This is a genomic window from Leptodesmis sp., assembly GCF_052746595.1.
Genome location: NZ_JBRAGO010000025.1, coordinates 1 through 46,995 on the forward strand (window position 1 = coordinate 1; position 46,995 = coordinate 46,995).

Below are 46,995 nucleotides of genomic sequence, written 5' to 3' on the forward strand. Positions count from 1 at the left end.
TGCTTATCTCAATAATCAGTTATGAATCTTCTCTCTAGAAGGTGACACGCACCCGGCCATCAACTTATCAACTGTTGCACCCTGGCTACAACAAGCTTTTAGTTGAGGGACTCCTAGTTGAGGAACTTCCCCAACATACAAACAAACCATCTTCGTCGCGTTCAATGATTACGTAAAATTCCCTCTTATTAAGAGCCATACCTTAATCCTCATTTATTTCAACATTACACAGCATTTCTCTATACTTTTGCTCGTAATTGACTTTTCAAACATCCTCTTAAATGTTGCCCGAAATCCCCTGGGAAGGCATTCTGGATTCCACTAGAAATTACTTCTAGATTGTGCTTTTGGATAATATCTTCTAAATCTGATAACCAAGCGTGGTATATCTCATCATCAAGAAGTTTTCCTTCCATTGATGGTAAATACACTCGTGGAAAATCAACTATTGAACCAGCATCTCTCGATAACGCTGTCGAGCAATTTCACCATCTTGCTCTGGCTTCCAACCACAGTTGGACCAGAGTTCTGCAAGATCAGCATTTTGAATTAATAGCGATTTAAATGCTCCTGCCTGTTCTGCTAAAGATCTGGCATTTTCTGATTTCGCGAGTCTAACCTCCTCCCGCAACTGATACCAGATAAAACCCTACCGGATAAAATCCAGAAAAATCGCACCTGGGACAGCTTGTGCAATTTGAGAGATATTAGCAAGGTCTTGTAGTAGAAGCATATTTATCTACTCCCACCTCCTTTAAAGGGTGGGAAAGAAAATTTGGAAATAGAGCTGAACGATCGACTGTCCCCAGATGGCGGCAATGATTCCCCCCAAGGCGAGAAAGGGGCCAAAGGGAAAGGGTTGGCGACGGTTTAAAAGACCGATCGCGATCGCGCCACCTCCGACAAACGCTCCCAACACACAGGCCAGAAATCCCGCCAGGAGCAACTGCTGCCAGCCTAACCAGGCTCCCATCATGGCGGCTAGTTTGGCATCTCCGCCACCCATGGCCGTCTGCCCCAGAGCTATAGAGCCAACAAAGGCAATCATATCCAGGAGCCACAATCCTACTACAGCTCCTACGACTCCTTCCATGCCGGCCGTTAGCCCGCCAGTCCAGGAAGCCGTAGCGATCGCGCCTCCCACACCCCGCATGATCAATCCTGCCACCAATCCGGATTGCGTCAGGGCATTCGGCAGGGTCATGGTATCAATATCAATCAGAGATAAACCCAATAACCAACTGAAAAAGATCCAGTATCCCAACGCTGGCCAGGACACTCCAAACATCCAAAACAACAGCACAAAAACCGCGCCACAGGTGGCCTCTAGCAAGGGATAACGGCCTGGAATGGTTGTATGACAACTGGAGCAGCGACCTTTAAGCCGAATCCATCCCAAAATCGGCACATTTTCCTGCCACTTAAGCTGATGATGGCAGACTGGACAGCGAGAGGGAGGAACCAGAATGGATGCCCCTGCCGGAATCCGATGAATGACCACACTTAAAAAACTGCCGACTGACGCCCCCAGGGCGAACACCAGTAAATAAACAAAAGCTATGAGCAGAACATCCATTGCAAACAGGAGTCATGAGAGGATCATGAGCATCGATGTTCCTGGCCTGGAAGGTGCTTAACCAGAATCTTTCTCCTGAGAAGATTGCTTACGAGTAAAGATCTGACTTAATCTGGCTGAACGGAACAAAGCACTCTTGGGGTAGTAAGACAGGCTTACCGGAGAAGATCAGCTTACCGCGATGGGTAAACCGATCGATCGCAACCCCCAAAGGACGCTGAATCAATTCCGGGTGAACTTCGTAGTAGGTTGTGTAAATGATCCGGGCTGCGCGGATCAATCCTGGATCCAGGAGTACTGAGTAGTCAGCCTCTTCAGGAGTTGGATTGGGCACCGACTTCTGTGAAACGTATGTCACCCGAGTTATCCCCTATCGCTTTGGAAGAGTTTAGTATACCTGCCCCATTTCGACAAGAATCTATTGGTTAAGGATTACGAACACCGTTTTTCCCTTCCTTTAAGGCTGATGGCTCCGCCGCAACTCAGTAATCTGATCGGCTACCTCCAGAATGGATTTAGGCATTTCTGGCCCGGTCAAAATAACATCTACCTGACGAGGCCGCTTGTTCAGAAAGGATAAAACTTCGGTTTCTGAAATTAAGCCAAAGTGAATGGCAAGGCTCAACTCATCTAGAACGACTAAGTCGTACTTTTTCTCCAGAATTACGGCCTGGGTTCGCTGCCAGAGGTCTACTAGCGATCGCACCTCCTCCGGATCCAGATGGGGGGTATCAATGCAACGGGGCAGGTTACAGCGAATCCAATGGAGATTCTGCCCCAACTGCACTGGATTTTCAAACCCCTGGTCGATTCCCCCTTTCAGGAACTGTACGACCAGCACCGGAGTACCCTGACCAGCAATCCGCAGTGCCTGACCCATAACATTCGTAAAAAAGTTGCGATGGGTGCAGGTGAACACTTGCACTAACCCTTCCACCGAAGGAGCAAGACGACGGGCCGAATCAAGGCTTGGGGCTTCTACCTGGGAGACCATAGGTTTTTCTCAACTCAACCACCAACGAGGACTTTGGAATAGGCAAAATATAGCGTACTTTTATAATTATTAATCCTGCTTAACGCTACATTTTGTGATGCCCCTACCCTTAAATTTTATCCTGACTCAGCGATCGCGGACGGTGCAATGGTATTCTTGCTGAGTGAAAAACCTTGAGGCTAGGCAATGGTATGGCAGCGTCTTGATGGTCGGCAGGCCAATCAACTCCGTCCCGTAAGTTTTGAGCGGCAATTTACCCGGTTCGCGGCGGGTTCTGTATTAGCGCGCTGTGGAGAAACCCAGGTTCTATGCACGGCGACGATTCAACCCAAAGTTCCCCGATTTTTAGAGGGAAAAGGCCAGGGATGGTTAACCGCAGAATATCGGATGTTACCAACAGCCACTCCGGAACGTCAGGAACGTGAATTTATGCGGCTCTCTGGACGTACCCAGGAGATTCAGCGGTTGGTAGGTCGCAGCCTGCGATCGACGCTGGATATGACCGCTCTGGGAGAACGCACCATCATTATTGATACAGATGTGTTGCAGGCCGATGCTGGAACCCGGACAACTGCCATCACAGGTGGGTATGTAGCCTTGCAAGATGCAATTCAAAAGTTGTTGAAAACTGGAGAACTGGAGCGATCGCCCCTCATTCACCAGGTTGCTGCCATTTCGATTGGGCTGATTCAGAATGAAGCACTACTAGATTTGAATTATGAGGAGGATGTAAAAGCCGACACGGACTTTAACGTCGTCATGAACGAGAAATTAGAGTTGATTGAATTGCAGGGAACCGCAGAAGCCGGAGCCTTTAGCCGTGCCCAGTTAAATCAAATTCTGGATCTCGCCGAAGTTGGAATTCGGCAGTTACTGGAGTTGCAGCGACAAATTTTTTCCTAAGAGGGCGTTTGAAAGGTATTTATTGGGAATCCTGACGGAGCGGGGTTGATTTGAGTGATTGTCCATTCAGTTTGTTACTTTCAGGGAAGCAGAGGTGTCAATGAATAAACGGTAATTTCGGTTGGAAGTCACACTATGCGCGTTTGACTGAATTAACTTTAAAGATTTGACTTAGAGGGTTTGCTTTGTTTCTAGACTGGAGAGAATGGAAATACTCATCCGGCTAACGGGTACGTGATGGATTCTTCGCTTGCTGACTTAACTAATTTTCGTACCGATAGTGTGCGCCAGACCCCTCTGGGTAAGATTTGTGGGTCCCAGAACCGATTTCGCGATCGCTACGAGATCTTGAAAGTGCTGGGGCGTGGTGGTTTCGGGGTCACATTCCTGGCCAGGGATTTTGCCCTACCAGGACAACCGCTCTGTGTGATTAAGCAACTTTGTCCTAAAGTCAATGATACGCTAGCCCTACGCCGGGCACGACAACGGTTTCAGCAAGAAGCGACAACCCTGGCCAAGTTAGGGAACCATGCTCAAATTCCCCTGCTTTTAGACTACTTTGAGTCAGATGGTGAGTTTTATCTGGTCCAAGAATTTATTCGCGGTTATACCTTAGCCAGAGAAGTTCAGCGTTCCGGGCCATTTTCTGAGTTTCAGGTCAAGCAATTTCTGCGAGAAGTTTTACCATTACTGCAGTATATTCACAGCAATCGGGTGATTCATCGAGATATCAAACCCCCCAATCTGATCCGGTGTGAAGATGACGGACGATTGGTGCTGATTGATTTTGGAGCAGTTAAGGAATATATTGCTCAAGCGAGCGATCTAAGCGCCAAACCCTCTACCACTCAGTTTGTCGGTACGGTAGGATTTGCCCCTCCAGAACAGTTGGCCTCTCGTCCGGTCTACTCTAGTGACATTTACGCGATTGGCATTACCTGTCTCTATTTACTCTCTGGAAAGTCACCACTGGAATTTGATTATGAGTTCACAACGGGTGAGGTACGCTGGCAAGATCACATCACTGTGAATGATCATTTTGCCAAAGTACTGAGTAAGATGCTGAAAATTTCTCCGCAGGAGCGATATAAGTCAGCAGCAGATGTTTTGACAGCTCTGCAGCTGGAGCCTCACTGGAAAGATCTGGAAAACTGTATGAACGATGTGCGATCGCGCCCTATTGCCCAACCCGAATTACCCATCGATCCGCCTTCGAGTGGCTATTACACTCCTAAAACTCTGCGTCAAGCTAATGAGATTCGGGAATGGCACGCCCGATTAAAAGCCAGACGCGCCAGATACCATCGGATGCAGTTACGCATTACTTGTAGCAGTTCAGAAATCTTTAAGTAGTTTTGCAGAATTCAGTCGTGCGAAATGGACGATCGCGAGTAAGATGTATCAATTGCAATGCTCCAAAACGATGAAAGCCCTGGATCTAACCGGGGCTTTCGCATTTCTCAGTGATTGATTTGACAGTTACTTAACAGATACTGCATTCACATCTACTGTGACATCTTTGGCAGTTTCCCAAGTTGTCGTAGTAGATTCAGCAGAATTCTCAGCTTTGCCGCCCTTGAGTCGAGTGAGCAATATCTGTGAGAGTTCGGCAACCAGAAGTGTAGCAACTACGCCATCATCAATCCAACCAATAATGGGCAAAAAGTCAGGGGAAATATCAATGGGGCTAATGAGATACAGCAAAGATGCGCCAATAATCCACCACCGGTATTTAGGATTGCGGATTACATCACGATACCAGTTATAAATTGACTCAACTGAAAAGTTCATTGAAGTGCCCTCCGATTACACTTTTCATCTTGTCAAACCCGCTTAAGAAGATCCGGTGTGGATAACCCATCGTTTTGCCGTAATTTGCCTACACTTGCCTCTGCAAAACTCCCGATCGCTGCAAATCCAGGATGGTGGCGTTGCCAGTACAGAAGAGGGTAATAGCAAGTTCAGCCAGCAGGATTTCTACAAGGTTATGCAGGGCGGCCTCTGACTCTCGAGCCGCTTGCAAAAAGGGCATCGCCATTCCAGCCAGATTTGCTCCCAGGGCGATTGCTTTTGCCGCATCCAAACCATTGCGTAATCCACCGGAGGCAATTAGAGGGATCGTCGGAGCGATCGCCCGGATAGAGGTAATACACTCGGCAGTTGGCAGTCCCCAATCAGCAAAGGTAGCTCCTAAACGGCGTTGGCGTTCATCTCTAGCTCGTTCACTTTCGACCTTCGCCCAGGAGGTGCCGCCCGCGCCAGCCACATCGATCGCGCTGACACCAATCTGGATTAACTTCTCAGCCATGATTCCAGAAATACCATTACCAACTTCTTTGGCAATCACAGGTACAGGTAATTTTTCACACAATCTGCCAATCTTTTCTAGTAATCCTCGGAAATTGGTGTCGCCTTTAGTTTGCACACATTCCTGCATTGGATTGAGATGCAAAACCAGCGCATCGGCTTCCAACAAGTCCACCACTTTACGGCATTGTTCAATCCCATACTGATAGTTCAACTGCACCGCACCCAAATTGGCAAACAACAGAGCATCTGGCGCAACAGAACGAATCGCAAACGTTTTAGCCACCTCTGGTTTTTCGATTGCCACTCGTTGCGAACCCACTCCCATTGCCAAACCATATTCTTGAGCGATGGCAGCCAATCGGAAATTAATCATTTCTGCCTGCTCGGTACCTCCCGTCATGGAGGAAATGAGCAGCGGACTGGAAAGAGTTTTTCCTAAAAAGTGAGTGGTTAAATCCACATCACGCAAATCCAGTTCCGGTAAACAACAGTGAACAAATCGATAACGCTCTAATCCGCTGGTCGTTTGCCGAAATTGCACATCTTCTTCTAGACAGATGCGCAGATGATCCGCTTTGCGAGTCTGAGTTTCTGCTGATAAATCCATACTTCTACCTTTCAAGGCTTGATCAATTCCACTCCATCCCGGCCATCAATATCCTGCACATAGACTTTCACAGTTTCATCACTGGCTGTGGGGAGTTTTTTACCGATGTAGTCAGGATGAATGGGCAGTTCTCGATGGCCCCGATCGACCAGAACTGCCAACCGGATCGTGGCAGGTCTACCGTGATCTTTCACTGCTTCCAGAGCAGCCCGTGCAGTGCGCCCTTTAAAAATCACATCATCCACCAGCACAACCGTTTTACCTGTCAAATCAAAGGGGATATCAGTTTTGGCAGGAGTCCGAATGCCGATCTGATCCAGATCATCCCGGTAGAAGGTGATGTCGATCGCTCCCAAGGGAACCGCCACCTGCTCTAATGCCTCAATTTGCCGCGCCATCATCCGGGCCAGCGGTACACCCCGCGTGTACACTCCCAATAACACCAATTGGGATAAATCTCCTGATCGTTCGATCACTTCAGAAGCCAACCGGGTCATGGTGCGGCGGATCTCTTCTGCAGACAAAATTTCGATGGCTTCACTCGACATATCGTTAATACTCAATTCCTGGTTGAGCTTTAACACCCTGTTCCTTAAATGGATGTTTGATCAGAGTCATTTCTGTTACCAGATCGGCCCGATCGCACAAGGCCGCGGGAGCACCTCGTCCGGTCAAAATCACATGCCCATCCTCCGGTTTCTGCTCCAGGCCAGCCAACACCTGCTCAACTGTGAGGTATCCATGTTTCAGCGCTACATTCACTTCATCCAGCAAGACAAGTTTGAACTCCGGATCCTGAATAAACGTCAGCGCTTTCTTCCAGGCCCGTTGCGCCATCTGAGTATCCCGCTCCTTGTCCTGGGTTTCCCAGGTAAAGCCTTCTCCCATCGCATGAAATTCTAACTGGGGAGACTGCCCATCCGCCGCTATTGACCAGGGAGAAAAAGCTACCTTTTCTGCCGGTTCCCAGGCTCCTTTAATAAACTGGACGATCGCCACCCGGTACCCATGCCCCAGAGATCGCAGCACCATACCCAGAGCTGCTGTCGTCTTGCCCTTGCCATTGCCCGTATGGACAATCACCAGCCCCTTCTCCGCCGTCATTCCCGCCAACCGCTGTTCCTGCACCTCCTTACGCCGCTGCATTTTCCGCCGATACTGCTCCGCATCCAGCGTTCCAGTCGTTTCTCGCTCTAATCCTATCAACTCCAACGATTCGCTCATAACACCCCCTTGATAACACTTCTCCAGACAACGGTACGAGACAAAGAAAAGTTTTAAGTTCTCAGTTCCAAATTCAAATTTTTAACCCAGAGTTGTCTGAACACTCAAAAGCACCAAAGCCATTAATCGCGTGTCTACCCCAATCCCCGATCTCCTATGCCCTACTTCCCACTCCCAGGCCCAACTGTTCAGAATACCAGGGGCCGTCGTCTCGTTCTTCTAACCGGGCCATATCTCCCTGGTAGTTACTGTTAATAGCGATCGCCTTCTGTTTGAGGTGAGGAGGGACATATTCTAAGTCCACTGGCAGCCCGTGTCGCAGTAAAAACTCAGCGAGTTGATGAGGATGCAGGTAAATTCCGTTCTGGTGCAATTGATACAGCATGTCTTCAAAGGTGGGCCAATGGTCTGGGGGGCTGGAAGGATGCGAGGATGCGATCGTAAAAGCAGCACTGGAAGCAGAATAAGTCATTTCAGGAAATACTTTCAAAAAGGATGGCGGAGGGTTTGCACAGCTACTACCAGCTTATGGTAATTTTCTACAGGATGACTGGGAATCTTAAGTGGGATCGACCTACCAGACCAGTGGCCTCTTGTCATAAACAGACAAAATCCTTCAAATTGGTGAAGAGTATCCCAAACCATTGGTGCTAAATTAAAGGAGTCAATAGTTGAAGGATACACGAGAAGCGTTGAAAACCCTTTCCCTGACGGGATACCATCTGCTTTGGTATCTGGAAATGAAGCTCAAGCGGAAACGGCAGTGCGACCCCGCGCTATCCTGGGTTGATCGGTGTGAAGCTCCCAGTATGAACTGATCGGCCTGTAACTTCAGGTTTGCAACCAGGGAGTTGTTTGATTGGGCTCTAGCCCCCTTACCTGGCTCCCTGCCTTGGCAAACTGGGTCGGTCAGATTCTCACAATGAGAATTTTGCAATTAAACCTTGTTTCAGTTCAGAAGTATGGGTTTTTCGATGAAAAAATCCAATTTTCTAACTGAGCCTGGTTGATGAATCAGACGAGTTTCGCTGTTCTAAACCTTGTTCAAGTTTAGAAACACAGTTTTTCAGATGAAAAAACTCCGATTCTCTAACTGAACCTAGTTTATTTAGCACCGCTAGATCAGTGAGGCGTTCTGGATCGCAGTACCAGAGTTTCTGGACAGGATGCAGCGTGACTTGTCTTTATCTATATCTATGGGCTGTGGCTCTTGCTGAGCAAGGTGGATCAGCTATTTGCTCATGCTGCTTGTTCTCTTCACTTACTTTTTATGCCGTTCATCCCATTCGGAGTGCAAAAATGTCAAAACTTCTCAGTCGCAAAATCGCACCCTCCCCCATGCCTGCCGAAATCAGTGTCGTGGATTTAATTGATGGCTATTTCACAGCCTACAACTCTGCCCGGTTGCGCGAAATCTGCCACTTACTTACCCAAGAAGTGCTCAAGGATGGGGTTACCGTTGGTCTCAGTCTTTCGGGAGCCATGACCCCCGCTGGATTTGGAGTCTCAGTGCTAGCTCCGTTAATGCGGAATGGCTTCGTAGACTGGATTATCAGCACAGGCGCAAATCTGTACCATGATCTGCACTACGGCTTGGGCCTGGATTTGTTTGCCAGCAGTCCCTTTCTGGATGATGTGAAGTTGCGTCAGGAAGGTCGGATTCGTATTTATGACATTGTGTTTGGCTACGATGTGCTGCTGGAGACTGATGCTTTTATTCGGGAAATTCTACGGGCTGAACCGTTTCAAAAGCGGATGAGTACGGCAGAGTTTCATTACCTGTTGGGTAAGTATGTGCGCGAAGTTGAAAAGCAGGTGGGTGTTAAGAATTCTTCCTTGCTGGCCACCGCTTATGAATGTGGAGTCCCGATTTATACCTCTTCGCCCGGAGATAGCTCGATCGGCATGAACATTGCGGCTCTGGCGTTGGAAGGCTCCCAGTTGATGCTGGATCCCTCCCTGGATGTTAATGAGACAGCCGCGATTGCTTATGCCGCCCGTGAAACAGGTAATCCCGATGTGGCAGGCAAGAGTGCCGCTTTGATCATCGGGGGTGGCAGTCCCAAAAATTTCCTGTTGCAAACTCAACCCCAATTGCATGAAGTATTAGGTCTGGAAGAACGAGGCCACGACTATTTCATCCAGGTCACGGATGCCCGTCCTGATACTGGCGGGTTGTCTGGTGCTACACCCAATGAAGCCGTAAGTTGGGGCAAGGTTGATCCGGAGGAACTGCCGAACACGATCGTCTGCTATACCGACAGTACGATCGCCCTGCCAATTATCACCGCTTATGTGGTCAACCAGTGTCCTCCCCGTCCGCTGAAACGGTTGTACGATCGGCGTTCTGCCATGGTAGAAAAACTGCGTCAGGATTACATGGCCGCTAAAACTGATCCTGATCGCTTTATCACTTCTCCTATTCCCGTTGCTGGGCTGGAAGAAAAAGTGGTTCGCGAACCAGCGATCGCCACTTATCCTTGCGGTACGCCCATTCGGAACGGACGGAACGGCCATCGGTAGGATAGGATAAACCATAGAAAAGCTAGAGCAACACTTGGAACACTCTAGCTTTTCTATTTCTATGGGTTTGACTGCTTGGAGTATGGCTGGATGTAATCTGCGACCAAGTTCTGCAATTCGTGGATGCTTGCGGTGAGATTAGCGATCGCTTCCTGGTTAACAGCAGTTTGTCTTGCAGTGACAGCTAAGATTTGTCGAATTTCTGCCATTTCTGCATCATGACGAGAGATAAGCAACTTGGTGAGTCGTAACAACGCTGGTAAGTTCTTAGGTGTCATGGGATTTCTTTTGGATAGTTAGAGATGAATACTTTACTATCACTGAATTCCTTTAAACCGTTCTTTGGCAGCAGCGAAGGACTCTCTCATCGCGGCTTGAATTCGTTTGGGGTCCGGTTTTCTGCCACCCATTAAGTCACCGAAGTAGACGCAGGCAGTTTCTCCCAAGGCCCAGGTATAAGCGGCAGCCCAGGACGCGGCAATCACACTGCCAAGGCCAGGAATAAATTTGATCAACTCTCGCCCGATCGCCTGAGCCACAAACCCTCCAGCGATCGCGCTGACGATGCCCCCCGCTTGGGAAGGAGTCAGGGCTTGATTGTAAAGTTGTCCCAGTAAACCCACCATAGAAACCTGCAACGCTGTTAAGACGGGCATGGTGGCAAAGGGCAGGGGAACGGCGGCGATCGTCGCTGCCGTAACCGAGAAGGCCAGAATGTAGCGACGGCCTACATCTCGATAAAGGTTGCCAAGTTGCTTGCCGACTTCGTTATCCAGTAATTGATGGATGGTGCGGGCTTCGGCTTCTGGTAAGAGATCAGTTAAGGCATCACTGAAGGCTTCCAGACCATAGAATACGGGCGTATAGCCATCTTCTTCTAAGGTAAAGTCGATCACAACAGCACGATCGCAAATGCCCTGAAATGTCTCCTGGATGGCGATAAAGGCCCGGTTAATGGCAACAGCATCGGGCGGATAGGATGGATGCTCAGAAACTTCTGGAGGATACAATTCATGCAAACAGGTCACAGCCAGCAAACAGGGAATCTCTGGATGTTCCTTGCGAAGCTGTTGGGCAATCTGGCGTAGGACATCGGTGGCAAAATCTGTAATTTTCACCGTCAGCACGAGAATCCGAGCACGGTTGTTCTGCTCTTGCAGTTCCCCCATTAGCTCCTGAATGATCGCCTGAGTATCCTGGCTCACATCTCCCAGACCCACCGTATCGGTAAAGATTAATAATGGTAAATCACTGCTGGGATAGTTGTAGCGCTGGGTATGTTTGGTATGAGGGCGAAATCCCTGACCGACAATTTCCGCTGAAACCCCCGTTAATCCTCTGACGATCGAACTTTTTCCGGCCTGAGGTTTGCCCAATAGCAATGCTTCCGTCGTCGGTAGCTCTGCCCGAACGGCAGCTAAAATCTCCGCCACTTCCGTATCACTGACACTGAACCAATGCACAAACGTCTGAGCCACCTGATCCAGGGGCAGCAATCCACCTACAAACTCAAACGAATCTTTCCAGGCACCCACAACGAGCCTGAAAAAGGATTTCGATCGCGGTGGTGCAGAAGCCGATGACAAATTTGCCTCTGAAGACTCCCCTGCAGCAACAGAATGGGAGTCTGAATCTGCTTGGTTTGGCTCAGCCATGCCTTGTCAGTTTACCAATCAACAAGGAGTAGTGACTTCTACCGATCTCGCCTGGAAGCATCAAGCCTCATCGCGGGGTTCGCTATTGAGGTTACTGGTTCCCGGAGACGATTCATACAAGGCATCCAGACGTTCCCGCGCATCTTCGACCGTCATCGATCGCATCACCAGCAAGGGTTCGTTAATGACATTTCCTGAATCGTCTAAAAATTCGGGATGGGGAACGGGTTGACGAGAATGGCTGGACGCAGAGCTTCCATTCCCCCGGGATGGTGGGTAGAAACGCTGCGAGTCTATCCCTAAAGTCACTAAATTGCGAATCAAATTAGCCACTGCTATTACAGCCAGTGTGGTAAAGGCGATAATGTAAAGCAAATGTAACAGCATAGGGTGTTCCTCAGTTCCAGGCCGCTTAAGTTAGAAAACGCATAACCCCGGTCAAACGCAGAAAGAAATTAGGGAAGGATCTTCGAGTGTCTCAAAATTTGCCCTACTTCTTAAGTGTCCGCCTGTACAGATTTTTCTAAATAAAAATGACTGGCGACCTTCCAGCACTCGGAAACAATGGCGTGCCAGGGCATCATTACGGATGGTTCGACACCGACCTGTCCACCCGTAGCCTTAAATAACGCTTGAGCCGCATTCACTTCCTGTTCCGCCTGAACTACCCTGGCTAGCAGGTCAGCTTGCTGATCATTGGTCAAAAATGGCACTTCATTGTTTTCAAAAAAAGAACGCGACCTTGCAAACCAGAACTGAAAATCATCAAGCAGCAGCTCCAGAAGGGATTTCAGCAGTTCTGAGTCTGCAGGATTAGAGTAGGACATATTTTAAATCTAGATAAATTTACGGTCTGCTTTCATATTATCTTAGCGCCTTTTCAGCTTCTTAAACATTCTTTACCTGGCTGCAGGGCCGATGTTCGCGGGAGTTCGTCTGTTTTGGAAAAAGTTGTAACTTAAGTAACTCTTAACAAAAAATTATGATTAACCAGTAGCTCCGGAGCTTGGCAAGATTCCGGGTAGCTAAATGCACTGTGCCTTCCCACATACGTTAGACTGGGTAATTATTCAGTTATCACCTGGAACAAATGGTTTTCTGGGAACTCCGGGCTCAATGGGCTAATTCCGTTGCTGGCAGCAGAGGTCAGCGAACTATTTAGGGGCGAGAATTGTTAGCCCCCTGCTTCTGTCTGTGGTTCATTGAAAGCGTTTGAAAATTGGAGTTATCCCATGTCTGCTGCGGAAGAAAATCAACAGCCTGAAAAAATTCATCTGCCTCGTACCAGCGAGTCGGAATCGCTGAAGAAAATTCGTCACACCGCCTCCCATGTGATGGCGATGGCCGTGCAAAAACTATTCCCTAAAGCCCAGGTAACGATCGGCCCCTGGATTGACTACGGGTTCTACTACGACTTTGATAGTCCAGAACCGTTCACGGAGAAGGACTTGAAGGCCATTAAAAAAGAGATGGTTAAAATTATCCGGCAAAAATTGCCCGTGGTGCGGGAGGAAGTTAGTCGGGAGGAAGCAGAACGCCGCATCAAGGCAATTCAGGAGCCTTACAAACTGGAAATTCTAGAAGGACTGGAAGAACCCATCACCATCTATCATCTGGGCGATAAGTGGTGGGATCTGTGTGCTGGCCCCCACGTTGAGAATACGGCAGACCTGAATCCTGATGCCTTTGACCTGGAAAGCGTGGCGGGAGCGTACTGGCGTGGGGATGAAACCAAAGCCCAGCTGCAGCGAATCTACGGTACGGCCTGGGAAACACCAGAACAACTGGCAGAATACAAACGCCGCAAGGAAGAAGCCCTGAAGCGGGATCACCGCAAGCTGGGTAAGGAATTGGGATTGTTTATCTTTGCCGATCCGGTTGGTCCTGGTTTACCCCTGTGGACTCCCAAAGGAACGATCTTGCGATCGCTCCTGGAAGACTTCCTGAAACAGGAACAACTAAAGCGTGGCTATCTTCCCGTGGTTACCCCTCACATTGCCCGGATCGACCTATTTAAGACCTCCGGCCACTGGCAGAAATATAAAGAAGATATGTTCCCCATGATGGCTGAGGATGACGAAGCCAGGGCTCATGAACAGGGCTTTGTCCTCAAACCCATGAACTGCCCATTCCATATTCAGATTTATAAAAGCGAACTGCGATCGTACCGGGAGTTACCCATGCGGTTAGCGGAATTCGGCACAGTCTACCGCTACGAGCAGTCTGGTGAACTGGGCGGCCTGACGCGAGTACGCGGCTTTACGGTGGATGATTCCCACCTGTTTGTCACACCAGAGCAACTGGATCAGGAATTTCTCAACGTGGTGGACTTGATCTTGAGTGTGTTCAAAAGCCTGCAACTGAAGAACTTCCGCGCCCGTCTCAGTTTCCGGGATCCCAATTCTGATAAGTACATTGGGTCAGACGAAGCCTGGGAAAAATCAGAGGGAGCCATTCGTCGAGCTGCCGAAACACTGGGTCTGCCTCACTTTGAAGGAATTGGAGAAGCAGCTTTCTACGGGCCAAAGCTGGATTTCATCTTTCAGGATGCTCTTGATCGGGAATGGCAACTGGGCACGGTACAGGTGGATTACAACCTGCCCGAACGGTTTGAATTGGAATATGTGGCCGAAGATGGTAGCCGCCAGCGTCCTGTGATGATTCACCGTGCTCCCTTCGGCTCCCTGGAACGACTGATCGGGATCCTGATTGAAGAGTATGCTGGAGACTTTCCCTTCTGGTTAGCGCCCATCCAGGTTCGGTTGCTGCCTGTAGGTGCAGAACAGCTTCCTTTTACTAAAGTAGTAGTGGCTCAGATGCAGGCAATCGGGATTCGGGCGGAAGCCGACACCAGCAATGAACGCCTAGGCAAACTGATCCGCAATGCCGAGAAAGACAAAATTCCCGTTATGGCGGTAGTCGGAGCCAAGGAAGTAGCAGCCAATGCCCTCAGTATCCGTACCCGTGCCTCTGGAGAACTGGGTGCGATTCCGGTTCCCGAAGTGTTGGAGCGACTCAAGATAGCAAACGATAGTCACGGTAATTTTTAGGTATGGAACTGGAAAACAAGCTGAAGGAAGTCGATACGCGCACACTGGAACAGGCGATCGCCAAAGTCATTACGGACGCAACCGGATGGGATTATGCCTGCACCATCAAAAACATCCATTACGAAAACACCGGCATGGCAGAAGTGCAGCTGACTCTGGAAACTACTGACTGGTTAATGCCCAAGCAAGACTAAAGCGATCAGCCCCCAAACGCAAGGTAGGCGTATGTCCGCCTTGTTTTTTCTTATTAGCATCCCATGCGCTGGAGCACCTTCAAGGTGAAAGGGGTTAGATTTGCTTTTCGGGCACTGCATAATCGAGAATGATTCAAGTAAACGCTGGAATCTGACGGTGCTTGAGATAATAGGTGAGTAAGCGGACTGGGATAGAAAACAAGCCCACCCCAGGACAGTCTGCTGAGCGACATTTTGACACAAAGGGCTTTGATTTCGGCACTGTAGCCAAACCGCGGATTGTCTCGAAATTGGCGATGACAGTTGCGGCAGAGGTAGGTTTGCTTGCCGTTGCAATGCCCATTCTTGACAATTTTGTCGCTGGCGCAATCAGGACAGTTCGTCAGGCTTTCCTGAAAACCATATCATCTTCCATTATGCAACGCCCGAATTTGAGCGTCGCTATGCTGCCATGTCCTACCTCAAAAAATCAGCCTCTTCAAAATCCCTGACATTTCTTGTCAGCATATAAAAATTATGAATTGAGGCGATGGCCGCAATAAACAAGTCCGATTGACTGAACGTATGGCCTCGTTTACGCCCCTTTTCCACCCCACGTCGCCATACTAAAATCATATCTTCTTTCCGCCAGAGTTACTGTGCTTAAATAGTAACTTATCAGGCTAGGCTGCTCCAGCAGCGGCAATAGCCTGGCAAAATCCTTTGCCGATAAAATCACAACGGCATCTTCCCTTCGCACTGTAATGCGCTGGGGATCCTCGTCACGAGCAAGCCGCACAACCTCACTAAACCGAGCTCTAGCGTCTTCAAGCTTCCAACCTTTGAGCTTCTCTCCAGACTTGGGGGTAAAGCATGATTAGATTCTGTGAGAGATGTCGTCATTTGCAAACCTGACCAGTCCCAGTCAGACCATATCAAAGGTGTCAGGAAAATGCAATTGCTCAGAACCTGGCCGTGCGAGTACCCTACAGCAAGCAGCGATCGCAGCACTGGTCTTACTAAAGGTTGAAATCGCCCTGATAGAATACTATCAACGCCTGAAAGACCATTAAACTACTGCTTATAAACTACTGCTTATCATCTGCACCGAGGGTTGCCCGCCCTTATGATCACCGCTGCTCAGCCGCCCTATCTTACCCCCGATGACTACCTTCAGCTTGAAACCCGTAGCCCTGTTAAACACGAGTACATCAACGGGGAAATCGTGTTGATGACCGGAGCCAGTGATGCCCATGTGACAATTGCTGGCAACATTTTTTCACTGCTGCGTGCCCACCTGCGGGGAACTGGATGCCGGGTCTATATCTCGGACATGAAAGTCTGCCTTGATGCCTGCAATTGCTTCTACTATCCCGATGTTTTCGTCACCTGCGACCCCCGCGACCAGGAAACTTCAATCTACAAACGCTTTCCCTGTTTGATTGTGGAAGTGTTGTCTGACTCCACCGAAGCGTTTGATCGGGGTGACAAATTTATGCACTATCAAACCCTTGCCAGCTTGCAGGAATATGTTTTGCTTAACACTCGCCAGCAACGAGTCGAAACCTTTCGCCGCAATTCATCGGGTTTGTGGATTCTGCAATTCTACACCGCCGACCAACCTGCCCTCCAACTGACCAGCATCGGCTGGAGTGGCAACCTCGCTGACCTCTACGAAGAGGTCACCCTGGAAACCCAGTCCTCTCCTGACCAACCAACCTCATGACGACCGAACGACTCCTGCAACTTCCTCCGCTAGAAAGTGGCGATCGCCTCAGCCGCATCGAATTTGAGCGTCTGTCTTTCATATTCATCGGGTGTGAGATAACCCAAGCATGAATCGGGTGCAGGGAAGCCAGTTAAGAAGTTCTCCACTGAGGCAATCGCCAAAATGGACATCTTGCTGAAGCGGATCTGAGTCAAACTATGGGGAAAGCCTCGGATGGAAGAAGTTAAAGCGGCTATTGACCAAGCCCAAAAAATCACCCTGGAGTAGGTCAACCAGATTGCAGCCTATTTGCAAGTTGTCATGGATGATGATCCCCAGTTTGCGGCTGAGATTCGGATGTTAGCCCAAGAAAATTGTTACCCGATGCGTATGCCCCAGATGTTTCTCTTGACGTGGGTGAATTGGATGAACTGGAAACATTTGTTGGCTCCAAAAAAATTAAAATCTGGCTCTGGAGTGCTGTTGACCACTTCCGACACGGAGTTTTAGGGTGGGTTCGAGGCGACCATCATGCGGAGACATTTCGACCGTTGTGGGCGCTTGTTTCGACTTGGCAATGCTATTTTTGTGTCACTGATGGTGGAGTGTTGATCCGAGTTTCATTCCAGACGGAGACCAAATTGTGAGCAAGACCTATATGACGCGAGTTGAGGGAGAAAACACACGATTGCGACACTACCTTGCTCGGTTGCATTGCAAGATGTTGTGCGACTCCAAATCCGTAGAGATGCTGAAGCACTCAGTTCAATTGCTACTGCACTATCTCAAATTTGGTGATGTATCTGTCCCTCAGTGAATCATATTTCTATGCAGCAACGCCAAAATGACCTCTGATGACTTTGGGGACTTTTGTGTCACCTTGCTAACATTAACACTTTGCAATATGAACCCGTCATGTCCAGGTGTTTGTCCTTGATCGCAAACTTTAGGTCTTGAATTAATCTTTATTGTCTTTGCCCTGGTGAAATCAAGTTCTTGAGTCAGTACATTAGGAGATAGCAACGAATATTTTGATCCAGATTATCCATCGGATTCAACTTTAGCCTTTATCGATTGAAGGGTTGGTTGGGGAGGGGAGCGGGTTTCACAGTGAGGTTTTGTCGTTGGCCGTTGCGGTTTACTGTAACCTGTAAGGTGTTTCCCAGAGTGGTGGCTTCAACCTGTTGCTGCACCTGCTGGCTTTTCTCAATCTGGGTGCCGTTGATACTTTCAATCACATCACCGGGGCGCATTCCCGCTTGAGCCGCTGGAGAGTTGGGTTGAACCGCAACCACCACGACTCCCTGATCCTGATTAATCTGGATGCCACTATTGCTACGGTTCACCTGATCTTTGAGTTCAGGGGTAATTTCTGTCATCTGAATGCCCATATACAGATGATCTGCCTTGCCCTTAGTAATCAGTTGGTTGGCGACTCGTTGGGCAGTGGCGATCGGAATCGCAAAACCAATCCCGGATGCACCCTGAATAATCGCCGTATTCATGCCAATGACTTCACCTCTGGAGTTGATTAAGGGGCCACCAGAATTTCCAGGGTTAATGGCCGTGTCTGTTTGAATGTAATCAACCCGACTGCCCGCATTGCCAAAATCAGCGCCCGATCGTCCCGTGGCACTGATGATGCCGGAGGTTACAGTGTTGTCCAATCCCAGGGGGTTGCCGATCGCGATCGCTGCCTGTCCGGGTAACAAAGCATTAGAGTCTCCCAGTTTGACAACTGGCAGGCCATCCGCTGTAATCTTTACCACTGCCACATCCGTTGTCGGGTCGGCTCCGATCACATCTCCCTTGAAACGCCGTCCATCTCTAAGTACGACCGCCACATTATCTGCCCCTTCGACCACATGAGCATTGGTAAAAATTTTGCCATCCGAGGACACGATGAAGCCGGAACCAGTTCCCCGTTGTACTCGTTCCTGCCCTCCCTGCCCACCAAAAAACGGATCCAGTCCAAACCCAAAGGGTTGTTGCTCTACAACTCGACTGGAGTTAATCCGCACCACGGCTGGCCCCACCTCAGCTACAACTCTGGCCACAAAATCTGGATCTCCGGGCTTCAAGGAGGTAACAGCCGGGGGAGGAGCGGAGGAGGAGTTAGGTTGAACAGGGAGGGGGGATTGTTGCATCGGCCAGCGATCGCCAAGTAAGGAGCGGCATCCAGCACTAGAGGCAATCGTGAACAAGGTTAGACCAAACAGGGACATTTTGAGAGCGCGTTGCATCATTCTGAAACCATTTCGTAATACCATCTGTGACTGATCTTAGGCTTAAGCACAAGGAAACGGCTGCTTTTTCTGCCAACACTCCTCGTAAATTATTGACAATAAAAAAGCCCCACTCTCAGGCAGGACTTTTTGGAATTTGCTCACTCAAGCTACTCAAACCACTCAAAAGCTAATGTGCTAGCCTCGCAAACCAGCCGCCGTTCTCATCGTTTAAAGAATTTGAGACAGAAAACCTACCAAACCTCGTCAAGTGGCGCTAGTCAGCCGATCGATGATGGTGGCGATGTTTCTTGTTTGGCTCACCTTCAAAGGGTTGAACACCCGTTTCAGGATACTGGTCATCGCTGGGTGCAAAAATACGAGATACAGCCCCTGAAACAAATTGAATGACATCATCAATAACTTTGGGAATACCCATAATCCGCCTCCACTTGTTGTTTATTCGTGTGATCATTTGTTTACATTTGATTAAATGCAGCTTATGCTAACTGAAGCTATTTTCAACTACTTAGAGATCTAACTTTTATTATTATGACAAAGTTTCCCTTTAAGCTTCAGTTTTTAATTAATTGTTCATAGTAGGCTTCATACTCAGCGATGCTTCTTTATTTGGTGTTACCAAGTCTTTTCGAGTACTAGCTATTATAAGGTAGTAGTGATCTACAATTATGGGCGAAACTTCCTGATTGCCTGTTACATATTGACACACTCAATCGAGTTTTTTCATAGAACTTTGCCATTAGATAAATATCTTAAAGAAATCTGGAGCCTCAACCCAAACATTCATCGTGGTTGCTTGATTTTAATAGAATTTACTATAAATTTAAGGACTTTTCTTGTCTGCAGAGTTGCGAGACTCGGTCGGTGTAGCGTCAGATATACGATAACCCTTGATAAGTTCGGTAGGCTCATTTCCAGATACAAGTCAAATTATGGTTTTTTTTACTATAATTAAGATGCCAATAGCCTGAGAACTGCGCATGAGTACTGCAAACTGGTCTAGTGCAAAGGATTGTGATAGGGAAGGACATCTACCTGTCTGGCATGCTGGCAGGCTAGAAGATCAGGAACTTACGATCGCGCCCGAAGACTACAGCTTGCTCACCGATCTGTACCAACTGACCATGACTGCTTGCTATGTTGGGGAGCGGCTAGAAAACCAGCGAGCCAGTTTTGAATTGTTCGCCCGTCGCCTGCCAGCAAATTTTGGCTACCTAATTGCAATGGGTCTGGCTCAGGCGCTGGATTATTTGGAGAAATTGCGCTTTAGTCCTGCTCAGATTGAAGCATTGCAGGCAACCCATCTCTTTGATCAGGCACCCGAGCAATTTTGGACTCTGTTGGCAGAGGCACATTTTGCCGGAGATGTATGGGCCGTTCCCGAAGGCACCGCAGTTTTTGCCAATGAGCCATTGCTACGAGTCGAAGCTCCCCTGTGGCAGGCGCAAGTGGTCGAAACTTACCTGCTCAATACCCTGAACTACCAGACTCTGATTGCTACCCGTGCGACCCGCATGCGAGATGCTGCAGGTGATCAGACCATGTTGCTGGAATTTGGGACGCGACGGGCGTTCAGTCCCCAGGCATCGTTGTGGGCGGCACGGGCAGCTCTTGCGGCTGGTTTTAATGCAACTTCTAATGTTCTGGCTGCGCTCAAACTGGGACGCAAGCCGTCTGGCACGATGGCTCACTCGCTAGTGATGGCGTTGGCGGCTATGGAAGGCAGCGAAGCCGAAGCCTTTACGGCGTTTCATCGCTATTTCCCCGGTTCCCCGTTGTTGATTGACACCTACGATACGATCGCCGCTGCTCGACAACTGGCAACCCAACTTGAAAGTGGCCGGATGCATCTGGCGGGAGTCCGGATCGATTCCGGGGATTTGGTATCCTTGTCCAAACAAGTCCGCGAGTTGTTACCAGGAGTTCCTATTTTTGCCAGTGGCGATCTTGATGAGTACCGAATTGCCGAGTTTAAAGCCGCTGGAGCCGAAATTGATGGCTATGGCCTGGGTACCCAACTGGTCACTGGGGTGCCAGTCAACGGCGCATATAAGCTGGTTGAAATCAGTGGCATTCCCGTGATGAAGAAATCAACCGGAAAAGTCACCTATCCGGGTCGAAAGCAAATTTTTCGGCGGTATGGAGATGGAGTGCTGCTTGGCGATCGGCTGGGATTGGCCGTGGAAGAAGAAGTGGAGATCGGAGATCAGGGCTTGGGGATTGAAAGTCAGGAGACGGGTAAAAGCCACAATCCACAATCCACAATCCACAATCCATCTTCTTCCGAGGTGCCGCTTCTGCAGATGGTGATGAAGAAAGGGCAACGGTTGTATCCGCCAGAGTCCCTAGACGCGATCGCTCAGCGCACAGCCCACTCGGTTGCTTCTCTGCCCGCCGTTACCCGTGAACTTCATCAACCGATATCCATTCCCGTTGAACTGTCCCCAGCGCTGTTGTCATTGATTGCCGAAACGGGAGGTGGATAGTGGATAGCCTGTCATGGGCCATGGGTCATTCGTCATTGGCAAAGGACAAAGGACAAAACTCTTAAACTCTTCACTTTTCACTCTCAACTCTTCACTCTCAACTCTTCACTCTCTCTGCCCATGCTCAATATTGCACTCTTTGGCACCAGCGCTGATCCTCCGACTCTTGGGCATCAGGTAATTTTGAACTGGTTGGCCGATCACTTTGATTGGGTGGCCGTGTGGGCATCGGACAATCCGTTTAAGCCGCAACAGACTCCTTTGCCTCATCGGATGGCCATGCTGGGGTTGATGATTCAGAACCTGCATACTCCCCGGCAGAATGTGCAGTTGTATCCTGAACTAGGTAAGCCACGCACTTTTCACACACTACAAATCGCCAAAAGCTATTGGCGCGATGCCCGGTTTACGTTAGTAATAGGATCCGACCTGATTGCTCAGTTGCCAAACTGGTATCGGATTGATGATCTATTGCAAGATGTTGATCTGCTGATTATTCCTAGGCCGGGCTATCCTTTGAGGGAGGCAGATCTAGAGGCGTTGAGACAACGGGGAGCCAGAGTGGCGATCGCCAACCTGATGGGGCCAGCAACGTCCTCCACAGCTTATCGAGAGCATGGAGAAAGTATTGGATTAACGCCTCAGATTGAAGATTACATCCATCGGGAGCACCTATACCCATGCCAGGAAGCCCCCCCAGAAAAGCAACCCATACCGGAACCCGTCACCTAGCAGACTTCAAAGTTGGAGTCGATAATGTCATTTTTTCAGTAGACACGGCCCAAAATCGGCTACTGGTGTTGCTTGTCATGCGTCAGGAAGAACCGTTTCTGGGGCAGTGGAGCCTGCCGGGAACGCTGGTGCAACAGGGAGAATCTCTGGAAGATGCCGCCTATCGGATTCTTTCGGAAAAGATTCGGGTTCACAACTTATACTTGGAGCAGCTTTATACTTTTGGTGGCCCGCACCGCGATCCCCGTGAATTCCCTGATAGTTATGGAGTGCGTTACCTATCTGTGAGCTACTTTGCCCTGGTGCGATTTGCCGAAGCGGAACTGATTGCTGATGGGGTAAGTGGGATTGCCTGGTATCCCCTCGCTCAGGTGCCAAACCTGGCTTTTGACCACAATCAAGTCCTGGAATACGGGCATCGTCGCCTGAAAAATAAGCTGGAATATAGCCCGGTGGCCTTTGAGGTGCTGCCCGAACTGTTCACCCTGAGTGATTTGTACCAGTTATATATCACTGTTCTGGGAGACAATTTTTCTGACTATTCCAATTTTCGATCGCGCCTGCTCAAATTAGGCTTCCTCTCAGATACGGGCATCAAGGTATCCAGGGGAGCCGGACGGCCTGCCAGCCTGTACCGCTTTGATGCTGAAGCATTTGCACCCTACAAAGACAAGCCGATGGTGTTTATATGAAGATTGCGATCGCCCAACTTAATCCGACCATTGGAGATATTGTTGGAAACGCCCAAAGCATTTTGGCCGCAGCCCACCAAGCGAGTTCTCAAGGCGCTCAACTTCTGCTTACTCCAGAACTCTCGCTGTGTGGCTATCCTCCCCGCGATTTGTTGATGCATCCCGACTTCATCGAGGCGATGGCCCAAGCTCTAGCCCAGTTAGCCCAGCAGTTACCTCCCCAACTCAGGACTTTGGTTGGTGTGGTCACACTAAATCCTGATGCTGGCAAGGAAGGTGGTAAGCCTCTGTTTAATAGCACAGCTCTCCTGAGTGACGGAGCTATTCAACAGATCTTCCACAAACGCCTCTTGCCCACTTACGATGTCTTCGACGAAGATCGCTATTTTGAACCCGGCCTCCAACCCAACCACTTTTCCCTCACCCCTTCAGTTCATCATTTAACTCCAGATCTGTCTAATGCCCAATCCCCAATCCCTAACTCCCAATCCCCAATCCCCCTCCACATCGGAGTCACAATTTGCGAAGACCTGTGGAACGATGAGGAATTTTGGGGAAAACGTAACTATGACATTAATCCCGTTGCCGATCTGGCTCAGGTAGGAGTCGATTTCACGATTAATCTCTCTGCCTCCCCTTTTTCTGCAGGTAAGCAAAAAGTGCGGGAAGCCATGTTGAAACACGCGGCTACTCGCTTTGATCAGCCATTGATTTATGTGAACCAGGTGGGTGGCAATGATGACCTGATCTTTGATGGTTATAGTGTTGTCGTCAATCGCCAGGGTGAAGTCATCTGCCGTGCCCGTAGTTTTGCAGTGGATCTGGTGTTTGTGAACTATAGCCTGGACACTCAGGATCTAGAGCCATTGCCAGAAACCACGATCGCTCCCTTACCGGATAGTGAGGATGCCGAAATCTGGAGCGCACTGGTGTTGGGAGTACGAGACTATGCCCGGAAGTGTGGTTTCTCCAAAGCAGTGATTGGCCTCAGTGGTGGAATTGATTCGGCCCTAGTGGCGGCGATCGCCACAGAAGCTTTGGGACAGGCGAATGTCTTAGGCGTGTTGATGCCCTCTCCCTATAGTTCCGCTCACTCCATCAAGGATGCCTTACAGTTGGCCGAGAATCTAGGGATTCAGACTCAAACCCTGCCGATCGGGGAACTAATGCAGGGCTACGATCGTACCCTGGAGAAAATGTTTGCCGGAACAGAATTTGGTGTTGCCGAAGAAAATATTCAATCCCGCATTCGCGGCAACCTACTGATGGCGATCGCCAATAAATTCGGCTACTTACTCTTATCTACAGGCAACAAATCCGAAATGGCGGTTGGCTACTGCACCCTGTATGGCGATATGAATGGTGGTCTAGCCGCGATCGCTGATGTTCCCAAAACCCGCGTCTACTCCATCTGCCAATGGCTCAACTCTGATTCTGATTCTTACTCCTTCTGTAATCTAAAATCCAAAATCCAAAATCCAAAATCCGAAATCATCCCCTATCCTATTCTCACCAAAGCCCCCAGTGCCGAACTCAAACCCGGTCAGGTCGATCAAGATTCGCTCCCTCCCTATGACATTTTGGATGACATCCTGGTTCGTCTGATCCACCATCATCAAACCCCGGATCAAATTGTTGCCGCCGGACATGATCCCGAAATTGTTAATAAAGTAACCCGACTGGTCATTCGTGCGGAATTCAAACGGCGGCAGGCTCCCCCAGTTCTGAAAGTCACCGATCGCGCCTTTGGAGTGGGGTGGCGGATGCCGATCGCCAGCCACTGGGTACCCACCATCCACTCACCCAACATTCCAACCACGTAAGACTTATATCTTCTAGCTTGAAACCCGTTTGAGAGTCCCCTGCAGTTGTGTTTCTGGAGATGGGTTAGCAAAAAACTCCCTCTGGAGGCAAAGAATTTTTAACCAGTCCGTATTTTGTGAGGTCTAATGTTTTCTACTACTTAAAATATGAATATAGAAACAAGTTGCCAGTAAATAAAACTTTGAGGGCTGAGCGTTTCATGTGTTCTTTAGTCCCTTCAAATGTTTTAAGGAAGTAGCTATGAGCGATAACAGTGATGATAAAGACAATAAGTGGATGCCGATTGCTACCATCCTTGCCGCAGGCATTACAGGGCTTTTAACAGGAGGATTAGGTTTAAAATTTTATGATTCTTGGGTGAAAGCAGTTCCAGTCATTGTTCAAAATTGGGTCATCAAAATCCCCCCGAACAGGTGAAGATTCAGACCTGTAGACCCGATACTTCAGTATGTGGCAAAGCAGTTGATTGGGATTTGACTAAGAAAGAAAATAGGTTGATACCTATTGCCCGTAGCAACGATTGTCCAATTACAGTATCGATATACAACAGAAATTGTGAGGCTCAGGACTATTATGTGGATAGTGTCTTAATTGCGAAAGCTTTAGCTCCAAATACATCAGTTCAAACATCACTTCTACCTGGCATTCACTTTACAAAAGCGTGTATGCCTAATTCAAGTAATTGTGCTTTAGAAACTCAGATCAATATACAGCTAGGTACGCCTAGTTTAGAAATAGCACGTGGTGCTGAGTGTCCAAAGTTGTACCTATCTCCTCCAAATAATTCAAATCAAAGACCTCGTATAAGAACAATAATACCTCCAAGCCCAAAAGATTGAATGACTAATTTGTTAGAGCGAAGAGATGATTTACAACATCAAAAAGCTAATTGGAGTTGACTCAGATATTTTTATTTATCCACTCCATAATGTGGAGAAGCTTGCATCTCATGAACTTACTTGCCAGTCAATTTACTCGCCCCTTCACTTTCAATTCCGCTAACTGAGCCTCTTCTACCTTCACAGGTTTGCTGGTGGCATTATGCACATCGTACTGACCATTGCCATTGAAGGTATTTTGCTTGAGGGTTGGTTCAGCGGTGCTTGTGATCACGATCCCATCGCGGGCATTGTTCTCGATCGTGTTGTAGCGCAACAGGGGTTGGGTTTCTCCCGATAGCACCACGCCATCTTTATTTTGAGTAATTTGATTTTTCACCAGGCGAGGCGTGGCCCGTTCAGTAATCGACACCCCAAACCCACTGTTACGGATGATATTGCTATCTGCTATACCACTACTATCACGGGTAAAGGAGATGCCATTGCCGCCATTTTGATCAATGATATTGCTGCGAATTTTGGGAGCAGCACTCCCAGAAACAAAGATGGCTTCCCGATTGTTCCCCATAAACGTACTGTGTTCAATGATTGGGGAACCCACCTCAACCCAGATACCCGTGCCGCGAGTGTTGGGATTGGTGACGCTCACACCTTCAATTCGGGCATCGCCTGCTGCAACGATAACCACACTTTGTCCGGCCCAAGTGGGACTAAGAAACTTGCCACCTCCCGTAATTTGAATGCCCCTCCCCTGCGCCTGGACATCTCCTCGGAGGGTGACACCGGGTTTAATCTGCAGCGGAAACACCTCATCACTTTCGGCACTGTACAAACCTGGGCGCAGTTGGATGATCGCTCCCGCTTGAACCGTTTTTAATGCTTGAGTAATGGTTTTTAAGGGTTGGGATTCGGAGCCGATCGCCCGATCATTTCCCATCACAGGATCTACATACACCACGGGTGACGAGGGTTCGGGCAGGGGGCGACCGACTTCAGCGGGTTCCTGATCTGGCATGGCAGAGTTCCGCTTGGTGGCTGTTTTTTCTTCTGCTGAAGGAGTCAGCACTTGCAGAACTTGACCCATGCTATAACTCACGCGGAAATTTCTGCTGACCCGCAGAGCCACGATCGCCTGCCGATAAATCGCTCCATCGGCAGCTAAATCGCCCACTGTACATTGCAGAGTAAATTTTACATTGCGGTTTAGTTCAGGCGGGTTGTACCGCTCACCAAACTGGCGCTGATTTTCGATCTCTTCTGGAGTGGGTTCAGGGGGAAGGGCCGGAAACCATACCCCATCCTCATTTGGCCCAGAAGCGGCATTAACTGGTTTTTCCCCATTGCGATTAGTCAGTTGAGTCTTGCCAAATTCTTCAACCCGCACATTATTAGGATTCAGATGAGTTCGGTTGGTGTAGTAGGTCACGCGCCAGGTGTTAGTGACTTCTGCGATCGCACTATTGCAACGAGTCTCGCTGACTAAATTGCCCCGTCGATCGCAGCCCGTGAGTCCCAGGAATACCCAGCTTATGGCGAACCAAATTGGCAAATACCGTTTCATACCCAGCGAAATCCAGACGCAATCGCAATTCCATTAAACTCTGCACCAGACATTTACCTCTTAAGGAAGACCAGAAGAGCCATGTCCTCCGATAGTCTATAGATGTAGTTAAGGTTTTAGAGTTCCTCAAACCGTTTATGAGGAAGCTGTATGCACGAAAGTCATGCCACTGCTTTTTGAATTGAACTCTTGAGAGGTAAAATTTATCTGTTAACTTCTGTTTCTATCCAGGCTACTCGCTTTAATCCGAATTTAAACACTAATTCAGATTAAGGCTGGGCAGATAGGCTTTAGACTTTAACCCACAAACTAAGTAGAGAGAAGAACCTATGGCATTTGAACAGCCTCCCCTCCCCTACGCAATGGATGCTCTAGAGCCATACGGCATGAAAGCCGAGACCTTTGAGTATCACTATGGCAAACACCACAAAGCTTATGTGGATAACCTCAATAAGCTGACAGAAGGCACTGACCTGGCGAATATGCCACTGGAAGAAGTGATCAAAGTCACCTACAAGGATTCCGCTAAGCAAGGCATTTTTAATAACGCGGCTCAGGTTTGGAATCATACCTTCTTCTGGAACTGTATGAAGCCAGGTGGTGGTGGTGCTCCTACCGGAGAATTGGCTGCCCGAATTGATCAGGGCTTTGGGAGCTTCGACAAGTTCAAGGAAGAGTTCTCCAATGCCGCAGCAACCCAATTTGGCAGCGGTTGGGCCTGGTTAGTGGAAGACAATGGCACCCTAAAAGTGACCAAAACTCCTAACGCTGTTGACCCAATCGCCGAAGGACAGAAACCCTTGCTGACTCTGGATGTTTGGGAACACGCCTACTACATTGACTTCCGCAATGCTCGTCCTGCCTTCATCAAAAACTTCCTGGATCGCCTGGTGAACTGGGACTTTGTTGCCCAAAACCTGGCCTCTTAGAACCATCTTCTGAGAATTATCTAGCTTAGCCCTCAACGGGAAAAAGAGCCGCGATCACTGGTAAAATCTGGCAATTTAGCCTGGAGGTGCTGTGCGATCGTGGCTTTCTTAATCAGGGATAATCAACTTGATCTACTGCAAAGTTTTTATCCCAAGTAGCGTCCCGTCATTTGATCCATAGCCACTACTTGCCAATCGGCAGTTGCTGTCCCAGCAGATTTGGTGGCATAGCTGTTATGGCTGTTCAGCGACCAAACCTGGGTTTTGTCGCTAAACATCCCATAGTCGCGCCAGAACAGATCCATCTTCCCCTTGCCAGTGAAATCGCCCATTGCCTGCAGATCCCAATAGGATGATGTGTTTTGCTGTTGCATGTGCAATCCGCTGTAGTGGTGCCATTCATCATCCAGGTTTGAGTTTCACCCGTGTGCTTGTTGTACCAGATCACGTCCGCTTTGCCATTTCCGTTAACATCGGCCAGTCCCTCAAAGTTCCATCCGTTTTGGGGCGATAAAGTACCCAAGGACATTTGGGCAGAACAACTCGTCTCATCCAGCATCCAGGCTGTGGTATCCCCGGTTTGCTGGTTGTACCAGAACAGATCCGTTTTGCCATTGCCTGATAAGTCGCCCATCCCTTGCAGTACCCAACCAAACCCGGAGTCACAGTGCCATAGGAGACTTTGGTTGGAGCATCGGAGCCATTCATCAACCAAGCGCCGGTTTCGCCAGTGTTCAGGTTCTACCAGAACAGATCGGTTTTGCTGTCACCATTAAAGTCTCCATAGCCTTGCAAAGTCCAGCCAGAGCCTGAAGTAACAGTGCCGTATAGGCCACAGTGGGAACATCAGCACCCTTCATTAACCAGGCTCTCAGCTCACCCGTCTGGTTGTTGTACCAGAGCAAATCGGTCATGCTATTGCCGTCAAAGTCCGCATGGTAGGCACCCGCTTTGGCGGAGGTGTTACAACTGGCACGGCGCATTTGCTGCAAGGAATCAGAAAAGCCATAAGCTGCTTGAGGAGATAGCAGGGCAGAGGCATTTGGATTGAGAGAAGAGGAATCCGTGAACGGGGTGGTTGCAGCAGTATTGAAGAGTTGCATAATTGGTATTCCTTACGGGGGCTTAATTCTTCTAAATTAGGACTACAACGCAAAGGCTAAACATTTGGGGCGGAATCCTGTGATATTTTGCGGTTGACAACCGATGAGCTAAGGCTTCGGCTGGCATGATTTGAGTGCTGATTAGCAGTGATAAAAATCACTATTCATGGCAAGATTGTTTCGCACCATCGTTTCACGTCAACCTTGATTTTTCAGGACTTTCAACCGATCGCAGCGATCGCTACAACACCCCTTGGCGTGCAACTCCTGCAAAGAAGCTTGCCCAGCCAGACTGCTACCCTGTGGGTACCTGAAGCTCTCCGCGATCGCCTGCAACCTGTCACGGAACCATCCCTGCGCTCCTATTCCGGCTCATTGAAAGCCCATCTGGCCAGCCTTTGGGCCTCCCACCGCAGTTTTGTATTTTGTCTGGCAAGTGGAGCCGTTGTTCGCTTAATTGCCCCCTTACTGCAAGACAAAGCCTCCGATCCCGCTGTCGTCGTATTGGATGAGGCCGGACAATTCGTAATCAGTCTGACGGGAGGGCATCAGGGTGGCAGCGATCGTCTTTCTCGTTTACTGGCTCTCCAGCTTGGTGCCACTCCCATCCTGACCGGAGCGAGTAACAGTCTGGGTCTTCCTGGAATCGATGTCATTGGCCTGCCGTTTGGTTGGGTCAAGGGCGAGGGTGATTGGACAGGGGTGAGTGCTGCGATCGCTCGTCAAGCTCCAGTGCAAGTGATCCAGGAAGCAGGGACAACCTTATGGCAAGATCATTTACCTGCTGGGCATCCATTGGTATTGGCGGAATGGGGCGATCGGGAAATGGGGCTTGGAAATTGGCGATCGGAGATTGGGAACGAGGCTCTGCAAGCTGCCATCTGGATTACTGCCCGGCTCACCCCACTTCCTTCTTCCCCACCTCCCGATTGCCAATCGCTGACCCTCGATCGCCACCTCCCCACTATCCACTGGCATCCTCGTGTCCTCTGGGTGGGCATTGGTTGTGAACGAGGTACTTCTCGACAGGTCATTGAAGGTGCTATCCAGCAAATCTTTCAGCAGCATGGGTTGGCAGAGGCCGCGATCGCCGGAATTGCCACGATTGATTTGAAAGCTAATGAAGTTGGGCTGGTAGAGTTTTGCCGCGATCGTGCCTTTCCGTTACGGTGTTACCCTGCTGCAATTCTGCGAACCATTCCTGTTCCTACTCCTTCCTTGATCGTCGAAACCGAAGTGGGTACTCCCAGCGTTGCCGAAGCTGCCGCCCTCCGAGCTATCCAGGATTTCCAATCTTGTACCGATGTGGTTGTTAATCGCGTCTCTACCCCAATCCCCAATCCCCACTCCCCCCCCTCCCTCCTGATTCCCAAACAAGTCTTCCGTCTGGAAAACCAACCTGGAGCCGTCACCCTGGCTGTTGCTCAGGCGGAACGGGAATATACCGGACGGACTGGAAAACTCTGGTTGGTGGGAACAGGACCAGGACAGTTGGAGCAAATGACCCCCGCTGCTCAAACCGCGATCGCCCAGGCTGATGCTGTCATTGGATATTCTCTGTATATCGACTTGATCCGCCCCCTCTGCCGTCCGGGTCAAATTGTGGAAACCTTACCGATTACTCAGGAGCGACAACGGGCCGAACGAGCGATCGCTCTGGCCAATTGGGGGTTGACTGTCGCCGTGGTGTCTTCAGGAGACTGTGGTATTTACGGGATGGCCGGACTGGTGATGGAACAATTGCGGGCGCAGAATTGGGATGGCAAGACTCCTGTGGTTCAGGTTTTTCCCGGGATTACTGCCCTCCAGGCCGCGGCTTCCCGGGTTGGCGCACCCCTGATGCACGACTTTTGTGCAATCAGTCTGAGTGATTTGCTAACTCCCTGGGAGGTGATTGAAAAACGGTTAACCGCAGCGGCTCAAGCAGATTTTGTTGTAGCGCTCTACAATCCCAAATCTAAAACTCGTGTGGAACAAATTGCGATCGCCCAACGCATCTTTTTGCAATATCGCGATCCTCTGACTCCCATTGCGCTGGTGCGATCGGCCTACCGCCCGGATGAACATATTACCTTAACCACCCTTGCTGAACTGCTCACATGCCCGATCGATATGTTGACTACGGTTTTGATTGGTAATCAGAGCACGCGCACCTATGCCAACTGGATGATTACTCCCAGGGGATATCTGGGATTTAATGGGGAGGACTTAGTACACTGAAAAGACATCGATCGGCAAACCGGATGTTGCTTATTCAACCCAAATCTCAAATCTCAAACCTCAAATCTCTGCTTGCAATTGGCCTGCTCCTTCTGTTTCTGGTCGGCTGGGCAATGCCAGTTCAGGCGGCAGTATCGGGAAGCAAATTTTCTAGTCAGTATGCACCACCACCATCTTACAGCAATGCCGAATTGGCCGATCATGATTTTTCGGGACAAGTCTTAAGAGTTGCAGAATTTTCCAATGCCAATTTAAATCGAGCTAATTTCACAAATGCAGATCTGACGGGAGCAGTGATGAGTGCTTCTACAATGACTGAAACCAACTTGCAGGGAGCAAACCTGACTCAAGCCATGTTAGATCAGGTCCAGATGGTACGTACCGATTTACGAAACGCTATCTTGACGAATGCTATTCTGCTGCGATCGACGTTTGAAGCCGTGGACATTACCGGAGCCGATTTCAGTGAGGCAATCCTGGATGGAGCACAAATCCGTCAACTCTGTCGGGTTGCCAGCGGAGTCAACGCCCAAACTGGGGTGTCTACACGAGAATCCTTAGGATGTCGTTCTTAAGGAATCAGAGATAACATCAAAGTCTGTAGGATGTGTCAGGCGGTAGCCGTAACGCATCAAAGTTTCAAGAGAAGGCGTGATGTTGCAACGGGTAGGAATTATTGGTGGGGGACAATTAGCCTGGATGATGGCGGATGCAGCGGCCAAATTAGGGATTGATCTGATTGTGCAAACGCCTGAGAAAACTGATCCAGCGGTGGCGATCGCTAGTGAAACGATTCTGGCTCCCATTGCTGATGCCAAGGCCACGGCAAAACTGGCATCCCGATCGGATGTGATTACGTTTGAAAATGAGTTTGTTGACTTACCAGCCCTGACTTCACTCGCCGCACAGGGCATATGTTTCCGTCCTGCTTTAACTGCCCTGGAGCCGTTGCTCGATAAATACCATCAGCGCTCTTACCTGAAGCACTTGGGGTTGCCCACCCCCGACTTTACGGCAATGACGATCGCGGAGGTTCAAGCCTTGCCTGCTCTTCACTATCCACTGGTACTAAAAACTCGGCGGCATGGGTATGACGGCCAGGGGACTTTCGTTGTCAAAACAGCGGCAGACCTGGAACCCCTGGTTGGCCGGTTAGCGGATGTGCCGCTGATTTTGGAAGAGTTTGTCCCTTTTGAGCGGGAATTAGCGGTGATGGCGGCTCGTTCCGTAGATGGGACGATCGTGGTCTATCCGGTGGTAGAAACCGAACAAAAGAATCAGGTCTGTCATCGGGTCTTTGTCCCAGCTGTCGTGGATGAAGCCGTGGTGAACCAGATCACGACGATCGCTGAACGCTTATTAACCAATTTGCAAGTGGTGGGAATTTTTGGCATTGAGTTATTTCTCACCCAGTCAGGCGATGTGCTGGTCAACGAGATTGCTCCCCGTACCCATAATTCTGGTCATTACACCCTAGATGCCTGTGACACCTCCCAGTTTGAGCAGCAACTGCGGGCTGTTTGTGGATTGCCATTGGGTAGTCCAGCCTTGCGATGTCGGGGAGCAGTGATGGTGAACCTGTTGGGGTATGAAACGTCCTATCGGGATTACCAGGCCCATCGCGAACGTTTGGCTGCGATTCCCCAGGCTCATGTTTACTGGTATGACAAAATGGAGTCTCGTCCGGGCCGCAAATTGGGCCATGTCACCGTGCTACTAGATGACGAAACACTGAAGGATCCCACTCAGGTGCAGGCAAGGGAGTTGGCGATCGCACAACAAATTGAATCTATTTGGTACGGAAATTAGGTGTGGAAATTAAAGGATTCCTGCCTCTTTGGTTCGGTAATCTCCGCTATTTCTTAGGCTTTTTTTGAAAACGCTTGCCATAGGATAGGAGTGTGCTAATATCGATAGCTGGAATCGCTGCTTCAGCGTAATTGCAACAGCATCATCTCTGTCCAGAAGCGGTGATTGGTTGCCTGGAGAAGCCCCTGAAAAGATTAAGAATTTGCAATATTGCATTGCCTTTACTGAATTTTTAGAAGGGCTTCTGGGATAGTAATGTTCAAAAAATTTGCAAAATTGAGTTCATGATCAAAGAAGGTATGACCCAACAGGTTATTCACCCGATGGCTAAGTTGCAGCGTCAAGTACGATCGCTCGTTGACTCCAAACTGCTGCGACCTACTGACAGTATCTGGAAAATCGCCTTCCTCTATGGGGACGATTGGAGCTTTTGGAAACAAGAACTGCTAGCTTACGACTTCACCATGCAAGATCCCGTTAGTGATCTGCTGGCCGTTGAAAGCTGGGATGAGGAAGAATAATAAATTGGTTTGTTGGATAAATTCAGCTACAAACAGCCGCGCAGTGCCCGCATCAGTTCTTTTGCCGTTTGATAGCGATCGCTGATTTCCGGTGCGGTAGCTTTCATAATTACCGCTTGGATGGAGGCTGGGATTGTGCTAACGCCTTCCAAGTTCAAGCGGTAAGTTTGTTTAACGGGTTGCAGAAAACGCTGCGGGCTTTTTCCTGCTAGGAGATAGATCAGGGTGGCGCCGATCGCATACAGGTCAGACTGAATTACGGGTCGTCCCTGTACCTGTTCGGGAGCACTATAGCCTTCTGCCCCGATGCGAGTTCCGGTTGGTGCCCCGACTGCTTTTACGGCTCCAAAGTCAAGCACAACGATACGATTGTCTAGATTGCGAACCAGTAAATTTCCTGGCTTAATATCTCGATGAATAATAGGAGTCGGACGGCTGTGCAGATAATTCAATACTTCGCAGGTTTGGATCATCCAATCAACGCCCTGCCGGGGTGTAACAGATCCTTGTCGGCGCACCCGCTTTTCTAGATCCAACCCATGCACCAGTTCCATCACCAGGTATTTCTTATCATCCTCAATAAAAAAGTCATAATAGCGAGGAATACCGGGATGGCTTAAGGATTTCAGCGTGCTGGCTTCCCGCTCAAATAGCTCCTGGGCCTTGGGAATCCGGGCAATGTCCGCGTTCATTTCCTTAAGCACCTGCAGTCTACCCTGGGATAAACCAACGGGTCTGGGAACGCCCGTCGGGTTCCAGACTAGGTAGGTGGTTCCCATACCGCCGCGGCCCAAAACTCGCAACACCTGATACTGTCGGATGGTTTTTTCCACCCAAACGGGTTGCCCACAGTGAATACAAAATAGGTTTTCAGGAGGGTTTCCGGTATGGGTACAGTGAGTCGGAGCTGCCTCCGGAACCACGATAGGGGAGACCGCGACAGGGTGCGGTTCGCTGACCTTGACTGGCGGCGCAGAAACTGGCCCAGAGGCAGGTAAGTTGCTTATGGCTGGGGTAAGTTGCACCTGAAATCGCAGCAGTGGCCCGCCTTTGGCCAGTTGCACCAGCATATCTTGAGTCAATTGCTTCTGAACGATCGCCTGTCCCTCTAAAAAGGTGCCATTAACGCTAAAGTTAACCAATTCCCAGCAGGGTGATGGTTCACCGTTTTGATCAGGGGGAACCTGATGCAGTTCAAGATGAAAGCGAGAGACAACCGGGTCGTTGAGAATGATCTGATTGCCCGGAGCACGACCAATGCGAACCACCTGCTCCTGTTCAAAGCGCCACTGCCTGATCGGAGTTAAGTTTTGAGGATGCAAAAGGGTCACAATAAGCATTGCTGGCGGACTGCCCCTGGGAATGGCAACTGGATGTGGCCGTTACTTTAAGTGCTCTAAACTAGGACGTACTTTGGCCCGAATCACGATTGCTGTAATGTTGTCGTGACCATTGTATCGATTTGCCAGTTCAATCAACTCACTGACTCCCTTGTCTAAATTCGTTTGCGAACTGAGCAAAGGTTGCACATGTGTTTCCCAATGTTTTTCCAGTAAGTCATTGTCAGATAGGCCATCCGAGCAGAGCAGCAACAGCATATCTTCGTTTAGCTCAAAAAACTGTACATCTGGCCTGACAAAATTCCCATCCCGTGGCCCCAGAGCTTGAGTTAACTGATATGCATCGGGGCGGGAATAGGCAATCTCTGGATCTACGCCGCGCTGAATTTCCCGCTGGCCGACCTCGTGATCAACCGTGACTTGTTCTAATCCCCGCTTACGGGTGTAACGATACAGGCGGCTATCTCCCACATGGGCAACCGCAACTTGTGTATCGTGAATCAGCACAATCACCAGCGTGGTTCCCATGCGACCGCTCCCAGAACGGGCGTTCTGCTGATTCACATTGTAAATGGCTTGATTTGCTGCCTGCACGGCTTCATGCAGGAGGGCCGCATCGGGTAATCCTCCGGAGTTGGACTCTGGAAAAGCCTGACACTGCCACTGCTCTTGAAAAAACTTACGCAGGGTATCTACCGCCAGGGCACTGGCTACTTCACCTCCCGCATGACCTCCCATACCATCGCACAGAATATATAAATTACGGGCATGGAGCGTCTTTCCAGACGGGCTTTCTAATTTAGTGTTTTGGGTTTCAATCCCAAAGTAATCTTCATTGTGGTCGCGTTGACGGCCTACATCCGTGCGTCCTACTTCTTCCAGGCTAAAGAGTTGCATCGGCAGAACGATCGTCGGTACTTCGTCGGTATCCGTCTGGGTTTCATTCGGTTGCGAGTCAGATTTAAAGACTGGCGGTTCTAACCGGGTAGCCAGATTGGTTACACTCATATCGGCAGACCCCAGATCAGCCGTGGTTCTACCATCTGGACTGTCTGTACTAGTCATCCCAGCACTATTGATCTCAACACGGTCGATCGCAAAATTATTGCAACTCTCTGGATCGAAATCCCCATCGTCTGTAGCTAACTCATCCTCCCATCGGTGGGTGATCTCCGCTTCAGAAGCAGGAATTAAGGGATCTGGTTGAATGGTCTGAGCGATCGCTTCAATCCGTGATCTAATCTCATCTCCTGTTGTTAACTGCTTCTCTTCCATATCCGCCAGCAGTTGAGTCATCGCTTCAATGCAAGTACTTTGAGACTCTGCCAGCAGAGCCTTCCAGATGCGGCCCAGATCTTGCCAGGTCAGTGTAGTACTGGCTGGCGTAGGATACAAGCGTTGTAAACACAAAGTATGGTCTTCCGCTTCTACTCGCAGGTTGCTCATCATTACTAGACTTTGCTGACAGTTCCAGGTTTCCAGGGCCTCCCATAGATCGACCATTTCATAGAACCATTGCAAAACCTGCAACAAGGGAACAGTGACTTGCTGATGACACCAGAGATCGGTCAGGCAGGGTAAGCCAGAACGGTCTTCCAGAAGCAGAACAGCCTGCCCATTCCACTCCCAGGCATTATGAATGGCTGGAATGGCCTGATAAAACTGATTACTGAGCGCCACATACGGTTGAGCGATCGTGGGAATCGCCAGCGCATCCAAAGAATCTGACCAGCCTTCCATCTGCGCCGCGATATCCACTTCCAGCGGCACATCCATCTCTCCCAGACCATCCGGTTTTCCTAATACCAGTACTTCTAGCAATGAGAGTTGAAACGGTTGGCAGTCCAGCACCTGTCCCTGGGTTTCGCCCCAAACATTGGGGGGCGAGAGGGGATGCAATAACTGATAGCGTTGCTGTAAATCTAAATAACCGTCTAACCCAGCGACTAAAGGCCGATCGGGGCTAACTTCGTTTCCCAGTGGAGAGACACTGCTGATAATTGCCCACCAGATTACTCCTGCGATCGCTCCACAAGCGTCACAGTTAGCCTGATTAAAGTTCACCAGATGGCCGCAGTTAGGGCATGTATTGTGGGTCAGAGAAGTGCCACATTGCTGACAAAACTTGTTTGTCGAAGGATTTTCAAACTGGCACTGAGGACAGACAAGCATGGTGGAATTCCTTAAATCCCGGAGGTCAGCTTCGTATATATTGGCACAGACCTTCACGATCCTATCAACCCGACATCACACCTGATTGCTTAAGGGGAAACAGTAGGGTAAGCGAGTTTAGCCTATATAAGCAGAATTCGCCAACTCCCTCGTCTGGTTACAGGTTATTTGAATTTTTCAAGCATGAACGGCAAGTCTCAGGAAATTATCAACTTAAATTAAACCAAGTCTAGCTAGAGAATAGGAGTTTTCCCACAAGAGAAACTCTGTTGCTGGACTTGGAAAGGGTTTAAAGAAACCAAGTCCAGCTAGAGAACGGTCGCTTTCCAGCCAGAGAAACTCCGGTTCCAGACCGGGACAAAGTTTAACTTGACCCTCCTCAAACCCAGGATGCTTGTCTCAGGAGAACAGCGTTTCTGGTCTTGAACAGGAGTTTTTTAAACTAGTACTTTAAAATTGCTAACTAAAGGTACTGCATACTTTAGTCGGTCCTAAATCATCTCATCGTTAACGGCTAAAGTTTTCAGAGAGATTTCAAATAACGCAACTCTGAGGGAGTCAAATCGCGCCATTTCCCCGGTTGTAGCCCCGTAAGACTGAGATTACCGATTTGGCTACGTACTAACCGCAAGGTTGGAAATCCCACGGCTGCCGTCATCCTACGAACCTGACGATTCCGTCCCTCAGTGAGGGTAATGGATAACCAGGCGGTAGGAACTGTCTTGCGGAACCGGATGGGAGGATCGCGAGGCGGTAAATCTGGTGCCTGCGTTAGCAGAACTACTTGAGCAGGACGGGTCTTATACCCTTGAATTACAACTCCCTGCTGTAACTGGTGGATCGCCGCTGCGTCGGGAATGCGTTCTACCTGTACCCAATAGGTTCGGGGGTGACGAAATTTGGGGTCACTGAGGCGATGTTGCAGTTGACCGTGATTGGTCAGTAGCAGCAACCCTTCACTGTCCTGATCCAACCGACCCACCGGATAAACTTCTGGAATGGGAATGTAATCTTTCAAGGTTTGCCGTTGAGCAGCGGTTGGGCTATCGTCTGTAAATTGGCAGAGAACGTTATAGGGTTTGTAAAACAATAGGTAGCGGTAAGGTGAGGAATCAGAGACGTTCATTAATTAATTCTGACCTGAAACCGCACAAATCCAATATTGTTGGTCGGCGTATCGGTCACATTACCCAAGTTAAAAATAAGAGATCCGTTCGGATTGCTTTGATCTGAACAGGAGTTGTTGGCAGGCAAGGGAGCGAGGGGCGTGAATACAGCACCACTTGGCCTGAGAGCCTCATTCTCGATCTGAATCTGATTCGTATTCGAAACTAATGTCGTTCCAGGGGGAATCGGATCGCAGATGTTGGTGTCGATCGCCGGACTCTGACCATTGGAGAGGAAGTAAACGGTATAGGTCACCAGATCTCCACTCTGCAGAGGCGTGCTGGGACTGACATTAATCAGACCGACAGGCGGAAACTGTGTCCAGGCTGGGTCATCATCATTTGTATTATTGAGATCATTGATAAATGCACCAAAATTAGCCCCTGGTAAGGAACTACCATTGCGAGTAACCCCAGTAATTCGCTTGACCAAGACAAATTGTGGATTGCCGCCCCCTTCTATCCCAGGTAATCTCACTCGTGCCCTGGCTAGGGGAGGAGTGAGCGGCGTGTTACCCTGACTGGTGCCACTCGCTATGACCTGATTCTCAAATGGCCCCTGTCCATTCGTACCTGTGCCGGGTGTAACGATCACGTTAAAGGTGACTGTGGCTGTTGTGGAAGGTGCCAAAGTATTTCCTGGCGCGAGCAGATTGGTATCACTGGTGCCGTTAAACGCTGGGTTAATCGTCAGGGTAGGGCTTGGAACATTAGTGACTGATTGCAGGGTGGCTCCAGTAAAGACGACATTCAAATTTTCAGTCAGTTGCAGATTACTGACAATGAACGCTGGCCCAAAATCCAGAGTAGCACTATTGGCGGGAGCACTATTGGTGACGCTAACGGTGTAAGGAATAGTGAATGTCCCATCGGAATTCTGCTGGGGGGTTCCCGCAACCTTAGTCACACTCAGGGTGGGAATACACTCTCGGAACGCGATCGCTGTCATCCCAAAGTCATCGCCAATAATGTCGTTGGCCTGATCAATGATGCGCAGTTGCAGGGATGTTTGTCCTGGTAAGATACGGAACAAGGACGCAACTCGGTTCGTTGGCCCAAGCCACGTCTGCCGCTCAGCAATTTGTAATCCTGGCGTAGAAGCTGGTGGCTGAAAATCTGCGGCAGTTCCTCCTACAGGGCCAACCTGTTCGAGAATGATAGGATCCACACCGGGAGCGCCAAGCGCGAGCAAATTAAAGAAATAGGCAGTGAAATTGTAGACAGCGTTTGGAGATACACCCGTGATCACCTGCTCCCAAATAATCGGGTTGGGAAATGCTGAGCCTTCTGCTCCCGGACCTATAGGGTTAGCTGCTGAGGCATTGGGGTTGGAGTAAAGATAGGTATCGGAGGCTGGAACATCAAACCTGGGGTCACCAGGAAAGGGCAAGCCATTGACGATCTCGTTCAGGTAATTGATGGCTCCTCACTGAATCGAAAGACCGCCGAGGGCAGGGGAACCATTAGTACCAAAATCATCCGGGTATAGAAAGTCTCCCCGATAAGGGAGTGTGCTCGTGAACTGAGCAGGATTGTTTGGGGGAAGAGTTCCCGTCCCACCAGGAGTAGTGGCGAAATTTCCATTCCGAACAAAGTTAACTGGGGCATCGCGGGTTCCTGTAGGGCAACCCTGGTTATTGGTGTTAAGAAAAACTTGAGCTTCAGCAGGTAGCTGAGGCCAGATTAACGGAGTGCCTACCAGGAGGCCGGAAATGCCGAAAGCCACACAAGCTTTTAAGAACGGTTCATCGCATCTCCTCGCAGAGCAGGCAACCACACAAAGAAAAACCAGGGCTAGAGGGGGTTATCGTTCGATCTGAAGATCTTCTTCCTGAACGACGACTTCAATATTGCGGGCATCCTTGTAATCAATTTCCACCCGACGATCGCGAGCATAGTCCAGTTTGGTTTGGCCTGGAGAGATGGGTCTGCGTTCACCAAACGATCGAATGGTCATCCGTTCATTGGCAATTCCTTTTTTCAGTAAATAGTTGCGGACATTGCGTGCCCGCTTTGCACCCAAATCTAAGTTGTAGGCGTCACTGGCACGCGAATCCGTGTGACCCTGAATTTCAATAATGATGGTGGGATTTTCCTGCAACACCTGCGCCACCCGATCCAGCACCCGCGCACTGGCCGGACTGATGAAATCCTTATCTAACGCAAAGTGAACATTCTTAGGCACCGTGAGAATGATGGGTTCAGGTGGTGTAACAGGTTCAGGCGGAGGGGGCGAGGCGGTCACGCACCGGGGAACGGAAGAGGGTGGCTGAGCAGCAGGGGAAGTGGATTCTGTAGCATTTAGCGGTTGAATCAAGGCACTGGGGGCAGGCTCTGAAGTGCCATAAAGGGGATTGGTGGCGATCGCGCTGATCCGTTCCCCTGCTTTCAAATCGCTGAGGGTTGCTGTAAAGTTGCCCTTTTCATCCACATCCACGGTGGTAATGGGTTGGGTTAAATTGCCGTAGCCATCCTGATTGCCCGTTACCCGATACAGTTCCACTTTGGTACCTGGATCGGCTTTACCATAGATTTGTACTGGCGCGACCTGGGTTGGATCAGTCGGTGAGGTACTGAGAGCCACAAAATCTTGAGTCACAAACTGGGGCGCGTTAATGGCCGCATTCCCCGTTTCTAAACGCCGGAAAAAATCATTGCCGGGAGGATTGGGGCCATCCCCCTTCTGATAAGCAAACACACCGACATCATTTTGAGTAACCAGATCAATGCTCAGTCCCTCCAGTCCCATAAAGCGGTTGGACTCAATCCGATTGCGTTGACTTTGGGGATAGGCTCCCACAACAACACCAGGCCCAGCTTGATAGCTGATCTGGTTGCCCGTCACCTGATGGTTATTTCCCATTAGATAAACTGCTGCCCTGCGGAGTCGTCTGCCGTTATAAGTGATCTGGTTATCCCGAATTTGTACGGCTCCTGACGGCTTAAACAGGTAAACACCGCTACCGTCATTGGCACAGATTACATTTCCCGTGATCTGGCTGTCGTTCACCTGACCTTCTAACCGAATGGCATCCAGCATTCCAGCCACCCCGTTCCCAATAATTACGTTCTCAGTGACTTCCATCTTTGAGGCATCGACAGAAGTGATAATTGCACTGCCTTCATGGTCGGCAATCCAGTTGCGACGAATCACCGTCCCCTCGCCGTTAAACACAGATACGCCAAAGGCAGAGCGATTGCCACTTTGAATCCGAGCTGCCCCATCCGGGGAAGGGGGAATGCCCAACCAGTTATTTTCAATGACCGTTCTCCGGGCGGGGAAGTCGTCCGAGTAAAAGGGAGAAAAATTTGCCGGAGTGGGCTGTTTCCGAATGTCGGGCGGGGGAAACCGATGAGCAATAAAGATATCAGCAGGAGGAGTAGAAGCTGTATTCCGATGATTTGAGGTGAACCCATAGAGGCTCAAACCACGAATCGTAATATTGTTCGCTTCAACGCTCAGTCCCCGGAAGACTTCTTTACCCTCGGCTGGAGTAATCGCCACAATGGGTACTGCCATTGGCAGTTCATTAATAATTGAGCGAGTTTCATACCCAGGTTGAGTGGTTCCATCGATCGCCATACCATCCACAGTCAGCGGTGGCAGGGTCTCATTGAGCCGAATGGTGGTCTGATCGGCAGGCAGGTTAAATTCAATGGCAAACCGACTGGCTGGACTGACTTGCTTTTTCTCCTCCTCTGTCAGCTTGTCAGGAGATAGGAGACCAGTGGCCAATGCGATCGCTTCTCGCAAAGTTATTTGATTGTCTGGCTGGATGGTGTCCTGATTGCTGTTGACGATTACCCGAAAGGGCTGAACCAGTGCAGTTAGAGAAGTTTGAGCCAGGGCCGCAGGGCTAGTCGTCACAAGCAGCAGGGAGGTGCTGAATAGGAATGGATGCTTCTTCATTTCGTGGGATCCCCTGATTCTGGCGGTGTGGCCGAGGGTTGTTCAGATAGTTGGGCAGGCAAAATGGGTGAGGAGGTGGTGGGAGTAGCCGTGGACTGTGTCTCGGTAGACTGACTTGCCACAGGTTGAACCACTGATTCTTGCTGCTGAGGAGGAGCCACCTTGTAGTCGGGTAAGCGCACGCCAAAGCCACCCAGCAACTGATCCAGCTTCAGCGACAGGTTGACATATACCCCATCTTTCGTGCGGTTAAAGTCGCGATCGTTGGCTTTGCCAAAGTTATAGCCCAGCGCAAAACGCAGACTGGGAGTAATGTAGTACCCCAACTCCGCGGCTAATCCCACTTCGTTGTAGTCCACCAACGATTGCCCAATCCAGCGGGCTTCTGCCGCCACATCCCAGCGGTAGCCAAAGCGGTAGGCGGCTCGCACCTGTCCCAGGGTAATGGCATTCGTTCCCAGCAGATCTCGCGCCAGGTAGGAAGTCGTATTCCGCCACGCAAACTTGCCGTAGAACTCCCAGCGGAAGTTGGGGGCGTACAACATTTCCAGGGCTACGAGATGGACTTTGGAGCCAGTGCCACTGCCAAACAGCAGCGTGTCAGGAATAATGCTGGGATTCTGGCGGAACTCATAGCTCAACAGAGCATTGAATTTGTCATCGTAAGGATTGCGATACGCTAGCCCGACTCTCAGATTGATGGTGTCTGCCAGCCCACTATCGACTAGCAGTTGGTTGGCAAAGTTACCCTGCTGATAGCGGGTCAAGGCCGTCAATGCCGGAGAGAGTTTGCCCGCAGCCCCAGCCGAAATCACCATCGTATCGTTGCTCCCGTCGCCGTCCCGAAACTCGAAGCGACCGCTAGCTTTGAAATTTGGGTTGTCGGTATAGTCCAAACCAATGCTGTAGCTGGTGTAAGCTGCCAGACCCAGAGAAGCAGAACTCTGGCCCACAGCAACGGGTTGCAGGAACTGTTGTCCAGCCTGGGTAAACGGTAACACACTGACGGCCACACGCTCATAGCCTGCATTTAAGCGTACTCCTGGCGCGATCCGCACTCCGTAATTCAAGCCAAAAGCTGATTGGGTTGACCAACCATTGGCACCGCCCAGGATTGTATAGCGGCTGGTGTAGGTGAAGTCATCTGTGATCCGTTTGTTAGACAGGATATCCAGACTGGTGAACGAATTGGTGCTGGGTTCGCTGGTACGGCCAATAAATTGTTGAGCTAACCGAACGGTGACATCTGGGGAGGGCAACCAATCCAAACCTACGGTTGTCCGGTTGGAATAAAGCGGGTCAGAATCACCGAGATTGCGTTCATCCTGTGCCCGGAAGATCAGGTTGCTCAGGATGGGATAGGTAAGTCGGGAGATGATCTGGTTGGAATCTGCTTCTAAACGTCCGCTGAAGTTGCGATCCTGGCGAGAAAGGCGACGGTAGTCGAGTCCCAATTCAACTGGCCCCACCTTTTGGGATACCCCAGCACGGAAGGTAGTCAGGCTGTTGCTGATTCGGGTTCCCGGAGTTGATTCTGGGGTGGGATTAAATAAATCGCCAAAGCCAGCGTTGATGATGGAGGTAATTCCGGTGATGGCAGGGGTATTGCCGAAATTAATTTCCCGATCGAACTGCACCAGCGCCTGAGTGCTAGGGGTCAGCTTAGCTGCGACTTCGGCCCCATAGCGGGTTTGTCCAGGAGTAAAGCTGGCCGAGGCGTTGTTGGTAAAGCCTTCTTCAACCGAGCGGTAAAAGGCCCGTGCAAACACGCCAGGGACGATCGTCCCAAAGGCTTCAAAACGGTAGGCATTGCCACGTTGATTACCCTGGAAAATGGAATCAAAGCTGGAATGTGCCACTTCCCCAATAATCTGGGCATCCTTGCCTAGCGACACCAGCAAATCGCCCCCATAGAGTTCAAATTGCTGTGCCCCCTGATCTTCCCTGAGGTAGGTAAATCCGGCCCAGGATTCGCGGTTTAGTTCGCGGGAGAAGTTGTATTGTACTCGTCCGGCGTAAAGTTTACCGCCATCCCCACCCGCACCATCGTATTGATAGGTGACGACAATTTGCCGCCGCAGGGTACGCCCAAAGGGATCAAATTCCAGGGCATTGATATTGCGTCGGAAGAGAATGGCCCCACGCTCGTAGTCAATCTCGTAATCCGGCCCCCGGTAGAGTGGTTTACGCTCAATCACCGTACCGGGGCGATCGAATTCCTGGGTTTCAATAAAAATGTTTTCACTGCCACCGATGACTAAGCGACGAGAGAGGTAGTAATAGCCACTGGTGCCATTCGGGGCAATTGTATCGCGTTGAAACGCATAGACGTTGTTGGCAAAGGCAAAAGTAATCTGTAAATCGCCCAGGTTATAGTTGGCCTTTAGCCCATGCAACTCCCGTGTGGTGGCCGTATAAAACTGGGAGGCTCTGGCAAATTCTTGAGTGCTATAGTCCCCCCACATCAGGTAGTCGGTTCCGGCCCCAAATACGGGTGAAGTGCGTTCGATCTTGAAGTAAACGCTGTCAATAGAAGGCGTGAGGAAGTCAATTGTTGAGCTATCTCCATAGACTGGATAGGGCTGCTCACAAAACTGCGACTGCCGGAACAAGCGCACGGCTCCAGAGCAATCTTCGTTGAGCGATCGCTGGTTGTTAAACGCTCCTGTAACCAGCCATTCCCCAATCCGCCCGGTGGCAAAGGCGGCAGTACTGAAATCAACTCGATAGCCCTGATCAATTAAGCTGGGGCGCAGGAAGTCCCGAAAGCGGTTGTAGAAATCCAGCCCAGCCTGCCCAAACCGCAGATTCACCTGGCCTGCGAGAATGAAGGGCCGTAAGTTGGTAATGAATTCTGCCTGAGTATAGGTTTCTAACTCGCGGATATCCGGATTAGGAGACAGCAGATGGGGAGGCAAGTTAATTTCTGGATAAGGAATATTGCTAGGTCGCTTTTTCTCCTCCTGAGTTACTAATTCTTTGCGGTCTACCGCTGCCCGAATCTTTACCATTTGGGGCTGCAGACCTGACTGCAGCTGTGCTCTGAACTTGCCTCCCCTAGCCAGGACTTGAAAACCAGGACGATCTTTGTCGTAGTCGGCACCGGCAAATTTACCTGCACTGGCTGTCAATGTGACCACTGTATCTTTTTGCACAGGCTGGCCTGCTTCATCCAGGATCTGCCCTTCAACTGTCAGAGCCGATCGTCCATCTGCCGGAACACGCCCTTCCTTAATTGGAAGAAATTCAATTTTGGCTGCTGTTTCCTGCACCTTAACGGTAATGCTGCTGGGGGTACCTCCTGGAATCCGAACGGTCAGCGTGTTCTCCCCTCGTTGTAAGGGAATGCGATACCAGACTTGGGTAGTTTGGCCGGTGGCTGGATCGTCCTGGGTTTGAGTCGCGACATCCGAGATCAAGGGTTGCTGGTTGACCGTCACCTCGACCTTGGCACCTGTGGGATAACGGATCACCAAATCTGTGAATTTCTGGGACGTTATTGTCTGTTTGGGACTCAGAATTTGCAGATCTCCCGTCGTTGTTGCTGGAGCCTGAGTTAGGGGAGAGAGTTGTGGAGATGGGGTGGAAGCTACAGGCTGAGAATCAACTCGTGACTCAGCAACAGGTTCGGCCTGAATGGTGGGTGGCTGCGGCTTGAGGACATCAGCAGAGCGAGAAACACCGCGATCAGCGATCGTTTTACCTGATTCAGAGCGGCCTTCCAGCCCTGGCAATAGGGTCGTCTCTGAGAGTTTGAATTCCAGAGGTTGCCCCTGATGAAATGAGGATGCCGTTTTCTGAGCCGCTTGGGTGGGAGTGGCCGGAGTGGGATCCGCCGCATAGACCGTAGATATGACACCTAGTGCGCCCACCAGGGTCGTCAGGGCACTGAGTCCAGTTATGGAATAAATCTGCATACTACCGCTGTCCCTCCCTAAAGCTTGGCGTAACCGCAAAATTCATTCGCGCCATGCCCCCGGGAGCTAACTTGACCATTCGCGATGGGCTGTTCCCCTCAATTCGGTACAGGTTAGGAGCCAGAGTGTATCCCGGAAGACTTGTCAGATCAAGGGTTCCGGCCCGCTGGCCAGCCAGTATGAAAGGCACGGAGAATAAACCGTTGGCATCAGTCACTACCCGGTTGCCATCATCCATGTAAATCACGGCATTGGGAACACCTGGCTCACCTGGCTGCTGCTCACCATCAAAGTTCTTATCCACAAACACACGGCCAATAATCGTGCCACAATCGGACAAAATGCCGGGACGAATGCGGAGCAGATGGGTTGCTGGATTACTACTAACAATTCCACCTGCCGGATTGGTGGCTCTAGCTACAGCTAAGTTCTGCCCTGATCCACGAACAGCATCCGGAGTCACCAATGCTGCGTAAACAATTGTTAAAGTTTGTTGAGGTGCGAGGCTTGGGTAAGTAAAGGTAATTACCTGTCCGTTCACCGTGGTGCCTGAGAGTGACACCGGAGTATCGGATCCTCCCGATGTGTTGAGCGATGCCCGAGACGAGTTATTCACGTATTTCAAGCCCAGAGGTAGGGTATCGGTTACCACCAGGTTATTCAACGTACTACTTCCCGTGTTTTTGATCAGCAGGCGATAGCTGACCGTATCACCTGGCTCGGCAGCACTGCGATCGCCCACTTTGACGATCTCCAGTCGTTCAGCGATTAGAGGCACCGTTGTGTTATTCGATTGCACCGTCTG

Annotated in this window: 44 protein-coding genes and 3 pseudogenes; 19 read left to right on the forward strand and 28 right to left on the reverse strand. The window is 49.9% G+C overall.

From position 1 onward, the window contains the following. Positions 1-754: 754 nt before the first annotated feature. The 3 genes from ACUVQO_RS07610 to ACUVQO_RS07620 all read right to left on the reverse strand — a co-directional run bounded on the left by ACUVQO_RS07610 (position 755) and on the right by ACUVQO_RS07620 (position 2,570). A complete protein-coding gene (locus ACUVQO_RS07610; RefSeq protein ID WP_445925288.1) occupies positions 755-1,576 on the reverse strand; it encodes a prepilin peptidase in 822 nt (273 codons plus the stop codon). An 88-nt stretch (positions 1,577-1,664) separates the two neighbouring features. Next, entirely contained in the window at positions 1,665-1,934 is a 270-nt protein-coding gene (locus ACUVQO_RS07615) for a hypothetical protein (RefSeq protein ID WP_445925289.1), read from the reverse strand. 99 nt (positions 1,935-2,033) lie between these two features. Next, the gene (locus ACUVQO_RS07620; RefSeq protein WP_445925290.1) at positions 2,034-2,570 is read right to left on the reverse strand and encodes a P-loop NTPase family protein; all 537 of its coding nucleotides are present in this window, start codon (positions 2,568-2,570) and stop codon (positions 2,034-2,036) included. Positions 2,571-2,756: 186 nt separating this feature from the next. On the opposite strand from ACUVQO_RS07620, the gene rph reads away from it, so the two are divergent. Both rph and ACUVQO_RS07630 read left to right on the forward strand, forming a co-directional pair. After that, a complete protein-coding gene (gene rph / locus ACUVQO_RS07625; RefSeq protein WP_445925291.1) occupies positions 2,757-3,473 on the forward strand; it encodes a ribonuclease PH in 717 nt (238 codons plus the stop codon). 237 nt (positions 3,474-3,710) lie between these two features. Further along, entirely contained in the window at positions 3,711-4,826 is a 1,116-nt protein-coding gene (locus tag ACUVQO_RS07630) for a protein kinase domain-containing protein (RefSeq protein ID WP_445925292.1), read from the forward strand. 126 nt (positions 4,827-4,952) lie between these two features. On the opposite strand, the gene ACUVQO_RS07635 is transcribed toward ACUVQO_RS07630, so the two are convergent. The 5 genes from ACUVQO_RS07635 to ACUVQO_RS07655 form a co-directional block, all read right to left on the reverse strand. Further along, complete coding sequence (locus ACUVQO_RS07635; protein WP_445925293.1) at positions 4,953-5,264, reverse strand: YkvA family protein; 312 nt, start codon at positions 5,262-5,264, stop codon at positions 4,953-4,955. A gap of 88 nt (positions 5,265-5,352) precedes the next feature. After that, on the reverse strand, positions 5,353-6,390 hold the full coding sequence (gene fni / locus ACUVQO_RS07640; RefSeq protein WP_445925294.1) for a type 2 isopentenyl-diphosphate Delta-isomerase: 1,038 nt from the start codon (positions 6,388-6,390) through the stop codon (positions 5,353-5,355). A gap of 11 nt (positions 6,391-6,401) precedes the next feature. Beyond that, positions 6,402-6,974, reverse strand: a complete 573-nt coding sequence (gene pyrR, locus ACUVQO_RS07645; RefSeq protein WP_445925295.1) for a bifunctional pyr operon transcriptional regulator/uracil phosphoribosyltransferase PyrR — start codon at positions 6,972-6,974, stop codon at positions 6,402-6,404. After that, entirely contained in the window at positions 6,943-7,614 is a 672-nt protein-coding gene (gene cobO / locus ACUVQO_RS07650; protein WP_445925296.1) for a cob(I)yrinic acid a,c-diamide adenosyltransferase, read from the reverse strand. The genes pyrR and cobO overlap by 32 nt, the downstream gene beginning before the upstream one ends. Before the next feature lie 154 nt (positions 7,615-7,768). Continuing rightward, on the reverse strand, positions 7,769-8,086 hold the full coding sequence (locus ACUVQO_RS07655; RefSeq protein WP_445925297.1) for a hypothetical protein: 318 nt from the start codon (positions 8,084-8,086) through the stop codon (positions 7,769-7,771). Positions 8,087-8,285: 199 nt separating this feature from the next. On the opposite strand from ACUVQO_RS07655, the gene ACUVQO_RS07660 reads away from it, so the two are divergent. Beyond that, positions 8,286-8,432 (forward strand): hypothetical protein, encoded by a 147-nt coding sequence (locus tag ACUVQO_RS07660; RefSeq protein ID WP_233744395.1) that lies wholly within the window; start codon positions 8,286-8,288, stop codon positions 8,430-8,432. A gap of 481 nt (positions 8,433-8,913) precedes the next feature. Beyond that, positions 8,914-10,137, forward strand: a complete 1,224-nt coding sequence (locus tag ACUVQO_RS07665) for a homospermidine biosynthesis protein (protein WP_445925298.1) — start codon at positions 8,914-8,916, stop codon at positions 10,135-10,137. A gap of 59 nt (positions 10,138-10,196) precedes the next feature. On the opposite strand, the gene ACUVQO_RS07670 is transcribed toward ACUVQO_RS07665, so the two are convergent. The 4 genes from ACUVQO_RS07670 to ACUVQO_RS07685 form a co-directional block, all read right to left on the reverse strand. Beyond that, positions 10,197-10,415 (reverse strand): hypothetical protein, encoded by a 219-nt coding sequence (locus ACUVQO_RS07670; protein WP_445925299.1) that lies wholly within the window; start codon positions 10,413-10,415, stop codon positions 10,197-10,199. A 39-nt stretch (positions 10,416-10,454) separates the two neighbouring features. Continuing rightward, complete coding sequence (locus ACUVQO_RS07675; RefSeq protein WP_445925300.1) at positions 10,455-11,792, reverse strand: GTPase family protein; 1,338 nt, start codon at positions 11,790-11,792, stop codon at positions 10,455-10,457. Positions 11,793-11,852: 60 nt separating this feature from the next. Next, a complete protein-coding gene (locus ACUVQO_RS07680) occupies positions 11,853-12,179 on the reverse strand; it encodes a DUF2973 domain-containing protein (protein ID WP_445925301.1) in 327 nt (108 codons plus the stop codon). A 110-nt stretch (positions 12,180-12,289) separates the two neighbouring features. Next, positions 12,290-12,619, reverse strand: coding sequence for a DUF2605 domain-containing protein (locus ACUVQO_RS07685; protein WP_445925302.1), 330 nt, complete (start codon positions 12,617-12,619; stop codon positions 12,290-12,292). A 405-nt stretch (positions 12,620-13,024) separates the two neighbouring features. On the opposite strand from ACUVQO_RS07685, the gene thrS reads away from it, so the two are divergent. Together thrS and ACUVQO_RS07695 are read left to right on the forward strand one after the other, a co-directional pair. Continuing rightward, positions 13,025-14,842: a threonine--tRNA ligase gene (gene thrS / locus ACUVQO_RS07690; protein ID WP_445925303.1), complete on the forward strand. Its 1,818-nt coding sequence runs from the start codon at positions 13,025-13,027 to the stop codon at positions 14,840-14,842. A gap of 2 nt (positions 14,843-14,844) precedes the next feature. After that, positions 14,845-15,036, forward strand: a complete 192-nt coding sequence (locus ACUVQO_RS07695; RefSeq protein ID WP_445925304.1) for a hypothetical protein — start codon at positions 14,845-14,847, stop codon at positions 15,034-15,036. A gap of 209 nt (positions 15,037-15,245) precedes the next feature. On the opposite strand, the pseudogene ACUVQO_RS07700 reads toward ACUVQO_RS07695, so the two are convergent. Further along, a pseudogene (locus ACUVQO_RS07700) lies at positions 15,246-15,422 on the reverse strand (IS1/IS1595 family N-terminal zinc-binding domain-containing protein); the annotation flags it as partial. Positions 15,423-15,610: 188 nt separating this feature from the next. Further along, positions 15,611-15,841, reverse strand: a pseudogene (locus tag ACUVQO_RS07705) (type II toxin-antitoxin system prevent-host-death family antitoxin); the annotation flags it as partial. 67 nt (positions 15,842-15,908) lie between these two features. Here ACUVQO_RS07705 and ACUVQO_RS07710 point away from each other — a divergent pair. Both ACUVQO_RS07710 and ACUVQO_RS07715 read left to right on the forward strand, forming a co-directional pair. Next, complete coding sequence (locus tag ACUVQO_RS07710) at positions 15,909-16,088, forward strand: hypothetical protein (RefSeq protein WP_445925305.1); 180 nt, start codon at positions 15,909-15,911, stop codon at positions 16,086-16,088. A gap of 53 nt (positions 16,089-16,141) precedes the next feature. Next, positions 16,142-16,741, forward strand: coding sequence for a Uma2 family endonuclease (locus ACUVQO_RS07715; protein WP_445925306.1), 600 nt, complete (start codon positions 16,142-16,144; stop codon positions 16,739-16,741). 29 nt (positions 16,742-16,770) lie between these two features. Here the strand turns inward: ACUVQO_RS07715 and ACUVQO_RS07720 are convergent, their stop codons facing one another. Further along, positions 16,771-17,016 carry a hypothetical protein gene (locus tag ACUVQO_RS07720; protein WP_445925307.1) on the reverse strand — a complete coding sequence of 82 codons (246 nt, stop codon included), beginning with the start codon at positions 17,014-17,016 and terminating at the stop codon, positions 16,771-16,773. An 81-nt stretch (positions 17,017-17,097) separates the two neighbouring features. Between ACUVQO_RS07720 and ACUVQO_RS07725 the strand changes: the two are divergent. Then, positions 17,098-17,540: pseudogene (locus ACUVQO_RS07725) on the forward strand (IS1 family transposase); the annotation flags it as partial. Positions 17,541-17,790: 250 nt separating this feature from the next. Here the strand turns inward: ACUVQO_RS07725 and ACUVQO_RS07730 are convergent. Both ACUVQO_RS07730 and ACUVQO_RS07735 read right to left on the reverse strand, forming a co-directional pair. Further along, the gene (locus ACUVQO_RS07730) at positions 17,791-18,969 is read right to left on the reverse strand and encodes an HhoA/HhoB/HtrA family serine endopeptidase (protein ID WP_445925308.1); all 1,179 of its coding nucleotides are present in this window, start codon (positions 18,967-18,969) and stop codon (positions 17,791-17,793) included. A 256-nt stretch (positions 18,970-19,225) separates the two neighbouring features. Beyond that, positions 19,226-19,387 (reverse strand): hypothetical protein, encoded by a 162-nt coding sequence (locus tag ACUVQO_RS07735; protein ID WP_445925309.1) that lies wholly within the window; start codon positions 19,385-19,387, stop codon positions 19,226-19,228. 562 nt (positions 19,388-19,949) lie between these two features. Here ACUVQO_RS07735 and ACUVQO_RS07740 point away from each other — a divergent pair. The 5 genes from ACUVQO_RS07740 to ACUVQO_RS07760 all read left to right on the forward strand — a co-directional run bounded on the left by ACUVQO_RS07740 (position 19,950) and on the right by ACUVQO_RS07760 (position 25,120). Continuing rightward, positions 19,950-21,455, forward strand: a complete 1,506-nt coding sequence (locus tag ACUVQO_RS07740) for a nicotinate phosphoribosyltransferase (RefSeq protein ID WP_445925310.1) — start codon at positions 19,950-19,952, stop codon at positions 21,453-21,455. A 120-nt stretch (positions 21,456-21,575) separates the two neighbouring features. After that, positions 21,576-22,187, forward strand: a complete 612-nt coding sequence (locus ACUVQO_RS07745; protein ID WP_445925311.1) for a nicotinate-nucleotide adenylyltransferase — start codon at positions 21,576-21,578, stop codon at positions 22,185-22,187. Continuing rightward, on the forward strand, positions 22,136-22,879 hold the full coding sequence (locus tag ACUVQO_RS07750) for an NUDIX hydrolase (protein ID WP_445925312.1): 744 nt from the start codon (positions 22,136-22,138) through the stop codon (positions 22,877-22,879). Before ACUVQO_RS07745 ends, ACUVQO_RS07750 begins: the two co-directional genes overlap by 52 nt. Continuing rightward, the gene (locus ACUVQO_RS07755; protein ID WP_445925313.1) at positions 22,876-24,702 is read left to right on the forward strand and encodes an NAD+ synthase; all 1,827 of its coding nucleotides are present in this window, start codon (positions 22,876-22,878) and stop codon (positions 24,700-24,702) included. Before ACUVQO_RS07750 ends, ACUVQO_RS07755 begins: the two co-directional genes overlap by 4 nt. Positions 24,703-24,943: 241 nt before the next feature. After that, positions 24,944-25,120 (forward strand): hypothetical protein, encoded by a 177-nt coding sequence (locus ACUVQO_RS07760; RefSeq protein ID WP_445925314.1) that lies wholly within the window; start codon positions 24,944-24,946, stop codon positions 25,118-25,120. 549 nt (positions 25,121-25,669) lie between these two features. On the opposite strand, the gene ACUVQO_RS07765 is transcribed toward ACUVQO_RS07760, so the two are convergent. Then, on the reverse strand, positions 25,670-27,103 hold the full coding sequence (locus tag ACUVQO_RS07765) for a DUF1565 domain-containing protein (RefSeq protein WP_445925315.1): 1,434 nt from the start codon (positions 27,101-27,103) through the stop codon (positions 25,670-25,672). A gap of 329 nt (positions 27,104-27,432) precedes the next feature. Here ACUVQO_RS07765 and ACUVQO_RS07770 point away from each other — a divergent pair, with 329 nt between their 5' ends. After that, positions 27,433-28,032, forward strand: a complete 600-nt coding sequence (locus tag ACUVQO_RS07770) for a superoxide dismutase (protein WP_445925316.1) — start codon at positions 27,433-27,435, stop codon at positions 28,030-28,032. Positions 28,033-28,178: 146 nt separating this feature from the next. Here ACUVQO_RS07770 and ACUVQO_RS07775 read toward each other — a convergent pair whose 3' ends face one another. After that, positions 28,179-28,406 (reverse strand): hypothetical protein, encoded by a 228-nt coding sequence (locus ACUVQO_RS07775; protein ID WP_445925317.1) that lies wholly within the window; start codon positions 28,404-28,406, stop codon positions 28,179-28,181. A 360-nt stretch (positions 28,407-28,766) separates the two neighbouring features. After that, positions 28,767-29,135: a hypothetical protein gene (locus ACUVQO_RS07780; RefSeq protein WP_445925318.1), complete on the reverse strand. Its 369-nt coding sequence runs from the start codon at positions 29,133-29,135 to the stop codon at positions 28,767-28,769. A 147-nt stretch (positions 29,136-29,282) separates the two neighbouring features. Between ACUVQO_RS07780 and cobJ the strand changes: the two genes are divergently transcribed. The 4 genes from cobJ (at position 29,283) to ACUVQO_RS07800 (ending at position 33,685) form a co-directional block, all read left to right on the forward strand. Next, a complete protein-coding gene (gene cobJ / locus ACUVQO_RS07785) occupies positions 29,283-31,355 on the forward strand; it encodes a precorrin-3B C(17)-methyltransferase (RefSeq protein WP_445925319.1) in 2,073 nt (690 codons plus the stop codon). 23 nt (positions 31,356-31,378) lie between these two features. Next, complete coding sequence (locus ACUVQO_RS07790; protein ID WP_445925320.1) at positions 31,379-31,930, forward strand: pentapeptide repeat-containing protein; 552 nt, start codon at positions 31,379-31,381, stop codon at positions 31,928-31,930. A gap of 79 nt (positions 31,931-32,009) precedes the next feature. Further along, on the forward strand, positions 32,010-33,164 hold the full coding sequence (locus tag ACUVQO_RS07795; protein WP_445925321.1) for a 5-(carboxyamino)imidazole ribonucleotide synthase: 1,155 nt from the start codon (positions 32,010-32,012) through the stop codon (positions 33,162-33,164). 299 nt (positions 33,165-33,463) lie between these two features. Continuing rightward, positions 33,464-33,685, forward strand: coding sequence for a DUF4327 family protein (locus tag ACUVQO_RS07800; RefSeq protein ID WP_445925322.1), 222 nt, complete (start codon positions 33,464-33,466; stop codon positions 33,683-33,685). A 26-nt stretch (positions 33,686-33,711) separates the two neighbouring features. On the opposite strand, the gene ACUVQO_RS07805 is transcribed toward ACUVQO_RS07800, so the two are convergent. The 8 genes from ACUVQO_RS07805 to ACUVQO_RS07840 all read right to left on the reverse strand — a co-directional run. Next, positions 33,712-35,025, reverse strand: coding sequence for a protein kinase domain-containing protein (locus ACUVQO_RS07805; protein ID WP_445925323.1), 1,314 nt, complete (start codon positions 35,023-35,025; stop codon positions 33,712-33,714). A 42-nt stretch (positions 35,026-35,067) separates the two neighbouring features. Beyond that, positions 35,068-37,197 carry a serine/threonine phosphatase gene (locus tag ACUVQO_RS07810; protein WP_445925324.1) on the reverse strand — a complete coding sequence of 710 codons (2,130 nt, stop codon included), beginning with the start codon at positions 37,195-37,197 and terminating at the stop codon, positions 35,068-35,070. A gap of 523 nt (positions 37,198-37,720) precedes the next feature. Beyond that, positions 37,721-38,323 carry a pseudouridine synthase gene (locus tag ACUVQO_RS07815; protein ID WP_445925325.1) on the reverse strand — a complete coding sequence of 201 codons (603 nt, stop codon included), beginning with the start codon at positions 38,321-38,323 and terminating at the stop codon, positions 37,721-37,723. Then, positions 38,323-39,753: a hypothetical protein gene (locus ACUVQO_RS07820; protein ID WP_445925326.1), complete on the reverse strand. Its 1,431-nt coding sequence runs from the start codon at positions 39,751-39,753 to the stop codon at positions 38,323-38,325. The genes ACUVQO_RS07815 and ACUVQO_RS07820 overlap by 1 nt, the downstream gene beginning before the upstream one ends. Positions 39,754-39,789: 36 nt before the next feature. Continuing rightward, on the reverse strand, positions 39,790-40,089 hold the full coding sequence (locus tag ACUVQO_RS07825) for a hypothetical protein (RefSeq protein WP_445925327.1): 300 nt from the start codon (positions 40,087-40,089) through the stop codon (positions 39,790-39,792). A gap of 78 nt (positions 40,090-40,167) precedes the next feature. Next, a complete protein-coding gene (locus tag ACUVQO_RS07830; RefSeq protein ID WP_445925328.1) occupies positions 40,168-42,231 on the reverse strand; it encodes an OmpA family protein in 2,064 nt (687 codons plus the stop codon). A gap of 38 nt (positions 42,232-42,269) precedes the next feature. Continuing rightward, the gene (locus ACUVQO_RS07835; protein ID WP_445925329.1) at positions 42,270-46,190 is read right to left on the reverse strand and encodes a hypothetical protein; all 3,921 of its coding nucleotides are present in this window, start codon (positions 46,188-46,190) and stop codon (positions 42,270-42,272) included. Between the two features lies 1 nt (position 46,191). Next, the coding region (locus tag ACUVQO_RS07840; protein WP_445925330.1) for a DUF7507 domain-containing protein at positions 46,192-46,995 on the reverse strand (804 nt) is incomplete at its 5' end.

Coding starts and splice junctions, on each gene's coding strand:
- ACUVQO_RS07610 (WP_445925288.1), bottom strand. CDS start 1,576: ATGGATGTTCTGCTCATAGCTTTTGTTTATTTACTGGTGTTCGCCCTG.
- ACUVQO_RS07620 (WP_445925290.1), bottom strand. CDS start 2,570: ATGGTCTCCCAGGTAGAAGCCCCAAGCCTTGATTCGGCCCGTCGTCTT.
- rph (WP_445925291.1), top strand. CDS start 2,757: ATGGTATGGCAGCGTCTTGATGGTCGGCAGGCCAATCAACTCCGTCCC.
- ACUVQO_RS07630 (WP_445925292.1), top strand. CDS start 3,711: ATGGATTCTTCGCTTGCTGACTTAACTAATTTTCGTACCGATAGTGTG.
- ACUVQO_RS07635 (WP_445925293.1), bottom strand. CDS start 5,264: ATGAACTTTTCAGTTGAGTCAATTTATAACTGGTATCGTGATGTAATC.
- fni (WP_445925294.1), bottom strand. CDS start 6,390: ATGGATTTATCAGCAGAAACTCAGACTCGCAAAGCGGATCATCTGCGC.
- cobO (WP_445925296.1), bottom strand. CDS start 7,614: ATGAGCGAATCGTTGGAGTTGATAGGATTAGAGCGAGAAACGACTGGA.
- ACUVQO_RS07655 (WP_445925297.1), bottom strand. CDS start 8,086: ATGACTTATTCTGCTTCCAGTGCTGCTTTTACGATCGCATCCTCGCAT.
- ACUVQO_RS07665 (WP_445925298.1), top strand. CDS start 8,914: ATGTCAAAACTTCTCAGTCGCAAAATCGCACCCTCCCCCATGCCTGCC.
- ACUVQO_RS07670 (WP_445925299.1), bottom strand. CDS start 10,415: ATGACACCTAAGAACTTACCAGCGTTGTTACGACTCACCAAGTTGCTT.
- ACUVQO_RS07675 (WP_445925300.1), bottom strand. CDS start 11,792: ATGGCTGAGCCAAACCAAGCAGATTCAGACTCCCATTCTGTTGCTGCA.
- ACUVQO_RS07680 (WP_445925301.1), bottom strand. CDS start 12,179: ATGCTGTTACATTTGCTTTACATTATCGCCTTTACCACACTGGCTGTA.
- ACUVQO_RS07685 (WP_445925302.1), bottom strand. CDS start 12,619: ATGTCCTACTCTAATCCTGCAGACTCAGAACTGCTGAAATCCCTTCTG.
- thrS (WP_445925303.1), top strand. CDS start 13,025: ATGTCTGCTGCGGAAGAAAATCAACAGCCTGAAAAAATTCATCTGCCT.
- ACUVQO_RS07695 (WP_445925304.1), top strand. CDS start 14,845: ATGGAACTGGAAAACAAGCTGAAGGAAGTCGATACGCGCACACTGGAA.
- ACUVQO_RS07710 (WP_445925305.1), top strand. CDS start 15,909: ATGTCGTCATTTGCAAACCTGACCAGTCCCAGTCAGACCATATCAAAG.
- ACUVQO_RS07715 (WP_445925306.1), top strand. CDS start 16,142: ATGATCACCGCTGCTCAGCCGCCCTATCTTACCCCCGATGACTACCTT.
- ACUVQO_RS07730 (WP_445925308.1), bottom strand. CDS start 18,969: ATGATGCAACGCGCTCTCAAAATGTCCCTGTTTGGTCTAACCTTGTTC.
- ACUVQO_RS07735 (WP_445925309.1), bottom strand. CDS start 19,387: ATGGGTATTCCCAAAGTTATTGATGATGTCATTCAATTTGTTTCAGGG.
- ACUVQO_RS07740 (WP_445925310.1), top strand. CDS start 19,950: ATGAGTACTGCAAACTGGTCTAGTGCAAAGGATTGTGATAGGGAAGGA.
- ACUVQO_RS07745 (WP_445925311.1), top strand. CDS start 21,576: ATGCTCAATATTGCACTCTTTGGCACCAGCGCTGATCCTCCGACTCTT.
- ACUVQO_RS07750 (WP_445925312.1), top strand. CDS start 22,136: ATGCCAGGAAGCCCCCCCAGAAAAGCAACCCATACCGGAACCCGTCAC.
- ACUVQO_RS07755 (WP_445925313.1), top strand. CDS start 22,876: ATGAAGATTGCGATCGCCCAACTTAATCCGACCATTGGAGATATTGTT.
- ACUVQO_RS07760 (WP_445925314.1), top strand. CDS start 24,944: ATGAGCGATAACAGTGATGATAAAGACAATAAGTGGATGCCGATTGCT.
- ACUVQO_RS07765 (WP_445925315.1), bottom strand. CDS start 27,103: ATGAAACGGTATTTGCCAATTTGGTTCGCCATAAGCTGGGTATTCCTG.
- ACUVQO_RS07770 (WP_445925316.1), top strand. CDS start 27,433: ATGGCATTTGAACAGCCTCCCCTCCCCTACGCAATGGATGCTCTAGAG.
- ACUVQO_RS07775 (WP_445925317.1), bottom strand. CDS start 28,406: ATGCAACAGCAAAACACATCATCCTATTGGGATCTGCAGGCAATGGGC.
- ACUVQO_RS07780 (WP_445925318.1), bottom strand. CDS start 29,135: ATGCAACTCTTCAATACTGCTGCAACCACCCCGTTCACGGATTCCTCT.
- ACUVQO_RS07790 (WP_445925320.1), top strand. CDS start 31,379: ATGTTGCTTATTCAACCCAAATCTCAAATCTCAAACCTCAAATCTCTG.
- ACUVQO_RS07795 (WP_445925321.1), top strand. CDS start 32,010: ATGTTGCAACGGGTAGGAATTATTGGTGGGGGACAATTAGCCTGGATG.
- ACUVQO_RS07800 (WP_445925322.1), top strand. CDS start 33,464: ATGACCCAACAGGTTATTCACCCGATGGCTAAGTTGCAGCGTCAAGTA.
- ACUVQO_RS07805 (WP_445925323.1), bottom strand. CDS start 35,025: ATGCTTATTGTGACCCTTTTGCATCCTCAAAACTTAACTCCGATCAGG.
- ACUVQO_RS07810 (WP_445925324.1), bottom strand. CDS start 37,197: ATGCTTGTCTGTCCTCAGTGCCAGTTTGAAAATCCTTCGACAAACAAG.
- ACUVQO_RS07815 (WP_445925325.1), bottom strand. CDS start 38,323: ATGAACGTCTCTGATTCCTCACCTTACCGCTACCTATTGTTTTACAAA.
- ACUVQO_RS07835 (WP_445925329.1), bottom strand. CDS start 46,190: ATGCAGATTTATTCCATAACTGGACTCAGTGCCCTGACGACCCTGGTG.